Source organism: Mitsuaria chitosanitabida ATCC BAA-476 = NBRC 102408 (assembly GCF_001598255.1).
Lineage (GTDB): Bacteria > Pseudomonadota > Gammaproteobacteria > Burkholderiales > Burkholderiaceae_C > Roseateles > Roseateles chitosanitabidus.
In genome coordinates this window covers 1-57,011 of the sequence record NZ_BCYP01000036.1, presented here as the reverse complement: position 1 = coordinate 57,011, position 57,011 = coordinate 1, and the positions used below count along the sequence as shown (strand labels likewise).

44 protein-coding genes and 1 tRNA gene (1 of these 45 running past the window's edge) are annotated in these 57,011 nt (G+C 70.7%); 25 read left to right on the top strand and 20 right to left on the bottom strand.

Annotated features, from left to right (window positions below; all coding sequences use genetic code 11):
* Together MCHT01_RS22045 and MCHT01_RS22040 are read right to left on the bottom strand one after the other, a co-directional pair.
* Positions 1-125: the 5' portion of a HupE/UreJ family protein gene (locus MCHT01_RS22045; RefSeq protein ID WP_067068811.1), read on the bottom strand. The gene continues 481 nt to the left of window position 1, outside the view; only the first 125 of its 606 coding nucleotides appear in the window; it begins with the start codon at positions 123-125; its stop codon lies off the left edge, out of view.
* Between the two features lie 9 nt (positions 126-134).
* Positions 135-437 carry an urease subunit gamma gene (locus MCHT01_RS22040; protein WP_067068808.1) on the bottom strand — a complete coding sequence of 101 codons (303 nt, stop codon included), beginning with the start codon at positions 435-437 and terminating at the stop codon, positions 135-137.
* A 269-nt stretch (positions 438-706) separates the two neighbouring features.
* On the opposite strand from MCHT01_RS22040, the gene MCHT01_RS22035 reads away from it, so the two are divergent.
* Together MCHT01_RS22035 and MCHT01_RS22030 are read left to right on the top strand one after the other, a co-directional pair.
* The gene (locus tag MCHT01_RS22035; protein ID WP_245643549.1) at positions 707-4,237 is read left to right on the top strand and encodes a hybrid sensor histidine kinase/response regulator; all 3,531 of its coding nucleotides are present in this window, start codon (positions 707-709) and stop codon (positions 4,235-4,237) included.
* Entirely contained in the window at positions 4,234-5,295 is a 1,062-nt protein-coding gene (locus MCHT01_RS22030) for a response regulator (protein WP_067068804.1), read from the top strand. Before MCHT01_RS22035 ends, MCHT01_RS22030 begins: the two co-directional genes overlap by 4 nt.
* Positions 5,296-5,374: 79 nt before the next feature.
* Here MCHT01_RS22030 and MCHT01_RS22025 read toward each other — a convergent pair whose 3' ends face one another.
* The gene (locus MCHT01_RS22025; RefSeq protein WP_067068801.1) at positions 5,375-6,430 is read right to left on the bottom strand and encodes a hypothetical protein; all 1,056 of its coding nucleotides are present in this window, start codon (positions 6,428-6,430) and stop codon (positions 5,375-5,377) included.
* Between the two features lie 325 nt (positions 6,431-6,755).
* On the opposite strand from MCHT01_RS22025, the gene urtA reads away from it, so the two are divergent.
* The 5 genes from urtA to urtE all read left to right on the top strand — a co-directional run bounded on the left by urtA (position 6,756) and on the right by urtE (position 12,640).
* The gene (gene urtA, locus MCHT01_RS22020) at positions 6,756-8,036 is read left to right on the top strand and encodes an urea ABC transporter substrate-binding protein (RefSeq protein WP_067068799.1); all 1,281 of its coding nucleotides are present in this window, start codon (positions 6,756-6,758) and stop codon (positions 8,034-8,036) included.
* Positions 8,037-8,218: 182 nt separating this feature from the next.
* Complete coding sequence (gene urtB / locus MCHT01_RS22015) at positions 8,219-9,820, top strand: urea ABC transporter permease subunit UrtB (RefSeq protein WP_148661675.1); 1,602 nt, start codon at positions 8,219-8,221, stop codon at positions 9,818-9,820.
* Positions 9,821-9,892: 72 nt separating this feature from the next.
* Entirely contained in the window at positions 9,893-11,062 is a 1,170-nt protein-coding gene (urtC, locus tag MCHT01_RS22010; protein ID WP_067068982.1) for an urea ABC transporter permease subunit UrtC, read from the top strand.
* Positions 11,059-11,895, top strand: coding sequence for an urea ABC transporter ATP-binding protein UrtD (gene urtD / locus MCHT01_RS22005; RefSeq protein ID WP_067068794.1), 837 nt, complete (start codon positions 11,059-11,061; stop codon positions 11,893-11,895). The genes urtC and urtD overlap by 4 nt, the downstream gene beginning before the upstream one ends.
* 40 nt (positions 11,896-11,935) lie before the next feature.
* On the top strand, positions 11,936-12,640 hold the full coding sequence (urtE, locus tag MCHT01_RS22000; protein WP_067068791.1) for an urea ABC transporter ATP-binding subunit UrtE: 705 nt from the start codon (positions 11,936-11,938) through the stop codon (positions 12,638-12,640).
* A gap of 34 nt (positions 12,641-12,674) precedes the next feature.
* On the opposite strand, the gene MCHT01_RS21995 is transcribed toward urtE, so the two are convergent.
* The 5 genes from MCHT01_RS21995 to MCHT01_RS21975 form a co-directional block, all read right to left on the bottom strand.
* On the bottom strand, positions 12,675-13,679 hold the full coding sequence (locus MCHT01_RS21995) for a hypothetical protein (protein WP_067068788.1): 1,005 nt from the start codon (positions 13,677-13,679) through the stop codon (positions 12,675-12,677).
* Positions 13,680-14,045: 366 nt separating this feature from the next.
* Positions 14,046-15,023 (bottom strand): Bug family tripartite tricarboxylate transporter substrate binding protein, encoded by a 978-nt coding sequence (locus tag MCHT01_RS21990; protein ID WP_067068785.1) that lies wholly within the window; start codon positions 15,021-15,023, stop codon positions 14,046-14,048.
* A gap of 152 nt (positions 15,024-15,175) precedes the next feature.
* Complete coding sequence (locus MCHT01_RS21985) at positions 15,176-16,117, bottom strand: hydroxymethylglutaryl-CoA lyase (protein ID WP_067068783.1); 942 nt, start codon at positions 16,115-16,117, stop codon at positions 15,176-15,178.
* A 133-nt stretch (positions 16,118-16,250) separates the two neighbouring features.
* Positions 16,251-17,447, bottom strand: coding sequence for a CaiB/BaiF CoA transferase family protein (locus MCHT01_RS21980; protein ID WP_067068781.1), 1,197 nt, complete (start codon positions 17,445-17,447; stop codon positions 16,251-16,253).
* A gap of 204 nt (positions 17,448-17,651) precedes the next feature.
* Positions 17,652-18,542, bottom strand: a complete 891-nt coding sequence (locus MCHT01_RS21975; protein WP_067068777.1) for a LysR substrate-binding domain-containing protein — start codon at positions 18,540-18,542, stop codon at positions 17,652-17,654.
* Between the two features lie 80 nt (positions 18,543-18,622).
* Here MCHT01_RS21975 and MCHT01_RS21970 point away from each other — a divergent pair, with 80 nt between their 5' ends.
* The 5 genes from MCHT01_RS21970 to mdoH all read left to right on the top strand — a co-directional run bounded on the left by MCHT01_RS21970 (position 18,623) and on the right by mdoH (position 25,997).
* Positions 18,623-20,074 (top strand): HAMP domain-containing sensor histidine kinase, encoded by a 1,452-nt coding sequence (locus MCHT01_RS21970; RefSeq protein WP_067068772.1) that lies wholly within the window; start codon positions 18,623-18,625, stop codon positions 20,072-20,074.
* The gene (locus MCHT01_RS21965) at positions 20,071-20,646 is read left to right on the top strand and encodes a hypothetical protein (protein ID WP_067068770.1); all 576 of its coding nucleotides are present in this window, start codon (positions 20,071-20,073) and stop codon (positions 20,644-20,646) included. The genes MCHT01_RS21970 and MCHT01_RS21965 overlap by 4 nt, the downstream gene beginning before the upstream one ends.
* Positions 20,643-22,037, top strand: coding sequence for a sigma 54-interacting transcriptional regulator (locus tag MCHT01_RS21960; protein WP_067068767.1), 1,395 nt, complete (start codon positions 20,643-20,645; stop codon positions 22,035-22,037). The genes MCHT01_RS21965 and MCHT01_RS21960 overlap by 4 nt, the downstream gene beginning before the upstream one ends.
* Positions 22,038-22,200: 163 nt before the next feature.
* Complete coding sequence (locus MCHT01_RS21955; protein WP_174549073.1) at positions 22,201-23,790, top strand: glucan biosynthesis protein G; 1,590 nt, start codon at positions 22,201-22,203, stop codon at positions 23,788-23,790.
* A gap of 11 nt (positions 23,791-23,801) precedes the next feature.
* Positions 23,802-25,997 carry a glucans biosynthesis glucosyltransferase MdoH gene (gene mdoH / locus MCHT01_RS21950; protein WP_148661665.1) on the top strand — a complete coding sequence of 732 codons (2,196 nt, stop codon included), beginning with the start codon at positions 23,802-23,804 and terminating at the stop codon, positions 25,995-25,997.
* 87 nt (positions 25,998-26,084) lie between these two features.
* On the opposite strand, the gene MCHT01_RS21945 is transcribed toward mdoH, so the two are convergent.
* The 6 genes from MCHT01_RS21945 to MCHT01_RS21920 all read right to left on the bottom strand — a co-directional run bounded on the left by MCHT01_RS21945 (position 26,085) and on the right by MCHT01_RS21920 (position 32,727).
* Positions 26,085-26,489, bottom strand: coding sequence for a GFA family protein (locus MCHT01_RS21945; RefSeq protein WP_067068764.1), 405 nt, complete (start codon positions 26,487-26,489; stop codon positions 26,085-26,087).
* Positions 26,490-26,646: 157 nt separating this feature from the next.
* The gene (locus MCHT01_RS21940) at positions 26,647-27,591 is read right to left on the bottom strand and encodes an urease accessory protein UreD (RefSeq protein ID WP_084453201.1); all 945 of its coding nucleotides are present in this window, start codon (positions 27,589-27,591) and stop codon (positions 26,647-26,649) included.
* A 71-nt stretch (positions 27,592-27,662) separates the two neighbouring features.
* Positions 27,663-29,252, bottom strand: a complete 1,590-nt coding sequence (locus MCHT01_RS21935) for an ABC transporter substrate-binding protein (protein WP_245643545.1) — start codon at positions 29,250-29,252, stop codon at positions 27,663-27,665.
* 118 nt (positions 29,253-29,370) lie between these two features.
* On the bottom strand, positions 29,371-30,462 hold the full coding sequence (locus MCHT01_RS21930) for an SDH family Clp fold serine proteinase (protein WP_067068758.1): 1,092 nt from the start codon (positions 30,460-30,462) through the stop codon (positions 29,371-29,373).
* 156 nt (positions 30,463-30,618) lie between these two features.
* Positions 30,619-31,884, bottom strand: coding sequence for a cyclic di-GMP phosphodiesterase (locus MCHT01_RS21925; protein ID WP_084453197.1), 1,266 nt, complete (start codon positions 31,882-31,884; stop codon positions 30,619-30,621).
* Between the two features lie 138 nt (positions 31,885-32,022).
* Positions 32,023-32,727, bottom strand: a complete 705-nt coding sequence (locus MCHT01_RS21920) for a c-type cytochrome (protein WP_067068753.1) — start codon at positions 32,725-32,727, stop codon at positions 32,023-32,025.
* An 87-nt stretch (positions 32,728-32,814) separates the two neighbouring features.
* Here MCHT01_RS21920 and MCHT01_RS21915 point away from each other — a divergent pair, with 87 nt between their 5' ends.
* The 3 genes from MCHT01_RS21915 (at position 32,815) to MCHT01_RS21905 (ending at position 36,466) form a co-directional block, all read left to right on the top strand.
* Entirely contained in the window at positions 32,815-33,657 is an 843-nt protein-coding gene (locus tag MCHT01_RS21915; protein ID WP_067068750.1) for an AAA family ATPase, read from the top strand.
* Positions 33,658-33,737: 80 nt separating this feature from the next.
* On the top strand, positions 33,738-34,349 hold the full coding sequence (locus MCHT01_RS21910; RefSeq protein WP_067068749.1) for a GNAT family N-acetyltransferase: 612 nt from the start codon (positions 33,738-33,740) through the stop codon (positions 34,347-34,349).
* Positions 34,349-36,466, top strand: a complete 2,118-nt coding sequence (locus MCHT01_RS21905) for a S9 family peptidase (RefSeq protein WP_245643534.1) — start codon at positions 34,349-34,351, stop codon at positions 36,464-36,466. The genes MCHT01_RS21910 and MCHT01_RS21905 overlap by 1 nt, the downstream gene beginning before the upstream one ends.
* On the opposite strand, the gene MCHT01_RS21900 is transcribed toward MCHT01_RS21905, so the two are convergent.
* Both MCHT01_RS21900 and MCHT01_RS21895 read right to left on the bottom strand, forming a co-directional pair.
* On the bottom strand, positions 36,444-37,397 hold the full coding sequence (locus MCHT01_RS21900; protein WP_067068746.1) for an MHFG family PEP-CTERM protein: 954 nt from the start codon (positions 37,395-37,397) through the stop codon (positions 36,444-36,446). The genes MCHT01_RS21905 and MCHT01_RS21900 overlap by 23 nt on opposite strands.
* A gap of 257 nt (positions 37,398-37,654) precedes the next feature.
* Entirely contained in the window at positions 37,655-38,965 is a 1,311-nt protein-coding gene (locus MCHT01_RS21895) for a sensor domain-containing phosphodiesterase (protein WP_245643532.1), read from the bottom strand.
* A gap of 127 nt (positions 38,966-39,092) precedes the next feature.
* Between MCHT01_RS21895 and MCHT01_RS21890 the strand changes: the two genes are divergently transcribed.
* From MCHT01_RS21890 to MCHT01_RS21875, 4 genes are all read left to right on the top strand, one after another.
* Positions 39,093-40,274, top strand: a complete 1,182-nt coding sequence (locus MCHT01_RS21890) for a vWA domain-containing protein (protein WP_067068745.1) — start codon at positions 39,093-39,095, stop codon at positions 40,272-40,274.
* The gene (locus tag MCHT01_RS21885) at positions 40,271-42,205 is read left to right on the top strand and encodes an autotransporter assembly complex protein TamA (protein WP_067068743.1); all 1,935 of its coding nucleotides are present in this window, start codon (positions 40,271-40,273) and stop codon (positions 42,203-42,205) included. The genes MCHT01_RS21890 and MCHT01_RS21885 overlap by 4 nt, the downstream gene beginning before the upstream one ends.
* Positions 42,206-42,283: 78 nt before the next feature.
* Positions 42,284-46,501 (top strand): translocation/assembly module TamB domain-containing protein, encoded by a 4,218-nt coding sequence (locus MCHT01_RS27885; protein WP_067068740.1) that lies wholly within the window; start codon positions 42,284-42,286, stop codon positions 46,499-46,501.
* A gap of 131 nt (positions 46,502-46,632) precedes the next feature.
* Positions 46,633-46,707 (top strand) — tRNA-Arg (locus MCHT01_RS21875).
* 16 nt (positions 46,708-46,723) lie between these two features.
* Here MCHT01_RS21875 and MCHT01_RS21870 read toward each other — a convergent pair.
* Positions 46,724-47,065 carry a cupin domain-containing protein gene (locus MCHT01_RS21870; RefSeq protein ID WP_067068737.1) on the bottom strand — a complete coding sequence of 114 codons (342 nt, stop codon included), beginning with the start codon at positions 47,063-47,065 and terminating at the stop codon, positions 46,724-46,726.
* Positions 47,066-47,349: 284 nt separating this feature from the next.
* Between MCHT01_RS21870 and MCHT01_RS21865 the strand changes: the two genes are divergently transcribed.
* From MCHT01_RS21865 to MCHT01_RS21845, 5 genes are all read left to right on the top strand, one after another.
* The gene (locus MCHT01_RS21865) at positions 47,350-48,798 is read left to right on the top strand and encodes a S41 family peptidase (protein ID WP_067068734.1); all 1,449 of its coding nucleotides are present in this window, start codon (positions 47,350-47,352) and stop codon (positions 48,796-48,798) included.
* Positions 48,799-48,962: 164 nt separating this feature from the next.
* Positions 48,963-49,727 (top strand): HesA/MoeB/ThiF family protein, encoded by a 765-nt coding sequence (locus tag MCHT01_RS21860; protein ID WP_067068731.1) that lies wholly within the window; start codon positions 48,963-48,965, stop codon positions 49,725-49,727.
* 123 nt (positions 49,728-49,850) lie between these two features.
* Positions 49,851-50,765, top strand: coding sequence for an LOG family protein (locus MCHT01_RS21855; RefSeq protein WP_067068729.1), 915 nt, complete (start codon positions 49,851-49,853; stop codon positions 50,763-50,765).
* 55 nt (positions 50,766-50,820) lie between these two features.
* A complete protein-coding gene (gene rocF / locus MCHT01_RS21850) occupies positions 50,821-51,741 on the top strand; it encodes an arginase (protein ID WP_067068726.1) in 921 nt (306 codons plus the stop codon).
* A gap of 332 nt (positions 51,742-52,073) precedes the next feature.
* Positions 52,074-52,613: a Csu type fimbrial protein gene (locus MCHT01_RS21845; RefSeq protein ID WP_067068723.1), complete on the top strand. Its 540-nt coding sequence runs from the start codon at positions 52,074-52,076 to the stop codon at positions 52,611-52,613.
* 125 nt (positions 52,614-52,738) lie between these two features.
* On the opposite strand, the gene MCHT01_RS21840 is transcribed toward MCHT01_RS21845, so the two are convergent.
* Together MCHT01_RS21840 and MCHT01_RS21835 are read right to left on the bottom strand one after the other, a co-directional pair.
* On the bottom strand, positions 52,739-53,641 hold the full coding sequence (locus tag MCHT01_RS21840; RefSeq protein ID WP_067068964.1) for a ketopantoate reductase family protein: 903 nt from the start codon (positions 53,639-53,641) through the stop codon (positions 52,739-52,741).
* A 171-nt stretch (positions 53,642-53,812) separates the two neighbouring features.
* Positions 53,813-54,634, bottom strand: a complete 822-nt coding sequence (locus MCHT01_RS21835; RefSeq protein WP_067068962.1) for a DUF429 domain-containing protein — start codon at positions 54,632-54,634, stop codon at positions 53,813-53,815.
* A gap of 254 nt (positions 54,635-54,888) precedes the next feature.
* Here MCHT01_RS21835 and MCHT01_RS21830 point away from each other — a divergent pair, with 254 nt between their 5' ends.
* Positions 54,889-56,598, top strand: coding sequence for a GGDEF domain-containing protein (locus MCHT01_RS21830; protein ID WP_067068720.1), 1,710 nt, complete (start codon positions 54,889-54,891; stop codon positions 56,596-56,598).
* A 49-nt stretch (positions 56,599-56,647) separates the two neighbouring features.
* Here the strand turns inward: MCHT01_RS21830 and MCHT01_RS21825 are convergent.
* Positions 56,648-57,011, bottom strand: a 364-nt coding sequence (locus MCHT01_RS21825) for a methyl-accepting chemotaxis protein (RefSeq protein ID WP_245643528.1), incomplete at its 5' end; no start/stop codon positions are given.

The window sequence follows — 57,011 nt, the reverse complement described above, 5'->3', positions numbered from 1 at the left end:
AAGCCGGCGGTGAATCCCAGCGAGGCGCCGTGATCATGGGGCGCATCGCCCGCGTGGGCGAAGGCCAGGGCAGGCAAAGCGGCCGCGGCGACAGCGGCGGTGGCGGCAAGCAGACGTCGGGTCATGGCGGGTCCTCAGGGAATCGGTTGATGGACGGTGACCAGCTTGGTGCCGTCGGGGAAGGTGGCCTCGACCTGTATGTCGGGGATCATCTCGGGCACGCCGTCCATGACGTCGGCGCGGGTGAGGAGCTCGCGGCCTTCTTTCATCATTTGGGCGACGGTCTTGCCGTCGCGCGCGCCCTCCATCACGGCGGCGCTGATGAAGGCGACCGCCTCCGGATAGTTGAGCTTCAGGCCGCGCGCCTTGCGCCGCTCGGCGAGCAGCGCAGCGGTGAAGATCAGCAGCTTGTCTTTCTCGCGGGGCGTGAGTTCCATGGGGGGGACTGCTAGCAAGCACCATGCCGGTGCTGGAGGAAGACCCTCTCCCCCGCCCTCTCCCGCCTTGCGGGAGAGGGAGTCATACAGGCTCTGGTGTGCGACGGCCCTCACCCCAACCCCTCTCCCGCGCAGCGGGAGAGGGGCTCCACATGGCGTGGCGCATGGAAGCCCCTCTCCCATGAAGTGGGAGAGGGGTTGGGGTGAGGGCCGGGCCACACAGCGAGCCCCCAAGCCCGGCATGCTTCATGCATTTCCCGAGCGCCCCCATGGACACGCCGCTCGCCCCCACCGACGCCCCGCAGCACATCATCAAGCTGCGGCGGGACTACAACGCCTGGGTGGCGCGCGAAACACTGGAGGACTACGCCCTCCGCTACACCCCGCAGCGCTTCCGGCGCTGGTCCTCCTGGCGCGTGGCCAACACCGCCTTCGGTGCCGCCTCCTTCCTGATCCTGGAAGCCGTCGGCGCGACGCTGCTGCTGCACTACGGCTGGACCAACGCCGCCCTGGCCATCCTCGCGACCGGGCTGATCATCTTCCTCGCCGGCCTGCCCATCAGCGTCTACGCCGCCCGTCACGGCGTCGACATGGACCTGCTGACCCGCGGCGCGGGCTTCGGCTACATCGGCTCCACGCTGACCTCGCTGATCTACGCCAGCTTCACCTTCATCTTCTTCGCGCTCGAGGCCGCGGTGATGGCCTACGCGCTGGAGCTGGCCCTCGACATCCCGCCCCAATGGGGCTACCTGCTGTGCGCGCTGGTCGTGATCCCGCTGGTCACCCACGGCATCTCCGCCATCAGCCGGCTGCAGCTCTGGACCCAGCCGCTCTGGCTGGCCCTGCTCGTGCTGCCCTTCGCCTGGGTGGGCTGGCGCCACCCTGGTGCATTTGATGGCGTGACGACCCAGATTGGGTCGCAGTCCGGCACGGCCGGCTTCGACGCGCACGCCTTCGGTGCGGCGCTCACCGTCGGCGTGGCGCTGATCACGCAGATGGGCGAGCAGGCCGACTATCTGCGCTTCATGCCCCGCCGCACCGCCGGCAACGCCCGCCGCTGGTGGGCGGCGGTGCTGCTGGGCGGGCCGGGCTGGGTCGTGCTGGGCGTGCTCAAGATGCTGGGCGGCGCGCTGCTGGCCTGGCTGGCCGTGAGCCACGCGGTGCCGCCGGAGCGGGCCGTCGATCCCAACCAGATGTACCTGGCCGCCTACGAGTACGTATTCCCGCAGTACGGCTGGGCCGTGGCGATCACGGCGCTCTTCGTGGTCGTCTCCCAGCTCAAGATCAACGTGACCAACGCCTACGCCGGCTCGCTGGCGTGGAGCAACTTCTTCTCCCGCCTGACCCACAGCCATCCCGGGCGCGTGGTCTGGGTCGTCTTCAACACGCTGATCGCCTTCATGCTGATGGAGATGAACGTGTTCGAGGCGCTCGGGCACGTGCTGGGTCTCTACGCCAACATCGCGATCGCCTGGATCATGGCCGTCGTCGCGGACCTGGTGATCAACAAGCCGCTGGGGCTCTCCCCCCCGGGGATCGAGTTCAAGCGCGCCCACCTGTACGACGTGAATCCGGTCGGCGTCGGCGCGATGGCGCTGGCCTCGGTGCTGTCGGTGGCGGCGCACCTCGGTCTGATGGGCGCGCTCGCGCAGGCCTGGTCCGCGGCCATCGCGATGGTGACGGCGCTGGTCGCCGCGCCGCTGATCGCCTGGGCGACGAAGGGGCGATACTACTTGGCGCGACCGGCCGAGGAGATCGCCCACTGCCCGGCGTCCCTGGGCCGCGACGTGCTGCACCGCTGCGTCATCTGCGAGCGCGAGTACGAGGGGCCCGACATGGCCCACTGCCCGGCCTATCGCGGCGCGATCTGCTCCCTGTGCTGCACGCTGGACGCGCGCTGCGGCGATCTGTGCAAGCCCCAGGCCAGTCTGGCCTCGCAGTGGAACGCGCTGCTGCGCCGCCTGCTGCCGCGCGCCAGCTGGCCCTACCTCGACACCGGCCTGGGCCACTACCTGCTGCTGATGCTGGTGGTGACGCCGCTGCTGGCCATGCTGTTCGGCTTGCTCTACCACCAGCAGCTGCAACAGCTGCCGCAGATCCCGCTGATCGACGCGGCCTCGCAGGAGGCGCTGCGCATCGGCCTCAAGGCCGGGCTGCTCAAGGCCTTCTTCGCGCTGCTGCTGGTCGCGGGGACGGTCGCCTGGTGGCTGGTGCTGGCGCATCAGAGCCGCCAGGTCGCGCAGGAGGAGTCCAACCGCCAGACCCAGGCGCTGGTGCGGGAGATCGACTCCCACCGCCGCACCGACGAGGCGCTGCAGGGCGCGCGGCTGCAGGCCGAGCGCGCCCAGGCCTCGGCCGAGGCGGCCAACCAGGCCAAGAGCCGCTACATCAGCACCATCAGCCATGAGCTGCGCACCCCGCTGAACAGCATCCTCGGCTACGCGCAGCTGATGGCGGCCGACGCCTCGCTGCCGCCGCAGCGGCGCCAGGCGGTGCAGGTGATCAAGCGTGGCGGCGAGCACCTGATGCGGCTGATCGACGGCACGCTGGACATCGCGCGCATCGAAGCCGGCCGGCTCAGCCTGGAGCCCGCGCCGCTGCGCTTCGCGGATCTGCTGCAGGAGCTGGCCGACATGTTCGAGCCGCAGGCCGCGGCCAAGGGCCTGCGCTTCCGCTTCGAGACCGCGGGCACCTTGCCTGGGTGGGTCCGCGCGGACGAGCAGCGACTGCGGCAGATCCTGATCAATCTGCTGGGCAATGCCATCAAGTTCACCGCCGAGGGCGGCGTCACGCTGCGCGTGCGGCACGGGCGCGAGATGGCGACGCTGGAGATCGAGGACACCGGTCCCGGCATGGATGCGGCCGAGCTCGCGCGCATCTTCGAGCCCTTCGCCCGCGGCGCCAGCGCCAGCAGCGCGCGCGGCGGCAGCGCCGCGCCGGGCGCGGGGCTGGGCCTGACGATCGCCAAGATGCTCACCGAGCTGATGGGCGGCGAGATGTCGGCCACCAGCACGCCGGGCGCGGGCTCCACCTTCCGCGTGCGGCTGTTCCTGCCGGAGCTGCACGGCCGCATTCCCGACTCGCCGCGCATGCGGGCGGCCGCCGCGGCGCGGCAGCGGCTGGGCGTGGACGGCGCGTCGCCGCGCCTGCTGGTCGTCGACAACGAGGCGGATGACCGCCAGTTGCTGATCGAGCTGCTGGCGCCGCTGGGCTTCACCGTGCGCGAGGCCTCGAGCGGCCATGACGCGCTGGACCTGATCGCCGCGGGCTGGGTGCCGGACGCCGTGCTGATGGATCTGGCGATGCCGGGCATCGACGGCTGGGAGACCATCCGGCGACTGCGCGCGATGCTGGCCACGTCGCCACCGATCGCGGTGGTCTCGGCCAACGCCTTCGAGCGCGGTCAGGAGAACGACGCCGGCATCGGCGCGCGCGACTTCATCGTCAAGCCGGTGCGGCACGAGCTGCTGCTGGATTGGCTCACCGAGCGACTCGCGCTGAAGTGGCGGGTGACGCCAGAGGGGCCGACGGCATCGACACCGGCATCGGCACCGGGCGAGGCGTCGGGCGAGGCGTCGGGCTCGCGCCGGGCCGGCGACATGCCGCCGCCGGAGCGCCTGACCGGCCTGAGCGAGGCCCTGTCCCTGGGCTACTACCGCGGCGTGCTGTCCCAGCTCGACGAGATCGAGGCGGCGGATCCCGCATGGCTGCCCTTCTGCGAGCGCCAGCGGACGCTGGCGCGACAGTTCCAGTTCGAAGCGATGCTGCGCATGCTCGCGCGCAGCGAGAACCCTGCATGACGATGAATCCTCCCCTGCCCTCCGCCGTGGCCGCGCTGCTGGACCAGCAGCAGGGCGATCGCGTCCTGGTCGTCGACGACGTGCCGGACAACCTGTCGCTGCTGCACGATGCGCTGGACGAGCACGGCTACACCGTGCTCGCCGCCACCAGCGGCGAGGCCGCGCTGGCCAGCGCGCTGCAGGGCCAGCCCGACATCGTGCTGCTGGACGCGATGATGCCGGGCATGGACGGCTTCGAGGTCGCGCGGCGGCTCAAGGCCAACCCGGTGACGGCGCACATCCCGATCGTGTTCATGACCGGCCTGACGGAGACCGAGCATCTGGTGGCGGCGCTCCAGGCCGGTGGCGTGGACTACGTGACCAAGCCCCTGGATCCGCGCGCGGTGCTGGCCCGCATGCAGGTGCATCTGCAAGGGGCGCGTCAGGCGCGGCAGACCCGCCAGGCGCTGGACGCCTTCGGCTACGCGAGCATCGCGGTGCGGGCGTCCACGGGCCGCCTGCTGTGGCAGACGCCGCTGGCGCGGGAGCTGCTGCAGCTCTACTACGGCACGGTCGCGCCGCAGACGCCGGCCCCGGTGCTGGCCTGGCTGCGCCGGAGCCTGGAGGAGATGGGCGACAGCCCCGCGACGCAGGAGCCGCCCCGCCTCAGCGCCGAGCTGGGCGCGCGGCGCCTGAGCTTCCGGCTGCACAACTGCATCGGCGGTGAGGATGCCCCGGGCGCATCGGACCCAACGGGCGCCGGCGGGGGCTCGAACGCGACGACGGCGAGTGCCCCGGGCGGCGACTGGCTGATCGTGATGCGGGAGGTGTCGGACGCGGCGGTGATCCGCTCGCTGGGGCTGGTCTTCAGCCTGACGGCGCGGGAGGCGGAGGTGCTGTACTGGGTGGTGAAGGGCAAGATCAACCGCGACATCGGGGAGATCCTCGGCGCGAGCCCGGCGACGGTGAAGAAGCACCTGGAGCGCATCCACGCCAAGCTCGGCGTCGAGACCCGCACCGCCGCGGCCGCCATGGCGCTCACGCGGGTGAGGGAGATGCATCCGAGCTGGGAGGTGTAGGCCGCAAACGCCGAAGGCCCCTCGCGGGGCCTTCTTCATTCAGAGGCGCCGACGAGGTCGGCGCCGGCAAGCGATCCCCTCAGGGGAAGCGCAGGCGGTCGCCCTCGCGGGCCTCGGCCACTTGCTCCTCGCCGCGGCCGATGCTGAAGACCACGCGCAGCGTCTTGCGGCTGCCTTCCGCCGGATCGCGGTCGAAGAGGTCGTTGCTCACCCGCAGGTCGACCGGGCCGCCGCGGCTGATGTTGCGCAGACGATCGGTCACGTCGATGCTGCGGCCGTTGGCGCCGTAGCTGGCACGGATGATGTTCACGCGGCCGTCGATGCTCGGGCCCGCGCCCTGGTTGTAGCCCTGGCGCAGCGCGCCGCCGATGCCACCTTCCCAGTTGCCGTTCCAGTTGCGGTCGCCCCAGTCACCCCGGCCCCAGCCGGTGAACTGGCCGCCGTCGATCCACGAGCCCTCGCGGTACTCGAAGGTGCGCACGTCGCCGTCGCGGCCGCGGGCATAGATGCGCAGCGTCTTCAGGCGGCGCGGCGCCGGGTCGTCACGGAACAGGTCGTTGGTGATCTGCACCTTCAGATCGCGACGCGCCAGTTGCTTCAGGCGGTCGGTGACGTCGATGTTGGCGTCGGGAACGCCGTAGCGGGCGCCCAGGATCTGGTACGCGCCGTCGTCGCGACGCTCGTCCCGGCGGTCATCGCGGCGGTCGCCGTCCCAGCCGCCGTTCCAGCCGCCACGGCCCCAGTCGCCGCGATCCCAGCCGGTGAAGTCGTCGCCGTCGATGATCGAGCCCTCGCGGAACTCGAAGGTGCGGGTCTCGCCGCCGCGGTTGCGGGCGTAGAGGCGCAGGGTCTTCATCTCGCGCGGCGCCGGGTCGGTGCCGAAGAGCTCGTTCTCGACCCGCACCCGGCGGTCGGAACGCGCCACCTCGCGCAGCCGTTCGGTGACGTCGATGTTGCGCGACGAGGTGCCGTAGCGCGCCTGCAGGATCTGCCAGTCGCCGTCGTCGCGGGCCCAGGCGGAGGAGCCCGCCGTCAGCGCCGCCAGCAGCGCGATCGCCGCCAGCAGCCAGCGCGTCACCGCGCGCAGCGCCGTCGCCCGGGCGGGCGTCGGCAGGGAAAGAGTCATCGAGGACATATCGGGACCTCCAGGTGCTTCGATGTTGTTGGTATGGCTCCGCAGCGGATGCCTCCGCGCGCGAGGGGCGGATGTTGCCTCAACGCCGCCCTTCCCCGAGCGGTGCACGGCGACGTCGAGGAGGTGTTACGACAGGTCACATGGCGCGACCGTCCCGGCCGCCGGCCCGGACGACCGACGGGCGGGAGCCTCCCCGCCTCGTACGCCATGTGCCGTATATCCCGCGCGGCGCCGCGTTCCTAGCATCCCCTCACTGCCCGAAGTCCCAGGCGGAGTCCCCGAACGCTCGATCCGATCGAGCCCCACCCCCACCGGAGCCGACCCCATGTCCTCGCACGTCCCCCGCCGCCGCACGCTCAAGACCCTGGCCGTCGCCAGCGCCCTGGCCGGCCTGAACCTCGCCGCCCTGCCCGCCTTCGCCGCCGACACCATCAAGGTCGGCGTGCTGCACAGCCTGTCGGGCACCATGGCCATCTCCGAGACCGTGCTCAAGGACACCGTCCTGATGGCCATCGACGAGATCAACGCCAAGGGCGGCGTGCTCGGCAAGAAGCTCGAGCCCGTGGTCGTCGACCCGGCCTCCAACTGGCCGCTCTTCGCCGAGAAGACCCGCCAGCTGCTGACCCAGGACAAGGTCGCCGTGATCTTCGGCTGCTGGACCTCGGTGTCCCGCAAGTCGGTGCTGCCGGTGGTCGAGGAGCTCAACGGGCTGCTCTTCTACCCGGTGCAGTACGAGGGCGAGGAGCTCAGCAAGAACGTCTTCTACACCGGCGCCGCGCCCAACCAGCAGGCCATCCCGGCGGTCGACTACCTGATGAGCAAGGACGGCGGCGGCGCCAAGCGCTGGGTGCTGCTGGGCACCGACTACGTCTACCCGCGCACCACCAACAAGATCCTGCGCGCCTACCTGAAGAGCAAGGGCGTGAAGGACTCGGACATCGACGAGAAGTACACCCCCTTCGGCCACAGCGATTACCAGACCATCGTGGCCGACATCAAGAAGTTCTCCGCCGGCGGCAAGACGGCGGTGGTGTCGACCATCAACGGCGACTCCAACGTGCCCTTCTACAAGGAGCTGGGCAACGCCGGCCTGAAGGCCAAGGACGTGCCGGTGGTGGCCTTCTCCGTCGGCGAGGAAGAGCTGCGCGGCGTCGACACCAAGCCGCTGGTCGGCCATCTGGCGGCGTGGAATTACTTCATGTCGATCAAGAACCCGACCAACGACGCGTTCATCAAGAAATGGTCGGCCTACGCGAAGGCGAAGAACATCCCGGGCCACAAGGACAAGCCGCTGACCAACGATCCGATGGAGGCGACCTACATCGGCATCAACATGTGGAAGCAGGCGGTGGAGAAGGCCAAGTCGACCGACGTCGACAAGGTCATCGCCGCGATGGCCGGCCAGACCTTCAGCGCGCCGTCGGGCATCACGTCCAAGATGGACGAGAAGAACCACCACCTGCACAAGTCCGTGTTCATCGGGGAGATCCGGGCGGACGGGCAGTTCAACGTGGTGTGGAAGACGCCCGCGCCGGTCAAGGCCAAGCCGTGGAGCCCGTACATCGCCGGCAATGAGGGCAAGCCGGACGAGCCCGCGAAGAAGTAACTGACCGAGCGCTTCGCCGGCCCTCACCCCAACCCCTCTCCCGCAAGCGGGCGAGGGGCCAAGTGAGCCCCTCTCCCATGGAATGGGAGAGGGGTTGGGGTGAGGGCCGTGCCACACAGCGAGCCCAAGGATCCCAAGGATGAGGCGCACCCGCGCATGACTGACCGGAGCGTCCGATGATGATGTTTCTTCGCCGACTGGCCGCGACGCTGCCATGGGCCCTGCTGGCGCTCGCACCGACCGCCCACGCGCTCACCCAGCCGCAGGCGCTCTCCGTGGCGCAAGGCGAGACCGACGATCGCATCGCCGCGCTCGGCCGGCTCGTCGCCGCGCCGGACGACCGGACCGCGGTCCTGCTGCGGGCCATGGCCGACGAGCGCCTCAAGCTGACCGCCGACCACCGCGTCCTGATCGCCACCGACGCCACCCTCCTCGACGCCGCCACGGGCGCGCCCGTGACGCTTCCGCCCGATGCCCAGTCCTCGCTCGAGGACGTGATGCTCAACAACCGCCTGCGCGGCGAGCTCGACGGCGCGCTGGCCGCCTTGCATCTCTCCAGCCCCGACAAGTCCGAGCGCCTCTCAGCCGCGAAGGCGCTTCTCGACGCCGGCGGCGACGACGCCCGCGTCGCGCTGATCGATGGCGCGATCGCCAAGGAGAAGGACACCACCGTCCTCGACGCCCTCCGGCTCGCCCGCGCGGCGGCCCTCGCCGCCAGCCCCGACACCGCCAAGCGCCTCGCCGCCGCGAAGCAGCTCGGCGAGTCCCACAGCCCCGAGACCCGGCTGCTGCTCAACCAGCGCCTGGCCGACGAGCAGGACCCCGCCGTCCAGCGCGCGCTGCGGCACTCGCTGCGCTCGGTCGAGGACACGCTGGCCTGGGGCGAGCGCCTGGGCGCGGTGTTCACCGGCGTCAGCCTGGGCAGCATCCTGCTGCTGGTCGCGCTGGGCCTGGCCATCACCTACGGCCTGATGGGCGTGATCAACATGGCCCACGGCGAGCTGATGATGATCGGCGCCTACGCCACCTACCTCGTGCAGGTCGCCTTCCGCCAATGGCTGCCAGGCGGCTTCGATCTCTACCTGGTCGCCGCGGTCCCCGTGTCCTTCCTCGCCTCGGCCCTGGTCGGCGCGGCGCTGGAGCGCAGCGTGATCCGCTGGCTCTACGGCCGGCCGCTGGAGACGCTGCTCGCCACCTGGGGCCTGAGCCTGGCCCTGATGCAAGGCGTCCGCTCGCTCTTCGGCGCGCAGAACGTCGCGGTCGAGAGCCCGTCGTGGATGGGCGGGTCGCTCTCGCTGCTGCCCGGCCTGGCGCTGCCGACCAACCGGCTGGTGATCATCGTCTTCGCGCTGGCGGTGCTGGGCGGCATGGCGCTGCTGATCGCGCGCACCCGGCTCGGGCTCTTCGTCCGCGCCGTCACGCAGAACCGCCCCATCGCCTCCTGCATGGGGGTGCCCACCGCGCGCGTGGACACCTACGCCTTCGCGCTGGGGTCGGGCCTCGCCGGCCTGGCCGGCTGCGCGCTGAGCCAGGTCGGCAACGTCGGCCCGGATCTGGGCCAGGGCTACATCGTCGACGCCTTCATGGTCGTGGTGCTGGGCGGCGTCGGCCAGCTCGCGGGCACGGTGCTCGCCGCGCTGGGACTGGGCCTGGCCAACAAGGCGCTCGAAGGGGTGGTCGGCGCGGTGCTCGCGAAGATCGCCGTGCTGCTCTTCATCATCGTCTTCATCCAGAAACGGCCCCAGGGCCTCTTCGCGGTCAAGGGCCGCGCGCAGGAGACCTGAATGCGCGCCGACCCCTTCATCGCCCCCGCCTCGTCCGCTGCCCACGCCGCGCCCCCCGCCGCCGTCCCCACCATGACCGCGATCCCGCCCCCCACCTCGCCGCCCGCGGCGCTGCGGCTTCCCGAGCGCCCCGCCCTGCTCACCCGCGCCGGCTGGATCGCGGTGCTGGTCGCGCTGGCGCTGTCCTGCGTCGCGATCCCGGCGCTCAACCTGCTCGTGCCCGCCGACAGCCCACTGCATCTGGACGGCTACTGGATCAGCCTGCTGGGCAAGTTCTGCTGCTACGCGATGTGCGCGCTGGCGATGGACCTGATCTGGGGCTTCGCCGGCATCCTCTCGCTGGGTCACGGCCTGTACTTCGCGCTGGGCGGCTACGCGATGGGCATGTACCTGATGCGCCAGATCGGCACCGACGGCCAGTACCGCAGCGCGCTGCCCGACTTCATGGTCTTCCTGGACTGGAAGGAACTCCCCTGGCACTGGGCCCTGAGCGACAGCTTCCTGGCCACCGTGCTGCTGGTGCTGCTGGTGCCCGGCGGCATCGCCTTCGTGTTCGGCTTCTTCGCCTTCCGCTCGCGCATCAAGGGCGTGTACTTCTCGATCATCACGCAGGCGATGACCTACGCCGCGATGCTGCTCTTCTTCCGCAACGAGACCGGCTTCGGCGGCAACAACGGCTTCACCGACTTCAAGCGGCTGCTGGGCCTGCCCATCACCACCGCCGGCATGCGCATGGCGCTGTTCGTGCTCAGCGCCGTCGCGCTGATCGGCTGCTATCTCGGTCTGCGCTGGCTGACCCGCGCCAAGTTCGGCCGCGTGCTCAGCGCCGTGCGCGACGCCGAATCGCGGCTGATGTTCTGCGGCTACTCGCCGCTGCCTTACAAGCTCGCGGCCTGGGTGCTCTCGGCGCTGATCTGCGGCCTGGCGGGCGCGCTCTACGTGCCGCAGGTCGGCATCATCAATCCCGGCGAGATGAGCGTCGCCAACTCCATCGAGATCGCCGTCTGGGCCGCCGTCGGCGGCCGCGGCACGCTGATCGGGCCGATCGCGGGCGCCTTCGCGGTCAACGGCGCGAAGAGCTGGCTGACGCAGGTCGCGCCGGAGTACTGGCTCTACCTGCTGGGCGGACTGTTCGTCTCGGTCACGCTGTTCATGCCCGACGGCATCGCGGGACTGGTCAAGCGCAAGCTCGGCCGCCGGACCGGCGACGCGGTCGCCGACGCGACGGAGGTGAAGGCATGAGCCCCGACCTGATGGAGCAAGGCGGCGAGCGACTGCGCGCCGCGAGCGGCCCCGGCTACAGCCGCGTGGTGCTGCCCGGCCAGCTGGACCTGGCGCACGGCCGCATCCTGTACCTGGAGGACGTCAGCGTCAGCTTCGACGGCTTCCGCGCGATCAACCAGCTGTCCATCGACATCGCGCCCGGCGAGCTGCGCTGCATCATCGGCCCGAACGGCGCGGGCAAGACCACGATGATGGACATCATCACGGGCAAGACCCGGCCCCAGAGCGGCAGCGTCTTCTTCGGCGGCACCATCGACCTGCTGCGCCACAGCGAGGCCGAGATCGCGCAGCTCGGCATCGGCCGCAAGTTCCAGCGCCCGACCGTCTTCGAGGCGCTGAGCGTCCACGAGAACCTGGAGCTCGCGCTGCAGGGCTCGCGCGCGCTGCGGGCCTCGCTGTGGGGGACGCTGAGCGGCGCGCAGAGGGACCGGCTGGCCGAGGTGCTGACGCTGATCCGCCTGCAGGACCGGATGACGCGCGCGGCCGGGCTGCTGAGCCACGGCCAGAAGCAGTGGCTGGAGATCGGCATGCTGCTGGTGCAGGACCCCAAGCTGCTGCTGCTCGACGAGCCGGTCGCGGGCATGACCGACCAGGAGACCGAGCGCACCGCCGAGCTGATCCTGACGCTCAAGGGTCGGCACAGCATCATCGTCGTCGAGCACGACATGGGCTTCGTCGACCGCATCGCGGAGCAGGTCACCGTGCTGGCGGAGGGCTCGGTGCTGGCGGAGGGCACCCTGGCCCAGGTGCAGGCCGATGAACGCGTGATCGAGGTGTACCTTGGACGTTGAACTGCAAGATCGGACCTCCACGGTCCCTGTCGCCCCGCCGATGCTGGAAGCCGTCGGCATCCATCAGTTCTACGGCGGCTCGCACATCCTGAGGGACGTGTCGGTGAGCGCCGCGCCCGGCCGGGTCACCGTGCTGCTGGGCCGCAACGGCGTCGGCAAGACCAGCCTGCTCAAGAGCCTGATGGGCCTGGTGCCGATCCGCTCGGGCAGCGTGACCCTCGCCGGCAAGGACATCAGCCGCGCGACGCCCTACCAGCGCGCGCGGGCGGGCATCGGCTACGTCCCGCAGGGGCGGGAGATCTTCGCGCGGCTCACCGTCGAGGAGAACCTGCGCATGGGCCTGGCCAGCAAGCCCGGCGGCACGCCGGTGCCGGAGCCCCTGTACGCGCTCTTCCCCGTGCTGCGGCAGATGCTGAAGCGGCGCGGCGGCGACCTGTCCGGCGGCCAGCAGCAGCAGCTCGCGATCGCCCGGGCGCTGGCGGCGTCGCCGCGGCTGCTGATCCTGGACGAGCCCACGGAGGGCATCCAGCCCAGCATCATCAAGGACATCGGTCGCGTGATCCGGCGCCTGGCCGACGAGGGGCTGGACGGCCATCCCGTCGCGATCCTGCTGTGCGAGCAGTACTACGACTTCGCCGCCGAGCTGGCCGACGAGTTCCTGGTGCTGGAGCGCGGCAGCGTCATCGCGCGGGGCGACAACGCCGACATGCGGCGGCCGGAGATCCGGGGGCTGGTGGCGATCTGACGGCCCCGGCGGCCCCGCGGCGCGCCCGTCGCGTTCAACGCGTCGCGCCGCTCGCGACGTCCGCCGGCGGCATCGCGGCCACGGACTTGGGCGCCGAGACATCGACGGACGAGCCCTTGCCCCGGATCGCCTGGAAGGCCGATCGCTCCGCGAGGTCGCTGAGTTTCTCGAGCATCTGCTGCAGCGGCATCGAGTCCCACACGTCCCGCGTGGCCGACATCGGGTCGTTGTACTTCACCGAGTCGTAGATCGCCTGGCGCTTTACGACGGCCAGCGTGCGGGCGTCCAGCGCGATGCGTTCGAAGAACATGTAGGGCGCGACATAGGTGTTGGCGCGCACCACTTCCCCGGTGTTGGGATTGACCACGCGGCGACCGCCGACCTCGTTGTCGCCCGGCGGGATGGACTCGTCGATCAGGTCGACGCCCCGGCCCAGCGGCTGCACGTACAGGCCCATGCCCTGCAGCTTCGTGCCCATGCCGTTGGCCTCGTAGCGGCGGTACTTGGGCACGATCACCTCGATGCGGTCCCACTGCGCGCGCTCGGCCACCGGGCGCAGGTGCTCGATCACCGCGTCCATCAGCAGGCGATCGCGGTCCAGGCCCTTGACGTCCTCGAGCCGCTGCTCGAGCTCGGCGGGCGGTGTCCAGGTCAGCAACACGCGGCCGGCGTCGGGGTACTCCTGGCCGATGCCCTGGTCCAGCCCGCGCAGCACCGCCGTGTTCAGGGCCTGGCCCGGGACGCGCAGCGCGCGGCGCACGGTGGGATCGATGTGGGTGCCGACGGACGGCCGCTGACGCACCACCGACAGCCGGTCGCCGACGGCGGCCATCAGCGCGACGACCTTGGGCTTCTCGACGTCGCCCGACGGCGCGGGCAAGGGCTCGGTCGAGGCGGGGTCGACCGGCGACGCGGCCGGTGTCGTGGTGCTCGGCCCCGCGACCTGCGCGGCAGGGGCGGCGCCTTGAGCGGCCTGCGCCAGCACGTTGCAGGACGAGGCCAGGCCTCCGATGGCCAGCACGACGGCGGCGATGCGCATCTTCTTGAGCTCCCTGTGGACCACGCCGGTCCCGGGAGGAACCCGCCGCGCGGTGCGGCGGATTATGGGAGTGGCGGGAGCGGTGAACTCACCCCCTCATTGGGGAGCCGGGCAAGCGGCCGGAAGACCCTCACCCCAACCCTCTCCCGCAAGCGGGAGAGGGGGCACACGGGGCACTCTTGCAAGCGGGAGAAGGGTATCCGGCGCGCTCTTGCAAGCGGGAGAGGGGTATCCGGCGCGCTCTTGCAAGCTGGCGAGGGGCCGCTCCGCTCATCTCTCGACGAACTCGGTGCATTCTTTCTCCCTCTCCCTCTCCCGCTTGCGGGAGAGGGTCGGGGTGAGGGTCTTCCAGCCCCGTCGCCGTCCTCAATCCGCCTGGATCTTCGCCGACGAGATCACCTTGCCCCAGCGCTGGAACTCCGCGTCACTGTGGGCCTGCAGCTGTTGCGGATTCATGTAGTCCGCGGTGGCGCCCAGCTCGGCGGCCTTCTTCTTGAACTCCGGCGTGGCCATGATCTTGGCGATCGCCGTCGTCAGGCGGTCGACGACGGCCTGCGGCGTCTTGGCCGGCGCGAACACCGCGAACCACGAGCCCGCGTCCAGGTTCGGCAGCCCGGCCTGCGCCGCGGTCGGCACGTCCGGCAGCGAGGACAGGCGCTCCTTGCCGGTCACCGCGACCGCGCGCAGCTTGCCCGAGGCGATGAAGGGCATGAACGGCGGCGGCGTGCCGAAGGTCAGGTCCACTTGGCCGCCCAGCAGGTCCTGCAGCGCCGGGCCGGTGCCCTTGTAGGGGACGTGGATCATCTGGATCCCGGTCTGCTGTTCCAGCATCACGCCGGTCACGTGCTGCAGCGACCCGTTGCCCGAGGACGCGAAGGACAGCTTGCCGGGGTTCTTCTTCGCGTAGGCGATCAGCTCCGCGGTGGTCTTGATGGGCACGCCCTCGCGCACCACGATCAGCTGCGGCGCGGTCAGCACGTTGGCCACCGGGCGCAAGTCCTTCAGGTCCCACTGGGACTTCTGGATGTGCGGCGTGATCACGTGATAGCCGGAGTACTGCATCAGGATGGTGTAGCCGTCCGCCTCCGCGCGCTTCACCGCGATCGCGGCCAGGGCGCCGCTGGCGCCGGCGCGGTTGTCCACCACCACCGTCTGGCCCAGCGCCTTGCCCAGCGGTTCCGCGAGCATGCGCGCGGCGATGTCGGTCGTGCCGCCGGGCGCGGCGCCGACCATCAGGGTGATCGGCTTGTCGGGATAGCCGCCCTGCGCGAAGGCGGCGGGGGCGGTCGTGGCGAGCAGCGCCAGCGCGGCGGCACCGGCGAGGCGGCGGCGGATCGGGTTCATGGTTGTCTCCAGCAGGTGCCGCTCGTGGCGGCGTTGTTGTCGGTGATCAGGAAAGGGCGGCGAAGGCCGGGCGTCGGGACGCGTCACAGTCGACGCAGAGGCATCGGGGCGAGACCTTCGCCCACGGGGCCGGCCGCGGTCGGCGCGCCGCCTCAGGCCGTGCGCGCCAGCGCGCGCTCGCGGATGGCGTCGAAGTCGCGCGGCTTGGGATGCAGGTCCAGCCGGCGACCGGCGCTGAGGATCTGACTGGGGACGGCATGGCCGATGAGGCCCGGCAGTTGGCGCGCGGCGGCGATCAGCCGCTCCAGGTCCACGCCCGTGTCGCAGCCCATGCATTGCAGCGCATGGACGATCTCCTCGGTGCAGACGTTGCCCGTCGCGCCGGGCGCGTAGGGACAGCCGCCCAGCCCGCCCAGCGAGGCGTCGAAGCGGTCGGCGCCGGCGTCGATCGCGGCGATCACGTTGGCCAGGCCCATGCCGCGCGTGTTGTGGAAGTGCAGCGTGAGTTCGGTGGCGGGCCAGCGCTCGCGGAAGGCGCGCACCAGCGCGACGACCTGAGTCGGATAGGCCATGCCGGTGGTGTCGCACAGCGTGACCCCGCGCGCGCCGAGCTCGCCGACGAAGCGACCGCACCATTCGAGCACCGTGGCGGTCGGGACCTCACCCTCCATCGGGCAGCCGAAGGAGCAGGACAGCGACACGTTCACCGCCGTGCCCGCGCCGTGCGCCATCCCGGCGACCTCGGCCAGGCCGGCGAAGGACTGGGCCCGGGTCATGCGCAGGTTGGAGAGGTTGTGGCTCTCGCTGGCGGACATGACGAGGTTGAGCTCGTCGGCGCGCGCCTCGATGGCACGCTCGGCGCCACGGACGTTGGGCACCAGCACGGTGTAGATCACGCCGGGCTTGCGGCGGATGCGGTGCATCACCTCGGAGGCGTCGGCCAGCACCGGGATGGCCTTGGGCGAGACGAAGGCGGTGACCTCGACCTTGGCCAGACCGGCCTCGGACAGCGCGTCCACCAGCGCGATCTTGGCCTCGGTGGGGACGAAGACGGTCTCGGCCTGCAGGCCGTCGCGGGTGCCGACATCCTGCATGAAGATGCGGCGGCCCGCGCCGGTCCAGACGTCGGAAGGCCGATGGGCAGGGGTCGCGCCGGCGCCGGCCGGTGCGGCGGACGTGGAAGCGGAAGTGGAAGTGGAAGCGGTGGATGCGGTCATCGCGACGTCCTCAGGAAACGATCTTGCGGTCGCGCAGCGCGGCGATCTGCTCGGCGCTGAGGCCGATCTCGCGCAGCACGGCGTCGGTGTCGTCGCCCAGACGCGGCGCGCTGCGGCGCACCGCGCCGGGCGTTCCCAGCAGCTTGGGCACGATGCCCGGGACCTCAAGTTCATGGCCGTCCCGGGTCTGCTGGCGCAGGATCATGTCGCGGGCGCGGAAGTGCGGGTCCTCGACGATGTCCTTGGCCGTGTACACGCGGCCCGCCGGCACGCTGGCCGGACCGAGCTGGGCGAGCACCTCGTCCACGGTGCGCGTCGCGGTCCACGTCCCGATGGCGGCATCGATCTCCGCGACGCGGACCACGCGCCCGGCGTTGTTGGCCAGGGCCGGATCGTTGGCGAGGTCCTCGCGGCCGATGACCTGCATCAAGCGCTTGAAGATGGAATCGCCGTTGCCCGCGACCAGCACCACGCCGTCGATGCAGCGATAGGCGTTGGACGGCGCGATGCCCGGCAGCGCGGAGCCGGCCGGGCCGCGCACGGCGCCGAAGGCGCTGTACTCGGGGATCAGGCTTTCCATCACGTTGAGCACGGCCTCGCTGAGCGCGACGTCGATGACCTGCCCTCGCCCGCCGTTGACCTTGCGGTGATAGAGCGCGGTCAGCACGCCGATGGTGCCGTGCAGCGCGGCGAGCGTGTCGCCGATGGAGATGCCGCAGCGCACGGGCACGCGCTCGGGCTCACCGGTCAGATGGCGCAGACCGCCCATGGCCTCACCGATCACGCCGAAGCCGGGCAGGTCGCGATAGGGACCGCTCTGCCCGTAACCGCTGATGCGCAGCATGATCAGACCGGGGTTGACGGCGGCGAGGGCCTCGTAGGACATGCCCCAGCCCTCGAGCGTGCCGGGGCGGAAATTCTCGATCAGCACATCGGCTTCCGCGATGAGCTGGCGGGCGATGTCCTGGCCGTCGGGCTGGCGCAGGTCCAGCGCGATGGAACGCTTGTTGCGGGACTGGACCTGCCACCAGACGGAGGTGCCGTCCTGGAGCATGCGCCAGTTGCGCAGCGGGTCGCCGGCGCCGGGGGCCTCGATCTTCACGACGTCGGCGCCGAAGTCGCCGAGCGTCTTGCCCGCGAAGGGGCCGGCGATGAGCTGGCCCATCTCGACCACGCGCAACCCGTGCAGGGCCTGCAATCCTTCCATGACCTGTCTCCTGTGATGGAGCCGGATTCTGGGAAGGACCGCGCGTCAGCGGAATGGCCGAGTGGCGTCGCCAGCTTTCACGGATGGCGAAAGCGGCAGAGGGTTGACCCTAGACCGGCGGCGAGCACCTCAAGCGGCAAGCTTCTGCCGATTGGCGCGGCCCAGCGGGCACAAACGGTAGATTCCTGCCGGTTGATGTCATCGTCAGCAACACAGGTGATCAATGAACGCCCGCACATGCCTGGGCAGCGCGTCCAGATCACGCACCCCGATGAGCAGCGTCCGATCCGCCCACGGCTCGTCGATGGCGATGCGGCGCAGGTTCAGCGGCTTGAGCAGCGGCTCCACCGCCTCCTCCGGCAGAACCGCGATGCCCATGCCGGCCGCGACCATGCGGCACATGGCGTCGAAGCTCCGCACCTGGATGCGGTTCTTGAGCCGGCGACCGAGCTTCTCCGTCTCCACCTCCAGGCGCTTGGCCAGCGAGGTCGCCTTGGCCAGGGTGACGAAGTCGTCGTCGACCGCATCCTCCCAGCGGACGGCCTTGCGTCGCGCCAGACGATGGCCGGCCGGCACCACCAGCGCGAGGCGGTCATGCCGGTAGGTCAGCACATGCAGGCCCAGCGCCGGCGTCCGGTCCGCGAAGATCCCCAGATCCGCGCGACCGTCGAGCACCGCCACCACGATCTCGTGGCTGTCGGCCTCCTCCAGCTCGATCCGGATGCGTGGGTTGTCGCGCACGAAACCGGAGACCTGCGCCGGCAGGAACTGCGTCACCGCCGAGGTGTTGGCCCACAGGCGCACCACGCCCGTCAGGCCCGAGGCGTAGTCGGACAGATCGGCCGCCATCTGGTCGACATCGCTGAGGATGCGCTGCGCGTGCTTCTGCAAGGCCAGGCCGGCCTCGGTCAGCGTCACCCCGCGCGAGTGCCGCTCCAGCAGCGTCGTGCCGAGCGAGCGCTCCAGGTCGCTCAGCCGCTTGCTCGCCGCGCCGACGGCCAGCGCGGCCAGCGCGGCGCCCTGGCTGATGCTGCCCGTCCGCGCCACCAGGCTGAACAGGGACAGCGAGACGAGATCGACGCGATGCAGGTTCATGGTCGGCGGAGTATCCATCCGTATCCACCGCGCCCGTTCCCCGGCCGCACGCGGAGGGCGCTGGGTAACATCCGCCCCCGATGCTGAACCGAATCTCCTTCCGCCAGATGCTGCTGATCGGCTTCCTGTCGATCGCCGGCCTGCTCGCGGGCGCGTCGCTGGGCGGCCTGCTCACGCTCGAGCGCCTGACCATGCAGAGCCGCGAGGCCGTCCTGCGCGGCGCCCGCATGAGCAGCGAGGTCCAGCAACTGGGCGACCGCAGCGTCAGCATGGAGCGCGCCGCGCGCCAGTTCCTGGTGCTGGAGGACCGCGCCCTGCGTCAGCGCTTCGAGGACGACGCCGCCGACGCGGAGCACCTGCTGCAGCTGCTGCGCACGCAAGGGCTGACCCCGGCCCCGCTGGACGCCTGGGCCGCCCGCCTGGGCGAGATCCGCGCCCTGCTCGACGCCGGCCCGCGCGCTGCCCCTCCGCGCAAGCGTGAACTGGACCTCACCGCCAAGTTCCGCGATCTGGGCAGCCTGACCGCGGGACTCTCCGAGGACGTGCGCCGCCACGCCGAGGTCAACAACCGCGTCCTGCAGGACAAGCTGGAGAACGGCCGCGTGCTGCTGGGCCAGCAGGTGCTGGGCGCGATCGCGATCGCCGCGCTGCTGTCGCTGGTCTTCGGCATCTTCCTGACCCGGCCGCTCAAGCGCCTGGAACGCGCCATCGCCGGCCTGGGCGAGAACCGCCTGGACGACCGCATCGAGATCCCCGGTCCCTCCGACCTGCGCTCCATCGGCCAGCGCCTGGACTGGCTGCGGCTGCGGCTGGGCGAGCTCGATGCCGACAAGGCGCGTTTCCTGCGGCACGTCTCGCATGAGCTCAAGACCCCGCTGGCCGCGCTGCGCGAGGGCACGGCGCTGCTGGAGGACAAAGTCGCGGGCCCGCTCAACGACAAGCAGAAGGAAGTCGCCCGCATCTTGCGCGACAACACCGCCGTGCTGCAGCGCCAGATCGAGGATCTGCTGCGTTTCAACGCCGCGGCCTTCGAGGCCCGCGACCTCAAGCCCCAGCGCACCGAGCTCATGTCCCTGATCCAGGGCACGATCGCCGACCAACGCCTGCAATGGCAGGCACGCGGATTGCACGTGACCGTCTCTGGCGGTCCGCTGGAGGCGGACGTCGACCCGGCCAAGTTCGGCGCCGCCGTCGGCAACCTGCTCTCCAATGCGATACGCTTCGCCCCGCCCGGCGGCCGCGTGGACATCGTCCTGGCGCGCCAGGACGGTCAGCTCACCATCGACCTGCGCGACGACGGCCCGGGCGTCGCGCCGGCGGACCAGGCCCGCATCTTCGAGCCCTTCTATCGCGGCGAACGCCAGCCCGAGGATGCCCTCAAGGGCACCGGCATCGGCCTGTCCATCGTCCAGGAATACATCGCCGCCCACGGCGGCCACATCGACCTGCTGCCCTCCGATCCGGGCGCCCATTTCAGAATCACGCTGCCATGCGCCCACCCGCCCCGATCCCTGAAGTCCTCCCACGCATGAGCACGCGGGCCGCGGCGCCAGCACGCGCCTGCGCCGCGCTGGGCCTGTGCGCGCTCGCGCTGCTGGCCGCCGGCTGCGCCCAGCTGCCGCCCAAGACGGTGGTCAAGGAGGTGCGCGTCGAGGTCCCGGTGCAGGTGCCCGTCGTCGCGCCGACCGACAACGCCGCGCGCGTCGTGCTCAATGCCAACGACCGGCTGCGTCAGCTCAGCCCGCTGGAGCTGGCCCAGGAAGTCGCGCCGCGCGACGACGGCACGCTCGCGCCCGGCAACGCGGTCCAGCTGGCGCTCGCGCTGATGGTCAGCCACAACAACGGCGAGACCTTCCGCGCCCAGACCCTGCTCGACCAGGTGCTGCGCGACACCCGGCCCGAGGCCAACGACTGGCGCCCGGTTGCCCAGTTCCTGGCCGACCGCGTCGCGGAACAGCGCCGCATGGAGACGGAGCTCGACAAGACCCGCCAGGCCCGCGACGACCTGCAGCGCCGGCTGGACGAGGCCAACCGCAAGATCGAGGCCCTCAAGGCCATCGAGCGCAGCCTGGGCGGGCCGCGCTCGGCGCTGGACAAGCCATGAGCGCGGCGAAGGGGGCGTCCGGCTCCACCGGTGCCAAGGGCGCGCGGCTGCTCATCGTCGATGACGACGCCGACCTGCTGAAGCTGCTGTCCATGCGGCTGGACGCCGCCGGCTACGAGGTCACCGCCGTCGGCAGCGCCGAGGCGGCGCTCGCGCAGCTGGAGGTGCAGCGGCCCGCGCTGGTGCTCAGCGACGTGCAGCTCCCCGGCATGGACGGCCTGGCGCTGTTCAACCTGATCCGCGAGCGCCACCCCGCCCTGCCCGTCATCCTGCTCACCGCGCACGGCACGATCCCCGACGCCGTCGCCGCGACCGCGCAGGGCGTCTACACCTACCTGACCAAGCCCTTCGACGGCCGGGCGCTGCTCGACACCATCGCGCAAGCCCTGACCCTCACCGCGGTGCGGCAGGACGGCGACAGCGACGGCACCTGGCGCGAGTCCATCGTCAGCCGCTCCAACGTGATGGCCGAGGTGCTGGCCGAGGCGCGACTGGTCGCGGCCTCGCAGGCGCCGGTGCTGATCCGCGGCGAGAGCGGTACCGGCAAGGAGCTGCTCGCGCGCGCCATCCACGCCGCCAGCCCGCGCGCCGGCCGGCCCTTCATCGCCGTCAACTGCGGCGCGATCCCCGAGCCGCTGCTGGAGTCGGAGCTCTTCGGCCACGTCAAGGGCGCCTTCACCGGCGCGCTGGCGAATCACCGCGGCCTGTTCCAGGCGGCGGACGGCGGGACGCTGCTGCTCGACGAGATCGGCGACATGCCGCTGCCGCTGCAGGTCAAGCTGCTGCGCGTGCTGCAGGAGCACCAGGTCCGGCCCGTGGGCGCGAGCGACTCGGTGCCGGTGGATGTACGCATCCTGTCCGCCACCCACCGCGACCTGGAGGCCGCGCTGGCCGAGGGCCAGTTCCGCGAGGACCTCTACTACCGCCTCAACGTCGTGAGCCTGACGCTGCCCGGCCTGAACCAGCGTCGCGAGGACATCCCGCTGCTGGCCCAGCACTTCCTGCAGCGGCTGGCGCTCAAGTACGACAAGCGCCTGAACGGCTTCGCGCCGGACGCGCTCAAGGCGCTGACCATGGCCGCCTGGCCGGGCAACGTGCGCCAGCTCCACAACGTGGTGGAGCAGGTCAGCGCGCTGGCCACCTCGCCGCTGATTCCGCTCGCGCTGGTGCAGCGCGCGCTGCGGTCCCCCAGCGTCGAAGTACTTCCTTACGCGGAGGCGCGACAGCGTTTCGAGCGCGAGTATCTGGTGGGCCTGCTCAAGCTCACCGACGGCAACGTCGCCGATGCCGCGCGCCTGGCCGACCGCAACCGGACCGAGTTCTACCGCTTGCTGCAGCGCAACGGACTGGAGCCCTCGATGTTCCGGGCCGATGGGCCTGTCGCTGAATAGCGACAAGAAAATTCCTTTGAAATCAACGACTTGGGATTTCACCCCCGCCCCGCGTCGCCGTCCGGCGACACAAAACCCAGGGTGCGGCACCGCACAAATGGTGTAAGTCCTTGATCTGAAAGACAAATCACATGTGGCACAGGTCTTGCGCTAGGCCTGTCACATGCGAACTATTCACACCCCCTCCTCTCGGACCCGCATCCAGGCGACCAGCGTTCGCCTCCTGGCCGACCAGCGTCGGTGGATCGGATCGTTCCTCGGGCTGGCCGTGGGCGCCGCGCTGCTGGCGGCAGGCGCCTCGGCCCAGGCCTTCGGCTTCGACGACGTGGCCGAGCGCGCCAAGGCGCTGGCCGCCAAGCCCTACGTCGCGCCGCCGGACAAGCTGCCGGCCGAGCTCAAGAACCTCAACTACGACCAGATGCGCGACATCCGGTTCAAGCCGGCCCGCGCGCTGTGGCGTGACGAGAAGCTGCCCTTCGAGCTGATGTTCTTCCACCTGGGCCATTACCAGACCCAGGCCGTGCGCATCAACGAGATCGTCGGCGGCCAGGCAAGACCTGTCCCCTTCAAGCGCGAGGACTTCGATTACGGGAAGAACAGCCAGCTGTCGCCGCAGAAGTGGGGCGACGTCGGCTACGCCGGCTTCCGCGCCCACTACGCGCTCAACAACGACAAGTACAAGGACGAGCTGGCCGTCTTCCTGGGCGCGAGCTACTTCCGCGTGCTCGGCGCCAACCAGCATTACGGCCTGTCGGCGCGCGGCCTGGCCATCGACACCGTCGGCGGCAAGGGCGAGGAATTCCCCCGCTTCAGCGAGTTCTGGATCGAGCGCCCCGCGGCCGACGCCAAGACCCTGACCATCCACGCGCTGCTGGACTCGGCGCGCGCGAGCGGCGCCTACACCTTCGTGATCAAGCCCGGCAGCGAGACCGTGGTCGAGACCCGTGTGCGCCTGTTCATGCGCGCGCCGGTGGCCACGCTGGCGATGGCGCCGCTGACCAGCATGTACCTCTTCGGCGAGAACCAGCCGCAGAAGGGCGACTTCCGGCCCGAGGTCCACGACAGCGACGGCCTGATGGTGGCCAGCGCGAGCGGCGAATGGATCTGGCGTCCGCTGATCAACCCCAACGGCACGCTGACCACCTCGTTCACGCTGCCCGGCGTGAAGGGCTTCGGCCTGATGCAGCGCGACCGCCGCTTCTCGAGCTACGAGGACGTCGAGGCCCGCTACGAGATGCGGCCCTCCGCCTGGGTCGAGCCCACCAGCGACTGGGGCCCCGGCCGCGTCGAGCTGATGGCGCTGCACACGCCCGACGAGACCCACGACAACATCGTCGCCTACTGGGTCCCGGCCAAGCAGCCGGCCCCCGGTCAGCCGCTGGACTACGCGTATCGCCTGCACCTGCAGGGCGAGCAGCAGCAGCGTCCGCCGGGCGCCTGGGCGGTGCAGACCCGCACCGGCTACAGCTACGCCAAGCTCGATCAGAACGAGCAGCAGTTCATCGTCGACTTCGAAGGCCCGTCCCTGGCCGCGCTGCCCGCCGGCGCCGAGGTGAAGGCCGTGGCCAGCACCAACGACAACGGCCAGGTGAGCGAGGTCAACGCCTATCCCAATCCGGTGACCGGCGGCTGGCGCATGGCCGTCCGCGTCAAGCAGCTCAAGCCCGGTCAGTCGACCGAGCTGCGCGCCTTCCTCCAGACGAAGCAACAGGTCCTGACCGAGACCTGGAGCCTGATTCTTCCTCCCCAGTGAAGGAGCCCGACATGACCGAATCCTTCCGCGACGCCGCCCACACCGCTCACGCCGGCGCGCCCCTGCGGGCCGCCGCCGCCCCCGGCCCGGTGGGCCCGAGCGCCCCGCCGATGAAGCGCGGCTCGATGGTGCCGCGCCCCTGGGGCCTGCGGACCCCGCCGGTGGAAGCCCTGCCCGGCGCCGAGCCGCCGCAGGCCTGGGAGACCGCCGCCCGCAACCGCCGCAACGCGCTGAAGCTGGCCATCGCCGGCGCCACCGCGCTGGCCACCGGCGTGCTCTGGCAGACCCACAACGGCTGGGCCGACAACCCCTGGGCCTTCGCGCTGCAGTGCGTGCACCTGGCGCTGTTCGCGCTGCTGTTCGCCTGGGTCAGCGCCGGCTGCGTCACCGCGGTGATGGGCTTCTGGGTGATGCTGCGCGGCGACCGCCACGCCATCTCCATCCAGGACGCCGGCAACGACCCGTTGGGCGCCCACGCCCGCACCGCGCTCGTCATGCCCATCTGCAACGAGGACGTCACCACCGTCTTCGCCGGCCTGCGCGCCAGCTGCGAATCGCTGGCCGCCGCCGGCGCGCTGCGGCTGTTCGACGTCTACATCCTGTCCGACTCCAGCGACCCCGAACGCCGCACGCAGGAGCTGGCCGCCTGGGCTGAGCTGCGCGCGCAGTTCGCCGGCCGCGGCCGCGTCCACTACCGCTGGCGCCAGCGCCGCGTGAAGAAGAAGGCCGGCAACGTGGCCGACTTCTGCCGCCGCTGGGGCCGCAACTACCGCTACATGGTGGTGCTGGACGCCGACAGCGTCATGAGCGGCGACTGCCTGCTGGGCCTCGTCCGTCTGATGGAGAAGCACCCGCGCGCCGGCATCCTGCAGGCCGCCAACCAGGTCTGCGGCCACGACACGCCGCACGCCCGAGCCCAGCAGTTCGCGAGCCGCGTGACGGGTCGCCTCTTCGCCGCCGGCATGCAGTTCTGGCAGCTGGGCGAGGCCCATTACTGGGGCCACAACGCGATCATCCGCGTCGAGCCCTTCATGAAGCACTGCGGCCTGGCTCAGCTCAACGGCAAGGAGATCATGTCGCACGACTTCGTCGAGGCCGCGCTGATGCGCCGCGCCGGCTACCAGGTGTGGCTGGTGGCCGACCTGCCGGGCTCGTACGAGCAGCAGCCGCCGCACCTGCTGGCCGAGCTGCAGCGCGACCGCCGCTGGTGCCAGGGCAACATCCAGAACGCCGGCCTCATCGCCGAGCCCGGCCTGCACGGCGTGCACCGCGCGATGCTGGTGACGGGCGCGCTGTCCTACCTGGCCGCGCCGCTGTGGCTGCTGTACGTCGGCCTGGGCGTACTGCTCTGGAACGTCGGCGGCAGCGAGAGCTTCCGTCCCTTCATGAGCGACGGCTCGCTGGCGCCGGGCGTGGCCGCGCTGTGGCTGGGCACGATCGGCATGCTGGTGCTGCCGCGCCTGCTGTCGGTCGCGGCGCTGATCCTGCGCGGCGAGCAGTCGCAGTACGGTGGCTCGCTCAAGCTGATCGCCTCCTGCGCCACCGAGGCCGGCATGTCCCTGCTGCAGGCGCCGCTGCGGATGGTCGCGCACTCGATCTTCTGCGTGGTCGCGCTGACCGGCATCTCGCTGGAATGGAAGTCGCCCCCGCGGGCCGCCGAGGACGTGTCCTGGCGCGAGGCCTTCGCCGCCTACGGCCGCGTGAGCGCGGTGACGGCCGTGATCGCCGCCGCGATCGGCGCGCTGAGCCCGTCGACGCTGATCTGGGTCGCCCCGATCGCCCTGCCGCTGCTGCTGGCCGCGCCGATCATCGTGCTGTCCAGCCGCGCCCGTCTGGGCGAGCGCCTGCGCGCCGCCGGCCTGCTGGTGATCCCCGAGGAGAGCCGCACCCCGACCGTGCTGAGCAACGCCTGGGCCTACGGTCGCCAGGAACGCCGTCTCCCCGGCTGGACCGAGCTGATCGCCAGCCGCCGCCTGACCGCGCTGGCCGCCGAGGCGATGGGCCGCCGCGAGATCGGCCACGGCGTGCGGGCCCGCGTGCGCGACCGTCGCCTGCATGAGCTCGCCGCCCAGCCCGGCGCGCTGGAAGCGCTGACCCCTGCCGAGCGCATGCGCTTCCTGAGCGAGCCGGCCCACCTGGTCCGTCTCGCCCAGCCCAAGCGCCCTGCCGCCGCCGACGCGGCGCGGGAGCTGCGCCTGGCCGCCTGATCGTTCCTTTCCCCGCGCGCCGCGCCGGGCGCTGGACAGACCGAGTCATGGCGGTCTCTCCGGCGCCCGGCGTCGGTCCTTGTGAGATCAGACCGGATCGCGGTCGTGGCGCGTGATGCCCTCGGGCAGCTCGACCCAGCGGTGCATGCGACAGGTGTAGACCGAGTCCTGCGGCGCCGGGAAGTCCGGATCGCCAAAGCCTCCGACGGCGACGCCGACCGTGCCCTCGACGCCTTCCTCGGTGTGGAAGAGGTTGCTGCCGCAGGCGGGGCAGAAGCGGAACCGGAAGCGCGCGCCCTGGTCGCCGGCGCGCACGAATTCATTGGCGACGCCGATGACCTCGTAGGGCTCCCGGAACGCGGCGAGCGCCGCGAAGACGCTGCCCGTGCGGCGCTGGCAGGCCAGGCAGTGGCAGAGGCCCGTGCCCAAGGGCTCCCCCTGCACCACGATCTTCAGCTGGCCGCAGGCGCAGGACGCTGTTCTCGAAGACATCGATCACCTCCCTGGAGACCGGTCGTGGAACACCCATGCTATGCGGCACCCGGGGGCTTGGCTACCGGCGCGGCCCGTCGTGCTCCGTACGGCATCCTCCTGGGAAGGGATGCGCCGGGGCGCGAGGCCCGTGGCGGCGGGCGTTCCGGACGCCCGTTCAGAGCGCCCAGAGCCGCGGCGCGGTGCCGTCGAGTCCCCACAAGACCTGACGCCATGTGGCCCAGCAGCGACGCAGCAGCAGCGCCACCGGCTCGACCACCGGTCCCAGCGCGCGCACGATCAGCACGCCGTCCTGCGCCGCCGTCGCGCCGGCACTGGTGCGCAGCGGGTCGGCCTCGATGAGGGCGCGGACCGCGTCGAGCGCCTGCTCGCGGCGCTCGCGCGCGATCGCCGTGCCGCTGGCGAAGACCAGCGTGCCCAGGCAGCGATGGCCGGCCAGGCCGAGCTCGCCGTCCATCAACAGGGCGTCGGAGGCGTCGAGCAGGCCGCGCTCCAGCCAGACGCCGGGGATCTCGAGATGCTGCTGGAAGCGGCCGGCCGCATAGGGCTGGCCCGCGCCAGGCAGGCCCAGCGCGGTGATGTCCCAGGCGAACAGCTCGGCGCTCGGGGCGAGCTCGAAACGGGCCTCGTTGAGGCCTTCGCAGCCGGGATAGGCGATGGCTTCCAGCGGCAGCCATTCCAGCCGGGAGTCCTCGCCCAGCCGCGCGTGCAGACGCTGCGTCGCCAGCGCGCCGGTGGGGCTGCGGTAGAAGCGCGTCGCGCCCGGCGTGGTGACCAGCGCATGGGCGCCTGGGTCCAGCGTGAGCCCGATGTCCAGCGTGTCGCCGCCGACCAGGCCGCTGGGCGGGTGCACCAGCACGCTGTGGCAGATCGCGTCGCCCTCGGGGTAGAGGCTCTTGAGCAGTCGCAAGGGGCCTTCATGCGCGTGGCTGACGACGCAGCGCGCGCCTTCGCGCCGGTAGTCCGCGCGCAGCCTCGCGAGCCAGTGCTTGCCGCCCGGATGACCCGTCACGGGGATCGGATCGGCGGACCGCGCGGCGGTGCCGCCCTCGTCGGTGGCGGGCGAGGCGGTCGGGACGGACGTGGCGGTCGGGACGATCATGGGCGCCGATGTTAGAGGCTGCGCGCCCGGATCACACCCGGGTCAGGCTCGGCGCCTGTCCAGGCCAACGCTCACTTGGGCAGCGTGATCCAGGCGTACTCCAGCCAGTTGTCGGCGCGGTGCACCACCTTCACGCCCTGCCGCGTCGCCCAGGGGATCACCTGGCGATGCAGCGGCAACACGTTGAGCTGGGCGCGGTACTCGGCGAGCGCCGCCTTGATCAGTTGCTCGCGCTTGGCCGGGTCGGCCTCGCTCGACGACGCCGCCGCGAGCTGGTCGAACTTCGCGTTTCTCGACCGGCCATAGTTGTAGGCGCCCGCGCCGGAAGCCCGATCCTCGTTGCGATAGACCGGCGTGAAGATGGTTTCCGCGTCGGTGATCGCGCCGCCCCAGCCGAGCAGGTAGAGCGAGGTCTCGTAGCGCTCCAGCTTGGGGAAGTAAAGGACGCGCGGCATCGCGTTGACCTTCACCTTGATCTTGATCTGCGCCCACATCGAGGCCAGCGCCAGGCAGATGCCCTCGTCGTTGACGTAGCGGTTGTTGGGACAGTCGAAGGTGACCTCGAAGCCATCGCCATAGCCCGCGTCGCTCATCAGCTTGCGCGCCGCGGCCAGGTCGACGGGCAGCCGCGTCTCCAGCGCCGGGTCCTCGTAGGCCCCGAGCGGGGATGGGGTGAGCCCGCCGGTGGGCTGCGACAGTCCGTTCATCAGCCGCTTGCGGATGGCCTCGATGTCGATGGCCTGGTACAGGGCCTGGCGCACGCGCAGGTCCTGGAAGGGGTTCTTCCCGTTGGCGGTCTTGCCATAGACCAGCGTGTCGCGCGCCTGGTCCATGCCGACGAACACCAGCCGGTTCTCGACGCCCTCGACGATCTGGATGCCAGGCGTCGCGCGCAGGCGCGGCACGTCCCGCGGCGAGGGATCGAGCAGCAGGTCGACCTCGCCCGAGACCAGCGCGGCCAGCCGCGTCGCGTCGTTGGCGATGGGGGTGAACTGGACTTCCTGCACATTGCCTTCGAAGCGCCCCCACCAGTTGGGGTTGCGCTTGTAGGTGGTGCGGATGCCGGGCTGGCGCCGCACCAGCATGAAGGGGCCGGTGCCGTTGGCGTTGAAGCTGGCGAAGCTCTCCTCGTTGTCCTTGAAGCTGAGCGGCTTGGTCACCTTGTGCTGCTCGGACCAGGACTTGCTCATGATGAAGATGAGGTCCAGGTGCTGCAGGAAGATGGGATCGAAGCGCGGCTGGGTGATCTCGACGGTGAGCTCGTCGAGCTTGCGCGCCGTGCCCACCGCGTTGGCGTAGACGGCGATCTGGGAGCTGGGCGCCTTCGCCCGCTGCAGGGAGAACACCACGTCGTCGGCGGTGAAGGCCGAGCCGTCGTGGAACTTGACGTTGGGCCGGAGCTTGAAGCGCCAGACGGTGGCGCTGACCTGGGTCCATTCGGTGGCCAGGCCGGGGACGATGTTGAGCTGTCGGTCGCGGGAGGTGAGGCGCTCGTAGACCTGGGCGTTCATGCCGTTGGTCTGGCTCTCGTTCTGCGAGTGGGGGTCCATGGTCTGAGGATCCCCCTGGCTGGCCCAGCGCAAGGTCTGCGCCTGGGCCGAGGACATCCCGCCCGGTCCTCCGGCGACCACGCCGGCGCACAGCGCCAGCAGCATGAGCATCCGCGTCATTCCGATACCCCCGACGTCCCATGTAGTGGCGACGAGTTTAGGGAGCCCCGCCCGGGCGGGTGCTCGGGGTCTTTACGGACGGTGCGGGGATTGCCGGGGGCCGCAGCCGTCAAGGCGCGCTGGTGCTGCTTGCCGCGTCACTCGCGCAGGCCGACCTGTTTCCTGAAGCGGCCCGATGGGCGCGGTGCTCCGGGGCGGAGGCTCGCGATCCAAGGTGAACAGCCTTGGATTCAGCTGATTCACAATCTCCAGCGCTCGGCGCTGACTCTTCTCCATGTGCCGGATGATTTCCATTGCCTTGTTTCGCATCGACGCACTCCTCGGTGTCAAGGGGAAATGTTTGAAACAGCAGGGCCGGCTTGTCGCCCTGTGCCGACTTCCGCATCCAATCTCTGACCCATTCGGAGAGGCGACGAACTTCCCCCTCCGCGGAGTACACGCGCAGGAAGAGTCGCCGAGCCTCCTTCCGATCGATGACGAAGGAATGCGACGGATAGGCCGAGATCAGATCGTCCAAGCCCGCCTCTCGGAGATTGCGGCCCCGCGAGGCAAGCCGGACTCCATAGGCCTGGGCAATGCTCAGCGCACGGTTGACCTCCGCCAGTCGAAATGGATCGATCCGTTCTGCGATGGGTCTCATCAAGCCGTTCACGAGCGCCGTCGCCATCTCGGAAGACGCGCTCCTGGCAAGGCCCTGTTCCCGGAATCTCGCCATGGAATCCCTGAACGCCTGAAGCTGTTGCGCACAAAGAAAGTCGAGCGCGGTGAAGTACTCCAGCCCGGAGTTGCTCGCGGTCGGCTCATCGTCACGCCGGATCTGTACGTCCAAGGGCCCGAGCTCACCTTGATCATCCATGTAGAGCACGGAAGCGCCCAGGACGATGAGAGTCCCCGCACTCTTGCAGTAGCGGGGCACCAGGGCGCTGACAGACTGGTAATTGGCTCCCAGGGCCCTGGCAATTCGGAATGCCGCATGTGGATCCCCACCCGGCGTCTCCAGAATCACGAGTACGCGCGTCGACCTCTTCCGTGACGCGATCAGCTCACAGAGTTGCTCATAGCCGTCGGTGGTGATTGGCCCCGCATAGGCGATCACATCGAGCGGAGCGGCAAGCCCATCCTCACCATCCGCAGCGTCCGCCACCATCGCCGCGCCGTCGGCTCCCACGGATTCATCGCCTCGCTCCGACAGAACTGCCATGCCGCCTCCTCCTGCGCCGGACATCGACGCGAGGCCCGCATCTTCCGACGCGGGTTTCCCGCGCGCCATTGCCTGAACTAGGAGACGTTTGCCCTGAACATCGGGCGGCCCTACCGACTCGTGCGATGGCCGACTACCGAAGCAAGTGAGAGGGGCTCACCCCGCCGGGGCCTGCCACAGCTCGTCGAGCTTCTGGAACCCCCAGGTGGCCGGGTCCTCGCGACCGACGATGCGGTCCGACGCGCCCTGCGACGACAGGTCCAGCACCTGTGTCGGGATCGGCATCTGCGACTTCGTCGAGTAGAAGGCCCGCACCCGCGGCGCCGTCAGCGCGGTGGCGTTCTGCTCCAGCACCACCGCCAGCTTGCCCGACTGCAGCTTCACCAGCGTCCCCACCGGATAGATGCCCACGCACTTCACGAAGGCCTGGAACACCCGCGGGTCGAAATGCCCCGACCACTGCGCCATCCGCGCCAGCGACGAGGCCGGGTCCCAGGCGTTCTTGTAGGGCCGGTTCGAGGTGATCGCGTCGTAGACGTCGCACACCGCGCCCATGCGCGCCAGCAGGCTGATCTCCTCGCCCTTGAGCTTGCCGGGATAGCCGCTGCCGTCCATCTTCTCGTGGTGCCGCAGCGCCACGTCCAGCGCGCCCTCCGACACCGCCGCGCCGTCCTTGAGCATCTCGAAGCCGCGCGTGGGGTGGTCGCGCATGATGGCGAACTCGTCGTCGGTCAGCGCGCCCGGCTTGTTCAGCACGTCCAGCGGCATCGCCATCTTCCCGATGTCATGCAGCAGCCCCGCCAGCCCCGCGTCGCGGGTCTGCGCCTCGTCCAGGCCCATCTGCCGCGCCAACGAGACCATCAGCGCGCACACGGCCACCGAGTGCATGTAGGTGTAGTCGTCCTTGGTCTTGAGCCGCGCCAGGCTGATCAGCGCCGACGGGTTGCGCACCACCGAGCTGGCCACCTCCTCCACCAGGGGCAGGCATTGCTCGGCATCGATCGCCTTGCCCAGCCTCGCCTCGCCGAACAGGTTCATCACCGCGCGCTTGGAACGCTGCATCACCTGCGTGGCACGCTCGAGTTCCTCGCCCATGGAGGCGGGCGCGGTGCCCAGCTCCAGGCGCTCGCGGGCTGGCGCCACGGCGGGCGCCTCGGGCGCGGGCGCGATGACGGTCGGGGCGGCTGGGGGCGGGGGGCTCGCCGGTGCCGCGGGCGCGGCGGCGGCCTCGCCCTCCACGTCCAGGCCCAGCGACGCGTCGATCCAGCAGAACGGCACCCCGCTCGCCTGCAGCGCGCGGAGGTCTTCCGGATCGGTCAGGACGAACTTCGTCTTCCAGAAGGGATGGGAAAGCCAGGAGCCTTCCATCCCGTGCAGATACATGCCCAGCCGAACCTGTGACGTGGGAATCTTCTTCAGCATGACCGGCGTTCTCTTCCAGGACAACACAGTATGGCGCCCTCCTTGGCGCCCGCACAGTCGGCACGACTCAAAAAACGAAAAGCCGCCCGGTCGGGGCGGCTTCGCTGCGATCAGGCTACGTCGGTAGCCTGCCACGTTTCACCGGAATCTTGATTGCGGGACTGTACGGAGTTCGGATGGGAGACTCGCCAAATACTGCGACAAAGTCTTCAGTTCCGCGTGCGTGAACTGCTTGACCTGGCCAGCCATCACCGCGTTGCTGCGTCCGATGTAGCTCTTGCCATCGGTCTGGTAGGACTTCAGCGCCACATACAGATAGTCGGCATGCTGGCCGGCGATCTTGGGGTAGGTGCCGTCGATCGGCTTGCTGAAGTTGGCGCCGTGACAGCTGGCGCAGGCGCCCTTGTCGAGCAGCTTGCGCACGTCGGCCGGGGCCTCGACGGTCGGCGGGACCGGGTCGACCTTGGCCTGGGACGCGTAGTACTCCGCGATCTGGGTGATGTCCTCGTCCTTGAGCGGCATGGCGATGCCGCGCATGGTCGGATGCTTGCGGTCGCCCTTGGCATAGGCCGCCAGCGCCGAGGCGATGTACTTGGCGTTCTGGCCCGCGATCATCGGGACCTTGTGCACTTCCGGGAAGGACGCCTGATAACCCGGAATGCCATGGCAGCCGATGCACATGGCCACCTTCGCCTGGACCGGCGCGCCGGTGCCAGGACTTGCGGGGGTTGCCGCCGGCGCTTGTCCCGGCGCCGGGGAGGAGGATGCGTTGGACTGAGCCGATACAACAAAAGCACTACCAGCCAGCATCAACGCGAGGGAGATCTGCAGTTGTCTTCTCATGGTCCCGATCTTCTAGGATTTGGGGCGGCGCGATTATAGGGGGGGCCCTATATACTGGTTTTCACCTCTGCGCTAGAGAAGACCCTCATGAAATTCCAAGGTACCCAGGACTACGTCGCCACGCCCGACCTGATGCTGGCGGTCAACGCGGCCATCACGCTCAAGCGGCCGCTGCTGGTCAAGGGCGAACCCGGCACCGGCAAGACCCTGCTGGCCGAGGAAGTGGCCAAGGCCCTGGACCTTCCCCTGCTGCAATGGCACGTCAAGAGCACGACCAAGGCGCAGCAGGGCCTGTACGAGTACGACGCCGTCTCCCGCCTGCGCGACAGCCAGCTCGGTGACGACAAGGTGCGCGACATCGGCAACTACATCGTCAAGGGCACGCTGTGGCAGGCCTTCGCGTCCGACACCCCGGTGGCGCTGCTGATCGACGAGATCGACAAGGCCGACATCGAGTTCCCCAACGACCTGCTGCGCGAGCTCGACCGCATGGAGTTCTACGTCTACGAGACGCGCGAATGGGTCCGGGCCAAGCATCGGCCGCTGGTGTTCATCACCTCCAACAACGAGAAGGAGCTGCCCGACGCCTTCCTGCGCCGTTGCTTCTTCCACTACATCAAGTTCCCCGAGGCCGACACGATGCAGGCCATCGTCGACGTCCACTTCCCGCATCTGAAGAAGGAGCTGCTGGCCGCGGCGCTCAAGACCTTCTACGACGTGCGCAAGCTCCCCGGGCTCAAGAAGAAGCCCTCGACCTCGGAGCTGATCGACTGGCTCAAGCTGCTGCTGGCCGAGGACATCCCGCTGGAAGCGCTGCAGACCCAGGACGAGAAGGTCGCCATTCCGCCGCTGGTGGGCGCGCTGCTGAAGAACGAGCAAGACCTGACCCTGTTCGAGAAGCTCGTCTACATGCAGAGCCGCAACCGCTGACGCGCGCGCCCCGCCCTCCCCGACCGGGTCCGCGAGGCCCGGTCCCCTCCCCTCCTCCAGGCCCGACCGGGCATCCCGACTTGAGCACCACCCCCCTTCCTCTCGCCGCCCCGGTCACGCTGACCGGCCCGCATGCCCGGCTCGAGCCGCTGTCCCGCGACCACCACGATGCGCTGCTCGACGCCGTCCGGGACGGCGACCTGTGGAAGCTCTGGTACACCTCGGTCCCCGCGCCGGACCGCCTGGCCGCGGAGATCGACCGCCGCCTCGCCCTGCGCGAGGCCGGCACGATGAATCCCTTCACCGTCTTCGACGCCGCCGGCCGCGCGGCCGGCATGACGACCTACATGAACATCGATGCGGCGAACCGCCGTGTCGAGATCGGCTCGACCTGGACGCGCGCCTCCTGCCAGCGCAGCGGGCTCAACACCCAGTGCAAGCTGCTGCTGCTGCGCCACGCGTTCGAGACGCTGGGCTGCATCGCCGTCGAGTTCCGCACCCACCGCCTGAACCAGCAGAGCCGCAAGGCCATCGAGCGCCTGGGCGCGCAGCTGGACGGCGTGCTGCGCTCGCACCAGCGCATGCCCGACGGCACGCTGCGCGACACCTGCGTCTACAGCATCACCGCGGCCGAATGGCCGACCATCCAGAATCATCTCCAGTGGCAACTGGACAAACCCCGGAGCGCCTGATGCCCGCATCGAAGAACAAGAACACGGCCCAGGCCGCCACGACCGCCATCATGGACATCGACGCGCTCTGGTCGATGGACCGCCTGGGCGCGCCGACGCTGTCGCCCGACGGCGCGCAGGCGGTGGTCCCGGTGACCCGCTACGACATGGACAAGAACAAGGGCCGCACCACGCTGTGGCTGCTGTCCACGCTGGGCGGCGCGCCGCGCGCGCTGACGCAGGCCGGCGAGAAGGACGGCCAGCCGCGCTGGAGTCCCGAGGGCGACCTGGTGGCCTTCGTCGCCCGCCGCGAGCAGGAAGGCGACAAGGACGAGTCGCCGCAGCTCTACGTCATCCCGCCCGATGGCGGCGAGGCGCGCCGCGTCACCCGCATGCCCTTCGGCGTCGAGGCCTTCAAGTGGTTCCCGGACGGCCGCCGGCTGGCCTTCGTGTCCTGGGTCGATCCGACGCTGAAGGGCCAGGCCGCGCAGGCCCAGGCCCGCCAGGCCGAAAAGGACCGCAAGGAGACGGCCTACGTCACCGAGGAAGGTTTCTACCGCTTCTGGGACCACTCGCTGCCCATGGGCCGCGTGCCCCATCTGCATGTGGTGGACGTCGAGACCGGCGAGATCCGCGACCTCTTCGAGGGCACGTCCTACGAGCTCAGCCGCGCCGAACCCGACGCCGACACCTTCGACATCTCCCCCGACGGCCGCCGCATCGTCTTCAGCTTCGACCCATCCGAGAAGAAGATCCTGGAGCACCGCAACGGCCTGGCCGAGATCGACGTGCGCTCCGGTCGCGCGCAGCCGCTGCTGGTGGACGGCGACTGGGACTTCACCGCGCCGGTCTACAGCCACGCTGGCCAGCACATCGCCTTCGTCGCCAGCCATCAGGGGGTGAAGCACACCATGCCCGCGCAGCTCGCGGTGCTGGACACGCACGGCCACTGGGCGGTGCTGTCGGAGGACTGGGACCGCGAGGTCGCCGCCCCGCTGCGCTGGGACGAGGACGACCTGGGCGTGATCTTCTGCGCCGAGGACCAGGGCCGCCGCCACCTCTACCGCTTCGACGTCAAGACCTTGCACCCGTTCGCGCTGTGCGAGGGCGGCCACGTCGGCGCCTTCGCGCTGGCGGCCGGCACGCTGGTCGTGCTGCACGACAGCGCCTCCTTCCCGCCGCGGCTGTCGCTGGTCGAGCGCGAGGGCGAGGCCGACGAGCAGGTGCTGCGCCGCATCGAGTCCTTCAACGACGAGCAGCTCGCGGCCCGCCGCTTCGGCGAGGTCGAGGAGCTCTGGTACGAGGGCGCGCAGGGCGAGCTGGTCCAGATGTGGCTGTACTACCCGCCGGACTTCGATCCGAAGAAGAAGGGCAAGACGCCGCTGATGCAGCTGATCCATGGCGGTCCGCACACGGCGATGGGCGACAGCTGGCACTGGCGCTGGAACCACCAGTTGATGGCGGCGCAGGGCTATGTCGTGGCCTGCGTGAACTACCACGGCTCGTCCAGCTTCGGCTACCGCTTCGCCGATTCGATCACCGGCAACTGGGGGCCGCTGGAGTGCGAGGACATCGAGATCGCCACCTCGCTGCTGCTCAAGCAGCCCTGGGCCGATCCGAAGCGCGTCTTCGCCACCGGCGGCAGCTACGGCGGCTACATGGTGTCGTGGATGAACGGCCACGTGCCCGCGGGCCGCTACCAGGCCTACGTCTGTCACGCCGGCTGCGTCGACTGGCAAGCCATGTTCGCCAACGACGCGTACCACTGGCACGCGAAGGAACTGGGCGCCTGGTACTGGGAGGACGCCGCCCGCGTCGCCGCGCAGAGTCCGCTCACGGCCGCGCAGCACTTCAGCACGCCGACGCTGGTCATCCACGGCCAGCTCGACTACCGCGTGCCCGACGCGCAAGGCCTGGCCTACTACAACACGCTGAAGGCGCGCGGCGTCGAGGCCAAGCTCGTCTGGTTCCCCGACGAGAACCACTGGATCCTCAAGCCACGCAACAGCAAGCTCTGGTACCACGAGTTCTTCGACTGGCTGCGTCGGCACGACACCGCGGGCGCGAAAGGGCCGAAGCGCGCGAAAGGCACGAAGAGCGCCAAGGCGGCCACCGTCAAGAAGGCGCGCGCCGCCTGACCCGTCGCGCCGCCACCGCGAGCAGCGCCAGGCCCGCCGCCGTCATCGCCGGCGATGAGGGCTCGGGCACCGGGGCGATCGGGGGAGCGATCGGCGGCACCACCGGCGGCGCGATCGGGGTCGTGACCGGGGGATCGATGGGCGTGCCCACACCCGGTGGCAGCGTGTAGAGCGGCGGTGGCGGCAACCCCGCGACCGGCGGCCCGCCCGGCGGCGAGATCGACAGGCTCGGCGGCACCGCGAGTGCCGTCGGCGGCACCAGCGGAACACCCGGCAAGGTTTCGGGCAAGGGTGTCGGCGCCAGCGTCAGCGGGACGCTCTCGGGCACCGGCGTCGGCGCCCCCGCGCCCGGCGGATCGAACGGCAGCTCGCCCTCCCCCGCGCCAGGCCCTCCGCCAGCCACCCGCGCGATGCGGCTCACGTTGCGGCACACCGTCGGCACCATCACGCAAGTCTGCCCCTCGCAATAGACCAGGGCCCGTTCCCGCTGCGCATCGGACCAGCGTTCGCGGCTGACCGTCGCGCAGACGCGACCGGGGCCCGCGCCGAAATGCATGTCGCGGATCTGCGGCTCATAGCCCGCCTTGCCGGCGATCCGATCGCGGGAGATCTCGACGATGTCGTCGTAGTCGTGGGCCCGCATGCGCGCCTTGAGCCGCTCGCGCAAGTCCGGCGCGAGATCGGTGTAGCGATCCACCGCCGAGGGTACGTCCCCGGTGAAGGCGTCGCGCCCGGGATGGTCCCAGGAGCAGGCCGGCGCCGGGGCCCTCCCGCTCCTCTCGCGCCGGGCTCCCATCGTGCCCATCGCGCTCGTTGACGTCGCCTCGGTCGACCCGGTCGGCGCGGCCGCGGTGCCCGGCGAGGCACGCGCCCCGACGGGCAGCACAGTCAACAGGATCGGGAGGAAGGCGAAGGCGGCAAGCGCCCCCATGGCCGGCGAGCTGAGGCAAGTGGCAAGTCTGGACATCGTCGGAAGGCGGCCGCCATCGCGGCCCCGTCACCTTGTCGAAGTGGACCCGGGACGGGAATGGCAAGGTCGATGCCGTCACCCGTCCGGTGACAGGTCTTGCTTCCGAGATGCGGACAAATGGCGCCCGATGACGCCATTGGTCACAGTCCTTACCCGCGTCGTCCCGCGGGACAGGGACCGAGGTCGGGCACGCCGCCGCGGCGCGCGAGCCGCCGGGGTCAGGCCTCGTCCCAGTCCAGATCCCCGCACAGCACGCGCAGCCGGCCGTCCTGCCAGTAGGCGACGGACACCGTGACGCACATGCGGGCGCCGTGCAGGCTCAGGTAGGGCCGCGTGACCTGGACCTCCCCCACCGACTCCACCGCCCGGCGGAAGTACGGCCGGCGCGCCCAGCGCGCGTCGCCGGCGCGTTCCATCGGCAGGAAGCGCGGATCCAGGTCCAGCGGCGTGTCCGCCGGCACCGCGCGCGGGCCGATCTCCCGGCCGTCCTCGTCCAGCAGCACGCACATCTGCGCGCCCGCCAGCTTCAGGAAGACCGCGCAGGCCTCGGCCAGCGGCCGGCCTTGCTGCAAGGGCTGCAGCGCCAGCGCGATGGCCGTGCGGAACGGCGTCAGCCGGTCCAGGTGGTCGCGGCGCAGCTGAGCCTGGCGCGCGTTGAACAGGCTCCACACGCCCTCGAGCTCGGGCGACACGCCCTGCTCGTCGCGCAGCATCGGCGCCGGATGGCCGAAGGCGAAGCCCTGCACCAGGTCGACATCCGCGTCCATCGCCATCTGCGCGTCCTCGGCGGTCTCGATGCCCTCCAGCAGCACCAGCGAGCCGCACTCGTGCAGCAACGCCACCATCTGCGCGAGCACCCGCGCCATCTTGCGCGACCCGCGCGTGCGCTTGAGCAGCGAGCGGTCCAGCTTCACGATCTCCGGCCGGATGCGCCAGATGCGGTCGAAGTTGGAATGCCCCACGCCGAAGTCGTCCAACGCCAGCAGGCAGCCGGTGGCGCGCGCCGCCTCGACCGCCGCCTCGAAGCTGTCGTCCCGGGCCATCACGTCCTCGGTGACCTCGAACACCAGCCGGTGCGTCGGCAACCCCAGGTCGTGCACCACCTCCACCGCCCGCGCCAGCATCCGCACCTGCACCGCCGCATGCACGAAGACCGCCGGGTGGATGTTCAGGAACAGCCAGCAGTCCGACTGCCGCTGCGACACGAAGTTGTGCACGTGCAGCAGCCGGCACAGGCGGTCCAGCCAGACCTGCTCGTCGAAATTGCCCACGCCCTCGAAGGCCGCCACCGGCGGGATGGGCCGGCCGCGCTCGTCCTCGACCCGCACCAGCGCCTCGTAGCCCACGGGCCGGCGGTGCGGAAAGCTGTAGATCGGCTGGAAGGCGCTGGTGAGCCGGCGCCCGGCGTGCTGGGCGACCCAGCGCCCGCGCTCCTCGAAGATCGCGCCGTAGAGCGCCTGAAGCATCGCCTCGACCTCGACGTTGATCGCCAGGTCCGCGCCTTGCCCGCCGCCGTAGTCACCGTCCATGCGCCCGATCCCAACCTTGTTGTCTGTCGCCGTGCCTCACGCCCGCGGGGCACCTGCGTGCGCCGATGCTACGCCCATGCCCGCCGTGGATAATGGCCCGATGCCCTGCAGTTCAGGGGGGAGGCCCATGCTCATCCAGTTCTTCTACACGTTGCGCGCCGCCAAACTCCCGGTCTCCGTGAAGGAGTACCTGACCCTGCTCGACGCCATGAAGTCGGGGGTCCTGGACGATGACGGCGGGCCCACGATCGACAAGTTCTACGCCCTGGCCCGCACCGCGCTGGTCAAGGACGAGGCGCTGTTCGACAAGTTCGACCGCGCCTTCGGCGCCTACTTCAAGGGCGTGGAGCTGACCGGCGAGCTCTTCAAGGCGCTGCCGCAGGACTGGCTGACCAAGCAGCTGGAACGCGAGCTCACGCCCGAGCAGCTGGCCCAGCTCAAGGCCCTGGAGTGGGACGAGCTGATGGACACCCTGCGCCAGCGGCTCGAGGAACAGAAGGAACGCCACGAGGGCGGCAACCGCTGGATCGGCACCGGCGGCACCAGCCCCTTCGGCAACGGCGGCCAGAACCCGCGCGGCGTGCGCATCGGCGGCCCCGGCGGCCAGCGCAGCGCGGTCAAGGTCTGGGACCAGCGCGCCTACCGCGACTACGACGACGGCATCGAGCTGGGCACCCGCAACATCAAGGTCGCCCTGCGGCGCCTGCGCCGCTTCGCGCGCGAGGGCTCGGAGCTGGAGCTCGACCTGGACGACACCATCCACAAGACGGCGGCCAACGCCGGCATGCTGGACATCCGCATGGTCCCGGAGCGGCACAACAAGGTGAAGCTGCTGCTGCTGATGGACGTCGGCGGCACGATGGACGAGCACGTCCACCGCGTCGAGGAACTGTTCTCCGCCGTGAAGAGCGAGTTCAAGCACCTGGAGTTCTTCTACTTCCACAACTGCGTCTACGACTTCGTCTGGAAGCAGAACCAGCGCCGCTTCAGCGAGAAGACCTCCACCTGGGACCTGATCCACAAGTACAACCGCGACTACAAGTTGATCTTCGTGGGCGACGCGACCATGAGCCCCTACGAGATCCTGCAACCCGGCGGCAGCGTCGAATACAACAACGAGGAAGCCGGCGCCGAATGGCTGCAACGGCTGACGAACCACTTCCCCAAGCACGTCTGGATCAACCCCGAGCCCGCCGGCGTCTGGCAGTACCGCCAGAGCATCGCGCTGATCCAGCAGTTGATGCAGCAGCGCATGATGCCACTCACGATGAGCGGCCTCGAACAGGCGATGCGCGTGCTCAACCGATGACGGCAGCGCGTCCGGAGACGTCCCTGGGTCGTTTCCTGCGCGGCTGGTCGCTGGTCCTCGTGATCGGCGCCGGCGGCGCGGTGCTGGGCGGCTGCTCGCTGCTGCCCGCCAACAACACGACCACGCAGCTCAAGGTCGCCCAGCCGGCCGAGGCCGACACCGACAACCCCAACGTCACCACGCGCCGCATCTCGGCCTACGAGCTCACCATCGACGCGCCGCCCGAGCTGCGCTCGCTGCTGATGGAGCACCTGGACCTGGCGCGCTTCCGCGACACGCCCGACGACATGCGCCTGACCGCGGCCGAGCTGCGCCGTCTGGCCGCCGTCGCGCCCGAGCAGGCGACCAAGCTGCTGGAGACCGCCGGCTACTTCAACGCCAAGGTCAGGACCGAGGAAGTCGGCGACCTGTCCGACGGCGTGCGCAACCTGCGCCTGGTGGTCGAGACCGGCCCGCGCGCGCTGGTCCGCCAGATGGACCTGCGCATCGAGGGCCCGCTCAGGACCGCCGCCGAACGCGGCGACAAGCTCGCCACCGCGCTGGAGCGCACGCTGACGCAGAGCTGGCAGCTCCCCGTGCAATCGGGCTTCAGCCAGGGCGACTGGGCCGCGTCCAAGAACGCGCTGCTCGCCCGCGCCCGCGCGCAGGGCTATCCGCTCGCCCGCATGACCCACAGCGAGGCCGTCGTGCAGGCCGACGACAACCAGGTCGACATCGCCGTGACGCTGGAGAGCGGCCCGCTGTTCACGCTGGGCGAGCTCACCGTCGAGGGCCTGAAGCATCAGCCCGAGGAGAGCGTGCGCCGGCTCGCGGGGTATCAGCTGCACCAGCCCTACAACGAGAAGCTGCTGCTGGACTTCCAGGAGCGGCTGGTGGGGACCCAGCTGTTCGACAGCGCCAGCGTCGAGATCCAGCCCGAATCCGTCACCCCGCCGCCCGGCGCCGAGACCGTCGAGGTCCCGGTCACGGTGAAGATCCGCGAGGCCGCGCGCCAGCAGGTCACGCTGGGTATCGGCTACCAGACCGTGGACGGCCCCAGCGCCAGCGTCGAGTACACGCATCGCAAGCCCTTCGGCCTGAACATCCGCGAGCGCACCAAGCTCGAACTGGCCAAGACGCGCCAGGTGCTGGAGACCGAAATCAGCTCGCATCCGCAGCCCAACATGCAGCGCAGCCTGGCCTCGGTGCGGCTGGAGCGGCTGGACGACAACAACCAGGTCAACACCAACCTCAGCACGCGCCTGGGCTACGCCAAGGAGACCGAGCCCGAGGACCGCCTGACCTATGTCGAGCTGCTGCGCGCCTGGGAGCACAAGCCCGAGGTGCAGACCACGGTGGCCGGCGCGATCTCGCTGAACCAGCAGATGACCTGGCGCCGGCTGGACTCGCGCGTGCTGCCGAGCAAGGGCTGGAGCGCCACCATGACCGTGGGCGGCGGCTGGGCCGACAGCTCGACGCAGGCCAAGGGGCCCTTCGCGCGGGCGATCGGCAAGGCCTACTGGTACCAGCCGCTGCCGGGCAAATGGCTGTTCTCGACCCGGGTCGAGGGCGGTCAGATCCTGGCCAAGAGCGACCTCGGCCTGCCCGAGGCGCTGCGCTTCCGCACCGGCGGCGACGACACCATCCGCGGCTATGCCTTCGAGACGCTGGCGCCGCTGGACTCGGCCGGCAACCTGACCGGCGGCCGCGTGCTGCTGGACGGCAGCGTCGAGGTCTCGCATCCGCTGACGCCCCGCATCCCGCAACTGCTGGGCGCGCTCTTCGTCGACGCCGGCAACGCGGCGCAGAACTGGGGCGACTACCGTCCCGCGTGGGCCTACGGCACCGGCCTGCGCTACCGCAGCCCCGTGGGGGTGCTGCGCTTCGACCTGGCCAAGGGGAACCGGGCCGACCGCTGGCGCATGCACTTCAGCCTGGCGATCAGCCTGTGAGCCCGACCGGACGCCCCTTCCCGCAGCCCCTCCCCACCGACGTCAACCCCTGACCCCGTCCTCATCCCCGCAGCAGCCATGAGCGACCCGCGCGACGACTCCCCCACCCCGCCGACGGACGCGACGCCTCCGGCGCCCGCCGCCACGCCGTCGCGGCGCCGTCGCCGCGCGCGTGGCCTGCTGTGGGCGCTGCTGCTCATCCCGGTGATCGTCGGGGTGCTGCTGCTGGCGCTGACCTGGGCGCTGAAGACCGAGGGCGGCACCGCCTACGTCCTGGCCAAGGTGCCGGGCCTGAGCCTGAGCAACGCGCGCGGCAGCCTGCTGGGCGATTTCGACGTCGACCGCGCCGAGCTCCTCCTGCCCGGCAGCGACGATCGCATCGTGCTCGAGCACCTGCAGTGGCGCGGCGTGCGCCTGGGCTGGAACCGCTCCCCGCTGCTGTGGGGCGAGGTGCTGGCCGACCGCCTGGCCGTGCAGCGGCTGCGGGTGCAGGTCGCCCCGTCGGGCGAGCCCTCGAAGGCGCCGACCAGCCTGCTGTCGCCGGTCGCGATCACCATCCGGGACCTGCAGATCGACGAGCTCTTCGCCCCGGGCCTGACGCAGCCGCTGCGCGGCCTGCGGGGCAGCGCCGCCCTGGGCGCCGACGGCGGCGAGCAGCACCGCGTCGAGCTGAAGTCGCTGGCCTGGCAAGGCCTGACCCTCTCCGGCCAGGCGAGGATCGCCACGCGCGAGGACCTGAAGCTGGCCAGCCACTGGACGCTGGCCCAGCCGCAGGGCGAGCTGCCCTGGTCCGCGCCCTTCCAGCTCGACGGTCCGCTGACGTCGCTCACCCTGCAGGGCGCGCTGGAGGCCGCGAAGCAGAAGCTCCAGATCAAGGCGGGGCTGCTGCCCTTCGCGCCCTTCCCCGTGGCACGGCTGGAGGCGCAGGCCCGGGGCGTGGACCTGGCCGCGCTGCTGCCCGGCACCGAGGGCGTGCCCCGCACCGGCCTGACCGGTCAGGTGCTGCTGACGCCCAACGCCGACCAGTCCCTGACGCTGAAGGCCGACCTGGCCAACGACGCCGCCGGACGGCTTGACCAGGACCGGCTGCCGCTGAGCACGCTGCGGCTGGACCTGCTGCTGGACCCGTCGAACTGGACGCGGCTGCGCCTGCCCCAGCTGGATGCCCAAGTGGCCGGCGGCGGCCGTCTGCATGCCACCGGCCAGACCAGCGAGAAGGACGGCAGCGTGCTCACGCTGCGGCTGGACGGTCTGGACAGCCGCCGCATCGACCTGCGCTGGCCCATGGCCCAGGCCCGCGGCGAGTTGCGCCTGAAGACGGCGGCCAGCCTGGAGAAGGCCGGTACCGACCAGGCGCTGCAGGTCGAGGGCGACCTGTCCGGCCTGCTGGGCCAGGGCCGGCTGCAGGCGCCGCTGGAGGTCTCGCTGGCGGCGGAACTGCGCCCCCGGTCGATCGCGCTGCAACGACTGCATGCGCGCTCCGGTCCCGCGACGCTGCAGGCCGAGGGCGAGCTGGGTCTGAATGAGGCGCTGTCCCTGGCCGAGGGCTGGAAGGCCAAGGTCGAGGCTTCGGTGCAAGGGCTGGACCCGCGCCGCCTGAGCCCCGAGCCGCTGCCCGACGGCGCCGTCCCCCAGGCGCTGAACGCGCGCGTGCAGGCGGCGCTGCAGTCCGTGCGCGGCAGCCTGTGGCCGCAGGGCAAGGCCGAGGTCGAGCTCCAACCCAGCCAGTGGCAGGGCCTGCCGCTGCAGGGTCAGGTGCGCTACAGCCGCAACGGCAGCGCGCCGCCGGATCTCGCCGCCGACCTGCGCCTGGCCGACGCCACGCTCAGCGCGCGCAGCCGCATCAACGCGGGTGCCAGGCGCGAGCAGGTGGACCTGTCGTTCGACCTGAACGCGCCCAAGCTGGCGAGCCTGCAGCCGATGCTGCGCGCGCGCTTCCCGCAGGCGACCCTCGTGGGCAGCGCGCAGGCGCAGGCCAGCCTCGTGCTGGTCCAGCCCGGCGCCCGGCAGGCGCAGTACGGGACCGACGGCAAGTGGCAGATCCAGGGCTTCGCGCTGTCCGGCGTGCCGGGGCTGCCCGCCAACTCCGGCAGCCGCCCCGCGCTGCAGCTCGACGCGGCCAACGGCCAGTGGTCGCTGTCCAGCCTGAAGGACGCCAGGCTCGCCTGGACCACCGAGCTGCGCACGCTGCGCCTGCCGCAGCAGAGCACGCGGCTGGACGAGGTCCACCTGGACCTGTCCGGCAGCTGGGCCCAGCACAAGCTGACGCTGACGACGCGCGGCCAGGTGCCGCTGCCGCCGGTGCTGACGCAGCCCTCGGCGACCAAGGTGGTGGCCCGCGCCCAGGCCGCCAGCGCGACCGGCGCGCAGCCGCTCCCCCTGGATCCGCAGGGCGCGCGGGCGCAGTTCTCGCTGGACGGCGCGCTGGAGACCGACCCGCTGCAGGCCTGGCGCCAGGGCGGGCTGTGGCAGGCGCGCGCGCTGTCGCTGCAGCTCGAGGGCAGCCAGCAAGCGCTGCCGCTGTTCAAGACCACGGGGCTGTCGGGCTCGCTGCGGCTGGATCCGGGTCTGGATCCGCGGCAGGCGATGCTCGCGCCGGGCCGGATGGAAGTGCTGGGCGCCGGCGTGCACTGGGATCGCATGACCTGGCAGTCGCCGCGCGACTGGGACGTCCAGGCGGTGCTGGAGCCGCTGGCCGCGGCGCCGGTGCTGTCCAAGCTGCAGCCGGACTTCGGCTGGGGCGGCGACCTGCAGGTGGAAGGCCGGCTCAAGACGCGCAGCGATGCGCGCGGCCTGACCCTGGACTTCATGATCGAGCGCACCCGCGGCGACCTGACCGTCACCGACGAGGTCAGCACCCAGCGACTCGCGCTGACCGACCTGCGCCTGGGCGTGCTGGCCGACCAGGGCGTGTGGCACCTGGTGCAGGGCGTGGCGGGCGACAACATGGGCGCGGTCGGCGGCGCGGTGACCTTCCGCAGCCCCAATCCGCATGCGCTGCCCACGCGCGACGCGCGCCTGGAAGGCGGCATCGAGGCCAAGGTCGACAACCTGGGCAACTGGGGACCGTGGGTGCCGGCGGGCTGGCGCCTGGGCGGCAGCCTGTACGCGACGCTGCAGCTGGGCGGCACGCTGGGCGCGCCCGAGATCCGCGGTCAGGCCGGCGGCCAGAAGCTGTCGCTGCGCAACGCGCTGATGGGCGTGGACATGCAGCAGGGCGAGCTGGCGCTGACCATGAGCGGCCGCGAGGCCAGGCTCGAGAAGTTCAGCGCCAAGGCCGGCAACGGCAGCGTCAACCTGGAGGGCAACCTGCACTTCGGCGCTGACCCGCACGCGGATCTCTCGCTCAAGGCCGACACCTTCGCGCTGCTGCAGCGCGTGGACCGGCGCATCGTCGCCACCGGCGGCGCGCAGCTCAAGGCCAGCGCGCAGCTGCTGGACCTGAAGGGCCAGTTCGTCGTCGTCGAGGGCCTGTTCGACTTCTCCCGCGGCGACGCGCCGCAGCTCGACAGCGACGTGCAGGTCGTGCGCGCCAGCAACCCGCCCAAGGCGGTCGACGGCAGCGGCAAGCCGATGAAGCTCAAGCTCGACCTGGACCTGGATCTGGGCCGGCGCCTGCAGCTCAAGGGCTACGGCATCGACACCCGGCTACGCGGCCTGCTGCACATCGCGCAGGATGGCCAGCCGCGTCCGCAGATGACCGGCGAGGTCCGCAGCGAGGGTGGCACCTTCAACGCCTACGGCCAGAAGCTGGTCGTCGAGCAGGGCGTGTTCAGCTTCGTCGGGCCGCTGGACAACCCGCGCCTGGACGTGCTCGCCATCCGGCCGGGCCTGGAGAACGACAACGTGCGCGTCGGCGTGACGGTGACCGGCACGGCGACCAACCCGCGCATCCGGCTGTACTCGGACCCGGACATGAGCGAGACCAACAAGCTGTCCTGGCTGGTGCTGGGCCGCGCGCCGGACAACCTGGGCCGCACCGACACCGCGCTGATGCAGCGCGCCGCGATGGCGCTGATCAGCGGCGACGGCGAGAGCGCCAGCGACAAGCTGATCCACAACATCGGCCTGGACGAGCTGTCCTTCAGCGGCGAGGGCGACGACGCGCGCGGCACCGTGGTGCGACTGGGCAAGCAGGTCAGCCGCAACGTCTTCGTCGCCTATGAACGGGGACTGAACTCGACCACCGGCTCCTGGCAGCTGATCTACAAGCTGGCCCAGCGCTTCACGCTGCGGGCCCGCACGACGGAAGTCCAGCAGGGCCTGGACGTGATCTGGCAGTGGAAGTGGGAGTAGCCGCGACCGTCGCAGTGCCGTAGCAGTCCTGTAGCAGCGAGGGCCGGGTCCGTCGGCTTCCATGCGAGAATCCGCGCCTTTCGCGGCACCGGCTCCCGGTCCGCGCGCGGTCGCCCCGGCGGCCGCTGATCCTCTCCGTAGTTCAATGGATAGAACGGCCGCCTCCTAAGCGGCAAATACAGGTTCGATTCCTGTCGGAGGGACCACCTGGTCCCCGGCGCCTCAGCGCCTCAGCACGATCGTCACCAGCGCCGACGCGTCCGTCAGCCCCGTGACCGCGTGCGTCACCCCACCCTCCAGATAGCAGAGCTGCCCCGCGCCCAGGCGCTGGCGGCGCTCCTGGCCGTCCGCGTGGACGCTCAGCTCGAGCGTCCCTTCCAGGCAGTGCAGCGTGATCTCCCCGTCCACCTTGTGGGCCGGGAAGACCTTGCCGGCGGGCAGCACCAGGCGCATGACTTCCAGCCCGGCGGACTTGAACAGCGCCGAGGACTGCGTCGACCCGAGGGCCGCGCCCAGCGGCGCGACGTCGATGGGCTGGGCGGGGGCGGCATGCGGGAGGGCCATGGATCTGCTCCTCGAAGGCGGTCGGCCGGGGGCCGGGGGATCCGCGGATCATGGCACCGACGGCTCCGGGCCGCACCCTCCGACCCCGCGCTGTCGTCGGGGATGCGGAGCACGCCACGCCGGGGCCGTAAATGAGGGGTAAACCACCGCCTCATGCCGGGCCGCATTTTTGCCTCGGACATATACTGGTAACGCCTTTGTTCCGTCCTGATCGGCCTTGTCCGCGGGAACGGCACAAGCGGCGCCACGCAGCCAGGCTGTACCGATTCAGGATTTTTTTCATCATGGGCGCCAAACTGAAAGTCGCGGGCTGGGTCGCTTTGGGAGCGATGACCGGCGTGTTGACCACGATGCAGCTGCAGGCCAACGCGCGCAGCAGCACCACGTCCCCCCTGCCGCTCGAGGAGCTCCAGCAGCTCGCCGCGGTCTTCGGGATCGTCAAGTCCGACTACGTCGAGCCCGTCGACGAGAAGAAGCTGATCAACGACGCCATCTCCGGCATGGTCAGCGGCCTGGACCCCCATTCGCAGTTCTTCGACAAGAAGAGCTTCAAGGAATTCCGCGAGAGCACCACCGGCCGCTTCGTCGGCGTGGGCATCGAGATCGGCATGGAGGACGGTCTGGTCAAGATCGTCTCCCCGATCGAAGGCAGCCCGGCCTTCCGCGCCGGCCTCAAGAGCGGCGACCTGATCAGCAAGATCGACGACACGGCGGTCCGCGGCCTGACGCTGGACCAGGCGGTCAAGAAGATGCGCGGCGAACCCAACACCAAGGTGACGCTGTCCATCTACCGCAAGTCGGAGAGCCGCACCTTCCCCGTGACCATCAATCGCGAGGAGATCAAGGTCCAGTCGGTGCGCGCCAAGATGGTCGAGCCCGGCTATGCCTGGATCCGCGTGAGCCAGTTCCAGGACCGCACCGTCGACGACTTCACCCAGAAGCTGGCCGACCTGTACAAGCAGGACCCTAAGATCAAGGGCGTCGTGCTGGACCTGCGCAATGACCCGGGCGGCCTGCTCGAGGGCGCGGTGGCCATCTCGGCCGCCTTCCTGCCCAAGGGCGTCGAGGTCGTGTCGACCAACGGCCAGTTGGCCGAGTCCAAGGCCAGCTATCGCGCCGATCCCGACTTCTACGCCCGTCGCGGTTCCGGCGATCCGCTGCGCCGCCTGCCCGAGGCCATCAAGAACGTGCCGCTGGTGGTGCTGGTGAACGAAGGCTCGGCCTCCGCCAGCGAGATCGTGGCCGGCGCGCTGCAGGATCACAAGCGGGCGACCGTGATGGGTCTGCAGACCTTCGGCAAGGGCTCGGTGCAGACCGTGCGCCAGCTGGGTCCGGACACGGCGGTCAAGCTGACCACCGCGCGCTACTACACGCCGAGCGGCCGCTCGATCCAGGCCAAGGGCATCGTCCCCGACGTGCCGCTGGACGAGACCGCCGAGGGCAACGTCTTCGCCGAGCTGCGCATGCGCGAGGCGGACCTGGAGAAGCACCTGACCAGCGCCGACGAGAAGTCGGAGGAAGCCCGCTCGAAGGAGCTGGAGAAGCTGCGCGAGGAGCGCCGCCAGAAGCTGGAGGCCGACTACGCCAAGCGCGCCGAGCCGCCCAAGCCGCTGCCCGAGTTCGGCAGCACCGAGGACTTCCCGCTGCAGCAGGCGCTGAACCAGCTCAAGGGCAAGCCCGTGGCGGTGTCCAAGGTCGCGCAGGAACGCAAGGCCGAGGCCAAGACGCAGTGATCGTCACGATCGCCTGAGCGACGCGCGAGCCTCGCGCTCGCATCAAGCCCCCTGGACCTCGTCCTCGGGGCTTTTTTCATGGGCGCGCGACCGCCCTCGCCCCGCCGCGCCGATCGCACGCGGATGCGGCGCGCGACCCGCCGGGCCGCTATGCTTGCCCTCCTATGGATGACGAGCAACTGCTGCGCTACTCGCGCCACATCCTGCTGGACGACATCGGCGTCGAGGGACAAGAACGGCTGCTGGCGTCGCATGCGCTGGTGATCGGCGCGGGCGGGCTGGGATCGCCCGTGGCGCTGTTCCTCGGGACCGCCGGCGTCGGCCGCATCACGCTGGTCGATCACGACCGCGTGGACCTCACCAACCTGCAGCGCCAGATCGCGCACAGCCTGGATCGCGTCGACCAGCCCAAGGCCGCGTCGGCCGCGGCCGGCATCGCGGCGATCAATCCGGAACCGAGGGTGCGGCCGCTCATCGCGCGCGCGGACGCGGCCCTGCTCGACGAGCTGGTCCCCACGGCCGACGTGGTGCTCGACTGCACCGACAACTTCCAGACCCGCCACCTCGTCAACGCCGCCTGCGTGCGCCACGGCAAGCCGCTGGTGTCGGGCGCGGCGCTGGGCTTCGACGCGCAGCTCTCGGTCTACGACAGCCGCGACGGCACGCGCCCCTGCTACGCCTGCCTGTTCCCGCCGGACCAGGCGCCCGAGGAACAGCGCTGCGCCGTGATGGGCGTGTTCGCGCCCCTGGTCGGGATCATCGGCAGCATGCAGGCCGCCGAGGCGCTCAAGCTGCTGACCGGCATGGGCAGCGCCCTGCCCGGCCGGCTGCTGATGCTCGATGCGCGCCGCATGAGCTGGACCGATCTGGGCGTGGCGCGCGATCCGCGCTGCCCCTGCTGCGGCGACGCCGCCCGAGAGCGCGCCTGAGCCTCGCGCTCACGCCCCGTCGCGCTTCCCCACGCAACAAACCGACGCCCGCGCCAGTGACCCCTCGTCCCGGATGCAAGGAAATTAAGCCGCAACGCCCGTAAGCTCCCGGGCCATCGAATCATGATCAGAAGCGACAAACTCACCGCCCGCAATTTCCCTTCCGCCCAGGAAGAGGCCGCCCAGCAAGCCGCCTCCTTCGAAGCGGACTTCGACGCCAATCCGCCCAGCGCCTACCGCCTGGCCTTCACCGACACGGACTTCCTGGTCCGGCCGGAGCTGCGTCCGGTGCGGATGCAGCTGGAGCTGCTCAAACCCGAACTGGTGCAGCAGGAGCTGAACATCCAGTCGACGGTGGTGATCTTCGGCAGCGCCCGCATCGCCGACCGCGAGGCGGCCCAGGCGGCGGTCGACGCGGCCCGCGCCGCCAACGACAGCGAGGCCCTGCTGCGCGCCGAGCGCCGCCTGCTGATGAGCGGCTACTACGAGGAGGCGCGTCGCTTCGCACGGCTGATCACCGAGCACACCAAGGACCACGCGCATCCGCTGTACGTCGTCACCGGCGGCGGCCCCGGGATCATGGAGGCCGGCAACCGCGGCGCGCATGACGCGGGCGGCCGCAGCATCGGCCTGAACATCGTGCTGCCGCACGAGCAGCGCCCCAACCCGTACATCACCCCGGAGCTGTGCTTCCGCTTCCACTACTTCGGGCTGCGCAAGATGCACTTCCTGATCCGGTCGGTGGCGCTGGCGGCCTTCCCGGGCGGCTACGGCACGCTGGACGAGCTCTTCGAGACGTTGACGCTGATCCAGACCGGCAAGTGCCGGCGCCGCCCCATCCTGCTGTTCGGACGCGACTTCTGGTCGCGGCTGATCGACTTCGACCTGCTGCTGGACACCGGGATGATCAGCCCGGGCGACGAGCAGCTCTTCCATTACGTCGAGACCGCCGACGAAGCCTGGGCGCTGCTGATGAAGGAATACGACATCGGCTCCGCGGTGCCCGCGGGCAACGGCAGCGGCAACGGCACCCCCTGATCCCGCCACCACCGACCCGGTCACGAGCCGGGTCCAGACCCAGAAGAGGTTCGCGATGACCACAGCACGACATGTCAGCCTGATCGGCGCCCCCACCGACGTGGGCGCCGGCGCCCGGGGCGCCAGCATGGGCCCGGAGGCCCTGCGGGTGGCCGGCCTCAGCGAGGCGCTGCGCGCGCACGGCGTGGAGGTGCTGGACCGCGGCAACCTGGCCGGCCCGTCCAACCCCTGGCGGCCGCCGGTGGCGGGCTATCGCCACCTCGAGGAGGTCACCGCCTGGAACGTCGCCGTGCACGAGGCGGTCCATGCGGAACTGGCGGGCGGCCGCATGCCCATCCTGCTGGGCGGCGACCACTGCCTGGGCCTGGGCTCCATCTCCGCCGTCGCGCGCCACTGCCGCGAGACCGGCAAGAAGCTGCGCATCCTCTGGCTGGATGCGCACGCCGACTTCAACACCAGCCAGCTCACGCCCAGCGGCAACATCCACGGCATGCCAGTCGCCTGCCTGTGCGGCCACGGCCCGAAGCAGCTGATCGAGATCGGCGGCCATGTCCCCGCCATCGATCCCAAATGGATCCGCCAGATCGGCATCCGCAGCGTCGACGAGGGCGAGAAGCGCTTCGTCCACGAGGTGGGCCTGGAGGTCTTCGACATGCGCTACATCGACGAGATGGGCATGCGCCACACCATGGAACTGGCGCTGGCCACGCTGGACGCCAACACCCACCTGCATGTGAGCTTCGACGTCGACTTCCTGGATCCCGAGATCGCCCCGGGCGTGGGCACGACCATCCCGGGCGGCCCGACCTACCGCGAGGCGCAGCTGTGCATGGAGATGATCGCGGACACCGGCCGGCTGGGCTCGCTGGACGTGATGGAACTCAACCCCGCGCTGGACCTGCGCAACAAGACGGCGCTGGTGGCCGTCGACCTGATCGAATCGCTGTTCGGCAAGTCCACGCTGATGCGCAAGTGAGGCTGCTCGCGGCGCTCCCGGGCGGGGCGCCGCGATCGACCGACCGGTCGGTGACAGGGTCTTCGGCGCGCGGTCTGTCGCCCCCGTGACAGCGGTCAGCTTCCCGACAAGGTGATTGCGCTACCAACGCGGATCGGGAGGAGGATTCCCCACTTAGGGAGTCCCCCCAAAAAGTGGGGCATCTCTCCGTGAACTAGCGCACAGGGGTAAAACGGCAAAATCGTGTCCAATTGATACCAGGGACAGGCACAGAGGCCGACTCCGGAGCGCATCGCGCCGAGGTCGCCAGACGCCCGCCAGCCACCTGCGATGTGAAACGCTCGAAATCCAACATGTCGTTCCGTTCCTCCACCGCAGTCCTGCGGCGCGCCGTCGCGCTCGCCACCGTCCTCTCCGCCTCCGTGATCTCGCCGCTGTCGGTCCAGGCCGCCACCCCGACGAGCGCCTCCGCGACCTTCCAGGTCGGCGCCACCATCCTGGTGGCGTGCAACGTCACCGGCTCCACGCTGACCTTCGGCGGCGCCATCGATCCGCTGCAGACCCCCGGCCCGGTCGACGCCTCGACCTCGCTCAACGTCACCTGCACCAAGACCACGCCCTACAGCGTCGCGCTGAGCGCCGGCACCAACGCGGGCAACGCGTCGGCCTTCGGCTCGCGCACGATGAAGAGCGGCAACAACAACCTGCCGTACCAGCTCTACCTGGACTCCGGCCGCACGCAGGTCTGGGGCGACGGCAACGGCGCCGGCGTCTACACCGGCACGGGCACCGGCAGCCAGCAGGTCCTGACCGTCTACGGCCGCCTGCCCTCGCTGGCCGGCATCGTCCCGGGCAACTACAGCGACACGGTCACCGTCACGATCACCTACTGATCGCGAACGCGGCGACCGACGACCCGCCCGATCGTCCCGGGCGTCACCGCGTCGCCGTGCCGGAAGCGCCCCTCACGAGGCGCCGGTCCGCAGGCGCCGACCGCGCCTCCCCTCGAAGCCGCCGCTCAGGCGGCTTCTTCGTTGCCGAGTTCCGCCAGCCTCACCAGCGTGTGCAGCACGCGGTTGGCGGGCACGGGAATGCCCAGCGCCTCGCCGCGGCGGACCAGGAAGCCGTTGAGGTGGTCGATCTCGGTGGGCTTGCCGCGGCGCAGGTCCTGCGCCGTCGACGAGAACTGCCCCGGCATGGTCACCGCGATCTTGCGCACCGCCTCGCGGACATCGCCGACCAGCCGCACCCCGTCGGCCTCGGCCACCGCATGGCCCTCGTCGAGCAACTGATCCATCACCGTCCAGACGCCCTCGCCCTTCACCAGCTCGCCATAGGGCTGGTCGCTGAGCGCCGACAGCGCGTTGTAGGCGCAGTTGATCAGCAGCTTGGACCACAGCGCGCCACGCACGTTGTCCGAGATCTCCACCGCCACGCCCGACGCCACGAAGGCCTGCGCGACGCGCTCGGCGCCGGGCGCGGGCTCGATGACCAGCTCACCGCGCCCGTGGTGCTTCACGTGGCCGGGCCCGGCCATCTCGGTGGCCACGTAGACGACCGCCGCCGACACCGGCTGCCTCAGCACCTCGCGCAGGCGCTCGGCGTTGTCGACCCCGTTCTGCAGGGACAGCAGCAAGGTGTCGGGCCCGAGGAAGGGTTCCAGCTCCCGCGCCGCGGCGACCGTGTCGGTCGACTTCACGCAGAACAGCACCACGTCGGCGCCCTGGGCGGCTGAGGCCTCGGTGTCGGCGCGCAGGCGGACCTGCTCGTCGAACATGCGGGTGTCCATGCGCAGGCCGTGCGCGCGGATCGCGTCCACATGGGCCGGGCGGCCGATCAGGACCACGTCGTGGCCCGCGCGCGCCAGCATGCCGCCGAAGAAGCAGCCCACCGCGCCCGCGCCCATCACGGCGACCGTCAGCGGCGTGCCCGTGGCTCGTTGAGATCCGGACATCACGTCTCCTCGTTGAGATCAGGGACCCCGGTCCGTCGGCCGGGACATCGCCGCCGATCGTAGGCGGCCGCGCATGTCCCTGCGCGCCGCCGGCCACCGCGCCGCGCGATCAGCGATCGGCGCCCGAGTCGCTGGCCTTCAGGCGCAGAGGATCCAGCCTTCCAGCGGATCCATGCCGGCCGGCTGGCCGAAGTCGGCGCGTTGATCGGCCCAGGCCGCCTGCATCAGGCAGAGCACCGCATCGAGCTTGTCGCCGCTCGCGTCGTCGACCAGCTCGTCGCGCTGCGCGTGGCTGAGCTTGAGCCGCAGCCCGAGCCGCGTGCGGCCCTGCTCCAGCCCCTCGACCAGATCCTTTCGGGCGATGAGCCGTTCGGGCGTCTGCTTGGCGCGGTCGTCGCTCTTGTAGCTGCGGGTGCCCAGCAGCTCCCGCGCGAGCAGGCCGGGATAGGCCTCCAGCGCGACGCGGCTGGCGTCACCGGCGTGCAGACCCGGCAGGTCCACGCCGGCCGCGATCAGCCGCGGCACGCCCGCATGCAGCATGTAGGCCACCGGCGGATTGACCCACTTCATGCTGGGCGAGGAGCCCGCCGGCCCGTCGCAGGCGCGATGCGCGAACTTGCCGCCCACGGGCCGGGCTGCGCAGAAGGCGGCGAAGGTGTCGCGGATCTCGGCGCGCGACAGCGCGGCGTAGTGCGCCATCAGCGGCGCCCAGTCGGTGGGCCAGCCCAGGGTCTCGATCAGCTCGCGCGGCAGCCCGAACGGCAGGTCGAAGCCGCCCAGCCAGGGGCCGGGCGTGCGCAGCCACTCGGCGAAGGCATCGAGCGACTCGATGCCCTCCTGGCGCTCGAGCTTCAGCACCGCGCCCTGCCGCTGACCGAAGGCCAGGCGGATGGGCTTGCGGCGGGTCGGCGCGCTGGTGAAGTCGACGCCGACCAGCTGGCGACCGGTGGACGGCAACAGGCCCCTGGCCGGCGCGGCCTCGGCGACCGGCTGACCCGCGTCCGGCGAGGCGGTCCCGCGCCGGGACCGCGACGCGGGACGAGCCCCGTCGACGGGAGCGGAGCTTGCTGGTGACGCGGCGGGGAGCCCGGCGGCGCGCCGGGCTTTCGAGACATTTGGCATGGACGCGACTGTATCGGCCCGCCCTGGGGCGGACCGCCATTGACGCGGTGCGCGGATCGCCCAATGCTGGGGGGTCTGGAGAGGAGAACCGCTTGTTCGAACGCGAGCTCGCCCGCGCCCTTCAACTCAGCCGACGCGGCGCCTACCGCGATGCCACCGACGCGATGGAGCTCGCGCTGGTGGCGGCGAACTCCGTGCGCGACCGCGCCCGGGCGCTGATCCACATCGCCCACAACCTGCCCCGCCAGGGCGACCTGCAGGCCGCGCTGCGCCGCGCCAGCGAGGCCGTCGCCGTCGTCCATTCGATCGACGGGCCCGACCAGGACCTCTGGATCGCCGAGGCGATGACCGAGCTCTGCTACGTCTACGCCCAGTTCCAGATGGGCCGCGACGCCATCCAGGCCGGCTGGCAGGCGGTGGCCGCCGCGCGCCGCGCCGCCGATCCGGTGCGCGAGGCCTGGGCGCTGAACCGGCTGGCCGTCGCGCACGCCATCGCGGACCAGATCGACCAGGCCTGCCGCGACACGCTGCAGGCGCTGGAGATCGCCCAGCACCACGTCGCCGCCGACCGGGAGCTGATGCTGAGCTGCCTGAACAACCTCGCGCACTTCTGGTTGCAGGCCCATGGCGAGGCGCTGCGCGACGACGAGCACGCCGCCTCCGCCATCGCCCTGGCGCAGGCCGAGCCCTATGCGCTGCGCGCCGCCGAGCTGGTCCGCGAGGAAGGCAACCCCTTCCTCATCGTCGTCTCGCTGTCCAACCTGGTGGAGTTCCAGCTGGGCACCGGGGCGATCGAGGAGGCGCTGGCGATCACCGAGGAATACGAGCAGCTCGCGGTGCGCCACGGCTATGCCGGCATGGTCCAGCAGGCGCGCGCGCAGCGCGCGCAGCTCCAGCTCAAGCGCGACGACACGGCCGGCGCCACCGACGCCTTCGAGGCGCTGGAGGCCATGCGCGGGCTCGTCGCCCAGCCCGCCCCGCACCAGTTGCCGGCGCGGCTGCGACGGCAGCTCGCGCTGGCCATGCATCGGGGCTACAAGCAGCGCGGCGACCCGGCCAAGGCGCTGGAGGCGCACGAGCTGCTGTCCACGCTGGAGCGCCAGTCCGCGCGCGCCGCGATGGCCTTGCAGACCGAGGCCATGCTGATCCGCCAGGAATTCGAGCAGGCGCAGGCCCGGGCCGAGCACGCCTTGCAGGACGCGCGCCGCGAGCGCGAGCGCGCCGACCAGGCCGAGCAGGAGCAGCAGCGCCTGCGGCAGCAGGCGGCGGAGCTGGGCCGCATGGCCCACGAGGACGCGCTGACCGGCCTGAACAACCGGCGCCATGCGGAGTTCGCGCTGCCGCTGCTGCTCGAGCGCGCGCGGCAGGAGGGCAAGGCGATCGCCCTGGGCATGCTGGACATCGACCACTTCAAGCAGGTCAACGACGGCTTCGGTCACGGCATCGGCGACCAGGTGCTGCAGAAGGTCGCGCAGCTGGTGAAGCGTCAGCTGCGCAGCGCCGATCTCATCGCGCGCGTGGGCGGCGAGGAGTTCATGCTCGTCTTCGTCGGCGCCACGCCCGCCAAGGCGCAGGAGATCTGCGAGCGGCTGCGCGCCGTCGTCGCCGGCCACCTGTGGGGCGAGCTCGCCCGCGGCCTGCGCGTCACCATCAGCATCGGCCTGGCCGCCGGCGCGCCTCCCGCGCGTCCGCAGCAACTGATCGCGATCGCCGACCAGGCCCTCTACGTCGCCAAGGACTCCGGCCGAAACCGCGTCCAGTACCAGGGCACGGACGGCACGCCGCCGACTCCGGCCCGGTGACACGAGGACGGCGCGACCGGTCGCCCCGTCCCGCGCCCGGTCCGACGACTCAGGCGAGCTTGAACACCGCCACCGATTCCGACAGCGCGTCGGCCTGATGCTGGAGGCTCTGCGCCGCCGCCGCCGATTCCTCGACCAGCGCGGCGTTCTGCTGCGTCATCTGGTCCAGCTGCGAGATCGCGGTCCCGATCTGGTTGATGCCGCCGCTCTGCTCGACGGTGGCATGGCTGATCTCCGCCACGATCCGGGACACGCGGGAGATCGAGTCCGAGATCTCGTGCATGGTCTCGCCCGCGCGCTCGACCAGGGCCGCGCCGCTGGCAACGCTCTCGCCGCTCGCGGTGATGAGCTGCTTGATCTCCTTGGCCGCCTCCGCGCTGCGCTGCGCCAGGGACCGCACCTCCGCCGCCACC

What these genes read in the sequence shown, in the direction of transcription:
- MCHT01_RS22040 (WP_067068808.1), bottom strand. Translation starts at nt 437, where the DNA reads ATGGAACTCACGCCCCGCGAGAAAGACAAGCTGCTGATCTTCACCGCT.
- MCHT01_RS22035 (WP_245643549.1), top strand. Translation starts at nt 707, where the DNA reads ATGGACACGCCGCTCGCCCCCACCGACGCCCCGCAGCACATCATCAAG.
- MCHT01_RS22030 (WP_067068804.1), top strand. Translation starts at nt 4,234, where the DNA reads ATGACGATGAATCCTCCCCTGCCCTCCGCCGTGGCCGCGCTGCTGGAC.
- MCHT01_RS22025 (WP_067068801.1), bottom strand. Translation starts at nt 6,430, where the DNA reads ATGTCCTCGATGACTCTTTCCCTGCCGACGCCCGCCCGGGCGACGGCG.
- urtA (WP_067068799.1), top strand. Translation starts at nt 6,756, where the DNA reads ATGTCCTCGCACGTCCCCCGCCGCCGCACGCTCAAGACCCTGGCCGTC.
- urtB (WP_148661675.1), top strand. Translation starts at nt 8,219, where the DNA reads ATGTTTCTTCGCCGACTGGCCGCGACGCTGCCATGGGCCCTGCTGGCG.
- urtC (WP_067068982.1), top strand. Translation starts at nt 9,893, where the DNA reads ATGACCGCGATCCCGCCCCCCACCTCGCCGCCCGCGGCGCTGCGGCTT.
- urtD (WP_067068794.1), top strand. Translation starts at nt 11,059, where the DNA reads ATGAGCCCCGACCTGATGGAGCAAGGCGGCGAGCGACTGCGCGCCGCG.
- urtE (WP_067068791.1), top strand. Translation starts at nt 11,936, where the DNA reads ATGCTGGAAGCCGTCGGCATCCATCAGTTCTACGGCGGCTCGCACATC.
- MCHT01_RS21995 (WP_067068788.1), bottom strand. Translation starts at nt 13,679, where the DNA reads ATGCGCATCGCCGCCGTCGTGCTGGCCATCGGAGGCCTGGCCTCGTCC.
- MCHT01_RS21990 (WP_067068785.1), bottom strand. Translation starts at nt 15,023, where the DNA reads ATGAACCCGATCCGCCGCCGCCTCGCCGGTGCCGCCGCGCTGGCGCTG.
- MCHT01_RS21985 (WP_067068783.1), bottom strand. Translation starts at nt 16,117, where the DNA reads ATGCAGGATGTCGGCACCCGCGACGGCCTGCAGGCCGAGACCGTCTTC.
- MCHT01_RS21980 (WP_067068781.1), bottom strand. Translation starts at nt 17,447, where the DNA reads ATGGAAGGATTGCAGGCCCTGCACGGGTTGCGCGTGGTCGAGATGGGC.
- MCHT01_RS21975 (WP_067068777.1), bottom strand. Translation starts at nt 18,542, where the DNA reads ATGAACCTGCATCGCGTCGATCTCGTCTCGCTGTCCCTGTTCAGCCTG.
- MCHT01_RS21970 (WP_067068772.1), top strand. Translation starts at nt 18,623, where the DNA reads ATGCTGAACCGAATCTCCTTCCGCCAGATGCTGCTGATCGGCTTCCTG.
- MCHT01_RS21965 (WP_067068770.1), top strand. Translation starts at nt 20,071, where the DNA reads ATGAGCACGCGGGCCGCGGCGCCAGCACGCGCCTGCGCCGCGCTGGGC.
- MCHT01_RS21960 (WP_067068767.1), top strand. Translation starts at nt 20,643, where the DNA reads ATGAGCGCGGCGAAGGGGGCGTCCGGCTCCACCGGTGCCAAGGGCGCG.
- MCHT01_RS21955 (WP_174549073.1), top strand. Translation starts at nt 22,201, where the DNA reads ATGCGAACTATTCACACCCCCTCCTCTCGGACCCGCATCCAGGCGACC.
- mdoH (WP_148661665.1), top strand. Translation starts at nt 23,802, where the DNA reads ATGACCGAATCCTTCCGCGACGCCGCCCACACCGCTCACGCCGGCGCG.
- MCHT01_RS21945 (WP_067068764.1), bottom strand. Translation starts at nt 26,489, where the DNA reads ATGTCTTCGAGAACAGCGTCCTGCGCCTGCGGCCAGCTGAAGATCGTG.
- MCHT01_RS21940 (WP_084453201.1), bottom strand. Translation starts at nt 27,591, where the DNA reads ATGATCGTCCCGACCGCCACGTCCGTCCCGACCGCCTCGCCCGCCACC.
- MCHT01_RS21935 (WP_245643545.1), bottom strand. Translation starts at nt 29,252, where the DNA reads ATGCTCATGCTGCTGGCGCTGTGCGCCGGCGTGGTCGCCGGAGGACCG.
- MCHT01_RS21930 (WP_067068758.1), bottom strand. Translation starts at nt 30,462, where the DNA reads ATGGCAGTTCTGTCGGAGCGAGGCGATGAATCCGTGGGAGCCGACGGC.
- MCHT01_RS21925 (WP_084453197.1), bottom strand. Translation starts at nt 31,884, where the DNA reads ATGCTGAAGAAGATTCCCACGTCACAGGTTCGGCTGGGCATGTATCTG.
- MCHT01_RS21920 (WP_067068753.1), bottom strand. Translation starts at nt 32,727, where the DNA reads ATGAGAAGACAACTGCAGATCTCCCTCGCGTTGATGCTGGCTGGTAGT.
- MCHT01_RS21915 (WP_067068750.1), top strand. Translation starts at nt 32,815, where the DNA reads ATGAAATTCCAAGGTACCCAGGACTACGTCGCCACGCCCGACCTGATG.
- MCHT01_RS21905 (WP_245643534.1), top strand. Translation starts at nt 34,349, where the DNA reads ATGCCCGCATCGAAGAACAAGAACACGGCCCAGGCCGCCACGACCGCC.
- MCHT01_RS21900 (WP_067068746.1), bottom strand. Translation starts at nt 37,397, where the DNA reads ATGGGGGCGCTTGCCGCCTTCGCCTTCCTCCCGATCCTGTTGACTGTG.
- MCHT01_RS21895 (WP_245643532.1), bottom strand. Translation starts at nt 38,965, where the DNA reads ATGGACGGTGACTACGGCGGCGGGCAAGGCGCGGACCTGGCGATCAAC.
- MCHT01_RS21890 (WP_067068745.1), top strand. Translation starts at nt 39,093, where the DNA reads ATGCTCATCCAGTTCTTCTACACGTTGCGCGCCGCCAAACTCCCGGTC.
- MCHT01_RS21885 (WP_067068743.1), top strand. Translation starts at nt 40,271, where the DNA reads ATGACGGCAGCGCGTCCGGAGACGTCCCTGGGTCGTTTCCTGCGCGGC.
- MCHT01_RS27885 (WP_067068740.1), top strand. Translation starts at nt 42,284, where the DNA reads ATGAGCGACCCGCGCGACGACTCCCCCACCCCGCCGACGGACGCGACG.
- MCHT01_RS21870 (WP_067068737.1), bottom strand. Translation starts at nt 47,065, where the DNA reads ATGGCCCTCCCGCATGCCGCCCCCGCCCAGCCCATCGACGTCGCGCCG.
- MCHT01_RS21865 (WP_067068734.1), top strand. Translation starts at nt 47,350, where the DNA reads ATGGGCGCCAAACTGAAAGTCGCGGGCTGGGTCGCTTTGGGAGCGATG.
- MCHT01_RS21860 (WP_067068731.1), top strand. Translation starts at nt 48,963, where the DNA reads ATGGATGACGAGCAACTGCTGCGCTACTCGCGCCACATCCTGCTGGAC.
- MCHT01_RS21855 (WP_067068729.1), top strand. Translation starts at nt 49,851, where the DNA reads ATGATCAGAAGCGACAAACTCACCGCCCGCAATTTCCCTTCCGCCCAG.
- rocF (WP_067068726.1), top strand. Translation starts at nt 50,821, where the DNA reads ATGACCACAGCACGACATGTCAGCCTGATCGGCGCCCCCACCGACGTG.
- MCHT01_RS21845 (WP_067068723.1), top strand. Translation starts at nt 52,074, where the DNA reads ATGTCGTTCCGTTCCTCCACCGCAGTCCTGCGGCGCGCCGTCGCGCTC.